Genomic DNA, 56,908 nt, shown 5'->3' with positions numbered 1-56,908 from the left:
ACCACGACGGTCACCGGCTGGGCGATCGCCTGGACGACGAGCAGCCGCAGTGCACTGGGTCGGAGCGCGGCGATCAGCACCCTGGACCCTGCGGGGATCACGAGGGACAGCGACATCAGCATGTGGATGAGCTGCACGACGAGCACGGCGAGCATCGCGCGCCCGAGATCGGGCTCCGAGATCAGCATCCCGATCACGAGGCAGCCGATGGATCCCCACGCCGCGAACGTCTGCGGAAGGGCTGCGGCGACGATCGCGAGCACCACAGCGGCCACCTGCCACCCGATCAGTGGGCACAGCGCGGCTGCTCCGATCGCGACCGCCACGACGAGCGCGCCCCGCACGACGAGCCAGGACACGGCAGGGCCGGTCTGCAGGGCGTCGTTCGCGCTCACCGGTGCGCCCTCGCGATCGCGAGCAGCGCCGAGGACGGATCATCGGCCCAGGCGACCACGTCGACTCCGGCACCGTGCAGATCGGCGAACACGTTCTCCCGCTCGGCGAGCACCGTTCGCAGACCGATGAGCTGCGCGCGGCTGAGACGCGTGCGGTCGAGCGGCGGAAGCACGTCGACGGCGACGACTCGGTGTCCGCTCGCCCTCCACATCAGCGCCGTCCGCGCCGCCGCGCCCTCGAAGAAGGTCGACAGCACGAAGACCACAGAGCCATGCGGCACGGGAGGAGTCCGACGGAAGGTCGCATCGTCTCGCGCCTGACCGGTCGTGGCGATGGCCTCCACCACGCGCGAGAGATGACGCGATCCGCTGCCGCTGCGCAGCGACCGGCCGCCATGCACGAGCACGTGCAGCGCGACGCGGTCGCCCGCGCCGATGGCCGAGTCGGCGATCGCGCGGGCAGCCTCACGCGCGAGGTCGAGCGATGTCACACCGCTTCGTTCGAGGTCGCCGCTCCCCCACGACGAGACGACCTCACCGAGATCCTCTGACGTGTCCATCGCGATCACGACGGAGGAGTCGCTGAGGGTGTTGGTGCGCCGAACCAGCAGATCCCCCGGCCGGCGGGCCATCCGCGCGGTGGCCCGCCAGTCCACGCGGCGCAGTTCGTCTCCCGGAGCGAAGGCATGGATGTCCCTGAAGTCACCTCCCTGGCCCTGACGGCGACCCTCGTGAGCACCGTGCGACCCGATCAGCCGTCGGGGCAGCGGCAGCGCATCGAGCGGTCTGCGGGGCGGCGCCACCTGGCGCCGTGCAGAAACGATCTCCGAGCGCTTCGAGAGCGTCGCTCCCTCGAAGGAGAGACCTCTCGCCGCTGCCTGGACGGGAATCGCCGGCCCGGAGTGCAGGACCTTGCTGCGTGCCGTCACAGACGAACCGTCGCCCGGCACGATCACACGTCTGGTGCGACGCTCCGACTGCACGATCACCATCTCGACGGCTTCCGCATCGGCCTCGACCGTGATCGCAGTGCGCAGTTCGCCCTCCGACCCCGGCAGCGGCGCGATCGTGACCTTCGGCTCGCCCCCGGCCGAACCGCGCGACATCGCGAACCCGCTCCAGAGCGCGAGGGGCAGCCCCATGGCCACGATGTCCGGCCGACCGGACAGAACGCCGACGACGGCGAGGATCACCGCGCCCCCGATCGCCACCGACAGCACCGGCCCGCGACGCCCCTCGTCGGGAGCATCCGTCATCCGAGCGCCCCGACGGTCGACGGCACTGCGACCTGCCCGACGACCGAACGCACCGCGTCGGCCGCCGACGCCCCCTGAGCCCACGCCTGCGGGGTGAGAGTGAGTCGATGCGCCAGCACAGGCACGGCGATGCGCTTGATGTCATCCGGGCGCACGAAGTCGCGGCCGTCCAGCGCTGCCAGTGCTCGTCCGAGCAGAAGCAGACCGAGCGAACCCCGCGGCGAGGCCCCGACCTCGACGTTCGGCGCATTCCGCGTGGCACGCGTGATCTCGACGCAGTAGCGGGAGATGTCCTGATCGACGTGGATGGCTTCGACCGCGTCCTGGAGGGCGACGAGCTGAGCGGCGTCGATCACCGGGGCGACGTGGGTCGCCTCCTGCCGCCTGCTCACCCGATTCTCCAGGATCCGAGCCTCGTCCTCCGGCCCCGGATAACCGACGGACAGTCGCACCATGAACCTGTCGAGCTGCGCCTCGGGAAGCGCGTAGGTGCCCTCGTACTCGATCGGATTCGACGTCGCGATCACATGGAACGGCGCCGGCAGCGCGAAGCTGTTGCCCTCGACGGTCACCTGACGCTCCGCCATCGCCTCGAGCATCGCCGACTGGGTCTTCGGCGTGGTCCGGTTGATCTCGTCGGCGAGCAGCAGACCGGTGAAGATCGGCCCAGGGCGGAAGACGAAGTCTCCCGAGTCCGGTGCGTACACGTACGATCCGGTCACGTCGCCGGGGAGCATGTCCGGGGTGCACTGCAGACGGCGGAACGACAGCCCCAGGGCAGAGGCGAGGCTGCGGGCGGCGAGGGTCTTGCCCAGCCCCGGCACGTCCTCGAACAGCACGTGACCACCCGCGAGGATCGTCGCCAGCGCGATCTCGACGGGGTCGTCCATGCCCACCACGACGGTCTTCACTGCGGCGAGGATCCTGGCTCCGGTGTCGGCGATCTCTGCGGGGCTCGTCATGTCATCTCCTTGATCGACGGAACAGTGCGGGCCGCCCCCGGTCTGTGGCCGGGGCGTGCGGCGCGAGCGGCGGGTAGCCGGGCGACACGGGATTCAGCCGGTCGACGGCATCCAACGCCCGTTCGATGTCGACGATCGTCGGGGCCCGACCGGTGAGCTGATCCCACAGGTCGGGCCCGAGCACCGCGGTGAGGCGCGCCTTGTCGTCCGGATCATCCGGATCGATTCCCTGGCGCAGCAGCCGATGGCGCAGGATCGCACTGACGCGGCGGGTGATCTGCTGTCCGGCGATTCCGGTGTGCGTGTTCAGCGCCCACGCCATCCGGGAGATCTCGGTCGGCCGACGATGAGGTTCCGTGTCGATGCGCGGGGCATCGAAGCCCGGTTCGAACGGCATCACGAGCTGTCCGAGCAGGCCGACCGAGCAGATCAGCAGACTCCAGCCGATCACGAACGGCCAGGTGAAGCCGAATCCGAGGAGGGCAAGAGCCGTGACGATCGCCACGCCCACTGCGAGGAGTGTTCTCCGCGCGCTCATCGCCACACCTCCTCGATGCGCCGCAAAGCCCGTCTCGCCGAGGACCGGTCATCTTCGTCGGCCACCCGGGTTCCGAAGCGAACGCTCTCATAGAGACGCAGCAGCGCCACAGCCTCGTCCGCGACGCCCGGCCGCAGGGTGATGATCCTCACTGCGAACTCCCCCGGAGTCTCGCTCGCCGCTCGTGTGACCCCGGCGTCTGCGGCGCTCTCTTCGAGTCCGATCCACGCCGCGATGATGGCATCCGTCGCTCTGGCACGCTGATCGATCGTGGCCAGCGCCCCGGCGATCCCTCGTCGCATCACCCCGACTGGGATGTCCGCTGTCGGCGGCGACTCGAACTGTTCGACCTCGGGCGCGACCACGGCTGCACCACGGCGCTTGAGCGGGCGATCTCGCCATGCTCGAAGCAGGGCCCTGGCGACGATCGCGAGGAGAACGATGATCCCGGCCGCCACCAACACCATCAGGATCACGGTGAGTATCTGAGCGACCACGGCATTCGTGGGTTCGCTCTCCGTCGGCTCGGGGAGGCCTGTCCCACCCGGCGACGCCGTGGGCAGCGGCTCGGACGTGCCGGCGGGGATCGGCTCGGCGGGACGGAAGGTCGGCTGTCCCTGACTCGCCGACGCGATCATCGCCACGACGAAGAGGGCCACCACGATGACAGGGAGGACCAGCCGATCGACACTCCGGCGCGCAGGACGCGTCTGGTGATCGATCGGCATGCCCACACCCTATGACGCGGTCACTCCGGGGCGGGACGGCGCCCCGCGAACGCCGACAACCCATCGCGCAGCGTCGCGACCTGCTGCAGGTCCATTCCCACCGTGGCCATGACCTGTCGAGGAACGTCGAGGGCTCTGTCACGCAGAGCCCGACCGGCGTCGGTGAGCGTGATGTCGAGACGCCGCTCGTCTTCGACGCTGCGCTGTCTCGCCACCAGACCGTCGGCCTCCAGCCGCTTCACCAGCGGAGACGCCGTCGCAGGCTCGAGCGCCAGATCGGCAGCGAGGTCGTTCAGTGGGCGCGGAGCTCGTTCCCAGAGCGCCAGCATGACGAGATACTGCGGATGCGTGAGGCCGAGAGGCTCGAGAATCGGCCTGTAGATCGCCACGACGTTGCGCGCTGCCGTCACCAGAGCGAAGCAGAGCTGGTTGTCGAGCTTGAGCAGGTCATCCGATGCGGTCACGAATCCGAATATACATTGACCCTAATAGTTAGTACACTAACCAACATGGCCAGTTCTGATGATCGCCCTCCGCTCCGCTCCCGGATCCGCGAGGCAGGAGGCCTCTATGCCTGGGTGAATTCGAATCTGATCCGGTTCGCGGGCCCGGCCTCGGTCGGCCCCTACGAGAAGACTCCCCCGCCGAGCCCGTCCGAACGTGCCGAGCGTGCATGTCCGCTGTGCGGCTCACCGATGAGCGAGCATGAGATCGATCGTTCGGGTCCGAAGACTCTCGTCCACTGCCCCTGAGGCTCGGCCTCAGTCATCTCGCTTCGCGTCTTCACGGGCGATGTCGAGCCAGGATGCGAGGTCATCGTCGTCGACGATGACGCTCGGCGACACATCGAGCCAGCCGGTCCCCATCGTCCGCGGGCCCATGACCGCGGACGCGACCCCTGACCGGGTGATCAGCGAGGCGCCGTGCTCCTCATCGACGCGGACGAGCAGCACCCCGCCTGTGCGCGCTCCGACGAGGATGTGACCGTCGAGAAGGAATGCGCGCGTGCCGAACATCCGCTTCTCCTCGATGTCCCCGCCGAGAGTGAGAAGCGCTCTCACACGATCGGCGAGCTCTTCTCCTGATGCATCCATCCTGGTCGCTTCCGTGCCTCAGGCGTGGCCGGCCTTCTCCATGGCACGCAGCTCCTTCTTCATGTCCTGCACCTCGTCGCGCAGTCGTCCGGCAAGCTCGAACTTGAGCTCCGCGGCCGCCGCCAGCATCTGGTCGGAGAGATCCTGGATCACAGCCTCGAGTTGCTGGGCGCCCTCGGCGGCGATACCGGTGCGCCTCAGGTTGGGCGTGGGGGACTTGCCCTTGCCGTTCGCCCGCCCGCGGCCGGACATCATCGCCGCGGTGTCGGCGCCTTCACGGGCCAGCACCTCGGTGATGTCGGCGATCCGCTTGCGCAGCGGCTGCGGATCGATTCCGTGCTCGAGGTTGTAGGCGACCTGCTTCTCACGACGTCGATCTGTCTCCTCGATCGCCTTGGCCATCGAGTCGGTGATCCTGTCGGCGTACATGTGCACTTCGCCCGAGACGTTGCGCGCCGCACGGCCGATCGTCTGGATCAGCGACGTGCCCGATCTCAGGAAGCCCTCCTTGTCGGCGTCGAGGATCGCCACCAGCGACACCTCGGGCAGATCGAGTCCCTCACGCAGCAGGTTGATGCCCACGAGGACGTCGTAGACTCCTGCCCGCAGCTCGCTGAGCAGCTCGACGCGACGCAGGGTGTCGACATCCGAGTGGAGATACCGCACGCGCACGCCGTGCTCGCCGAGGAAGTCCGTGAGCTCCTCGGACATCTTCTTGGTGAGCGTCGTCACGAGCACGCGCTCGTCGCGTTCGACCCGCAGCCTGATCTCTTCGAGAAGATCGTCGATCTGGCCCTTCGACGGCTTCAGGATGATGTGCGGGTCGACCAGACCCGTCGGGCGGATGATCTGCTCGACGACACCGTCGGCGATGCCCATCTCGTACTTGCCGGGGGTCGCGGACAGATACACGGTCTGTCCGATCCGGTTCTTGAACTCATCCCACCGCAGCGGGCGGTTGTCCATGGCGCTCGGCAGCCGGAAGCCATGCTCGACGAGCGTGCGCTTGCGAGAGGCGTCTCCCTCGTACATCGCGCCGATCTGCGGCACCGTGACGTGCGACTCGTCGATCACGAGCATGAAGTCGTCGGGGAAGAAGTCGAGCAGCGTGTGCGGCGGCTCGCCGGGCTGCCGCCCGTCCATGTGCCGGGAGTAGTTCTCGATGCCTGAACAGAAGCCGAGCTGCTGCAGCATCTCGAGGTCGAAGGTCGTCCGCATCCTCAGCCGCTGAGCCTCGAGCAGCTTCCCCTGACGCTCGAACTCCTTCAGCCGCTCTTCGAGCTCGTGCTCGATCGTTCCGATGGAGCGCTGGATCACGTCGGTTCCCGCCACATAGTGCGAGGCGGGGAAGATCGGGACGGAATCGAGCTTCTCGATGACCTCCCCGGTGAGCGGATGCAACGAGTAGAGAGCTTCGATCTCGTCGCCGAACAGCTCGATGCGGATCGCATGCTCCTCATAGACGGGGATGATCTCGATGGTGTCGCCGCGCACGCGGAAATTGCCCCGGGAGAAATCGACGTCGTTGCGGTTGTACTGCATCGAGACGAACTGCCTGATGAGCGCGTCCCGGTCGTACCGCTCCCCCACCTGCAGTGCGACCATCGCTCTGAGGTACTCCTCCGGCGCGCCGAGGCCGTAGATGCACGACACGGTGGAGACCACGATCACGTCCCGCCGACTCAGCAGGGAGTTGGTGGTCGAGTGACGCAGACGTTCGACCTCGGAGTTGATCGACGAGTCCTTCTCGATGAAGGTGTCTGTCTGGGGCACGTAGGCCTCAGGCTGGTAGTAGTCGTAGTAGGAGACGAAGTACTCGACGGCGTTGTTCGGCATCAGCTCGCGGAATTCGTTCGCGAGCTGCGCGGCGAGAGTCTTGTTGTGCGCGAGGACGAGCGTCGGGCGCTGCACCTGCTCGACGAGCCAGGCGGTGGTCGCAGACTTTCCCGTGCCGGTCGCTCCGAGCAGGACGATATCGGTCTCACCGGCGTTGATTCGCGATGCGAGCTCGGCGATGGCCTTGGGCTGGTCGCCGGCGGGCGCGTACTCGCTGATGACCTCGAAAGGGCGGACGCTGCGCGTGGGTTGCATACCTCCAGCGTATGCCGGGCCACCGACATCGGGGCCACGAGCGGCCTCGGCCTAGAGTGGGGGCGTGATCGAGTTCCTCATCGGCACCAGTCTCGCCGCGTCCGCGGGCCTCAACGCATGGATGCCTCTGTTCCTGCTCGGCCTCACCGATCGGCTGCTTCCCGCCGTCGTGCTGCCGCCATCGTGGTCGTGGCTCTCGAGTGACCTCGCGCTCTGGATCCTCGGCGCTCTCCTGCTGCTGGAGATCGTCGCCGACAAGATCCCGGCGCTCGACTCCGTGAACGACGTGATCCAGAGCATTCTGCGTCCGGCATCCGGAGGCATCGCCTTCGGTGCAGGCTCGGGCGCTCAGACGATCGCGGTCGACGACCCCGCGGCGTTCTTCAGCGACAACGCCTGGGTGCCGGTGGCCGTGGGCATCGCGATCGCCCTGGTCGTGCACATCGTGAAGGCCACGGCGCGTGTCGCCGCCAACACGGTGACCGGCGGCCTTGCGGCTCCCGTCCTGAGCACGGCCGAGGACGGCGCATCATTCATGCTGGCCGCCACGGCGATCGTCATCCCCGTCGTGGCCGCACTGCTGCTGGTGGGCCTCGTCGTCGTCGCCATCGTGGGCGTGCGCCGCCTGGCGCGCATGCGTCGAGCCGGCGGCGGTCAGCCGGCCGGCGGCATCCACGCATAGGGGCGGGGCAGTCAGCGAGTCGCAGCAGTCCGTGCATCGTCATGCCGAGGGCGTGCGCCACGTCGGCATTCGTGCGCAGCTCACGATCGAGGGCCGATGACGAGGTGTCGCCTCGCGGTCACACGCGCCCGGTCGACGACAGCCGCAGGGCGCGGGCGGCCAGCGCCGCGGACACCGCGCACATCGCCAGGATCGCGGCCATGAACCACGCCCAATCGGCCCTCCCGAACACGATGCCCAGCATCCAGCCGAAGAGGCTCGACCCCGCGTAGTAGCCGAAGTAATAGAGAGACGATGCCTGCGCCCTGCTGGCGGGTGCCGCTGCGGCGGGAGCCCAGCCCGAGGCGACCGCGTGCGCGCCGAAGAAGCCTCCGGTGAAGAACAGCAGCCCGATGATCACCACGAGGAGGATCTGGCTGAGCATGGCGACGGCACCGACGGCCATCACGGCTATCGAGAACAGCAGCACACGATACCGACCGAAGCGGGATGCGAGGGCACCGGCTGTCGGCGACGAGACGGTACCCGCGAGATAGGCGAGGAACAGCAGCGTCACCAACCAGCTCGGAAGGGCGAACGGCTCGTCGATGAGATGGAACCCGAGGTAGTTGTATACCGCGACGAACGCCCCCATGAGAAGGAATCCCTGCGCGTAGAGCGCGAGCTGCGGCCCGGAGCGCAGCGGCAGCACCAGACGTTCGAGCATGCCCGGCGTCGTGTCGTCTCGGAAGCGACCGGGTACGAACCCCTGTGCCTTCGGCGTCAGCCACAGGAACAGCACCGCTGCCACCGCGCACACACCGGCGACGGTCCAGATGCCCGCACGCCACCCCCACGGCTCGCCGACCAATCCCGACAGGACACGACCGAGCAGGCCGCCCACCGTCGTCCCGGCGATATAGCTCCCCGCTGCCGTCGCGGCATCACGTGCGCTCACCTCTTCGCTGAGGTACGCGAGCGCCACCGCGGGCACCGCACCCAGCGCGACGCCCTCGAGCAGACGCAGTGCCAACAGCATCTCCAAGCCTGTGCTGAGCGGCGCGAGGAGCCCCAGAGCGGTGGCGGTGAGGATGCCGATCCCCATCGCGGGGACCCGTCCGATGCGATCCGCGACCATCGACCACGGAACCACAGCCGCCGCCAGGCCGAGCGTTGCGGCCGATACCGCGAGTGCCGCGGCCGCCGGACTGATCCCGAGATCCGATGAGAGCTGCGGCAGCACGGCCTGAGGCGAATACAACTGCGCGAACGTCGCGACGCCGGCGAAGAACAGACCGACGATGAGACGCCGATAGGCGGAAGACCCGGGTGTGTGACCGGTGAAGGTCACGACGCGCGAATCCGCTCCCACAGGGCGTCGGTCTGCCGGATCGTCTCGCCCAGAGAGCCGGAGGTGTCGACGATCTCGTCGGCGATCGCCAGCCGACGCTCGTCCGACACCTGCGCGTCGATCCGCTCCTGCGCCGCCTGCTCCGCCATGCCGCGCAGCTCGACGAGCCTCCGCCTGCGCTCGCCTGCGGGTGCATGCGCGACGACGATCAGATCCCACGGGTCATCGACCCGCGCCTCGACCAGGAGAGGGACGTCGTAGACGACGACCGTCTCGGGATCGGCGGAGGCGGCCGCCTCGAATCGACGCTGCGACTCGGCACGGACCGCGGGGTGGACGATCGCGTTCAGCCGTGCCAGCTGCTCGGGATCGGCGAAGACCTTGGCACCCAGCGCCGCACGGTCGAGTGCGCCGTCCTCTGCGATGACGTCGGCCCCGAAGACCTCCTCGATCCGGGACAGCACCGCAGACCCCGGAGCCTGCACGTCGCGCACGATCTGATCGGCGTCGACGATGACCGCTCCGAGCTCTGCGAGTCGTCGTGCGATGGTCGACTTTCCCGAGGCGATGCCGCCGGTGAGCGCGATGAGAGGCATCTCGCCAGTCTAGGCTCGGCCGCGAACTCGGATCAGCGCGCCAGCAGCTGCCGACGCGAGCTGATGACGCCGGTGTCGAATCCGGCGAGGTGGAGCCCACCGTGGAACCGGGCGTGCTCGATCTTGATGCACCGGTCCATCACCACCGAGAGTCCTGCGCTCTCGGCGATCGCTGCGGCATCCTCGTGCCATGACCCGAGCTGCAGCCAGAGCGTCCGCGCGCCGGCGTCGATCGCCTCCTGAGCGACCCCCGGCAGATCGTCGTGCCGACGGAAGACGTCGACGATGTCGGGCACGACCGGCAGGTCCGCGAGCGAGGCGTAGACCGGCTGGCCGAGGATCTCGGATTCCCGAGGGTTCACGAGGTAGACGTCGTAAGCGGTGCTCGAAAGCAGGTAGGTCGCGACGAAGTACGACGCACGCGCAGGATTGTTCGATGCGCCGACGATGGCGACGGATTTCGCGCGTCGGAGGATGCCGAAGCGCTGCTGCTGGCCGGGGCCGGTCCAGGTGCGCCCGGGGTGCACCGGTGCGGAGCCAGGCAAGGCACAGGCCGCAGCATCCTGCGCAGGCGGAAGCGCGCAGGCATCGACTCCCGTGGTCTCGATTCCGCTCATCGGGTCGCTCCTGTCGCTGTCGTGAGGGCCTGATCGAGATCCCAGATGATGTCTTCGGCGTCCTCGAGTCCCACCGAGATGCGGATGAGGTCGGGGCGCACACCCGCGGCGACGAGCTGCGGTTCCGTGAGCTGCCGGTGGGTGGTGGATGCAGGGTGGATGACGAGCGTGCGCGCATCGCCGATGTTCGCGAGATGCGACGCCAGCTGCAGGCTCTCGATGAGCTTCTCCCCCGCTGCGCGGCCGTCTTCGGACTTCACCCCGAAGGCGAACACCGAACCGGGACCCAGCGGCAGGTACTTCGCCGCACGCTCGTGATGCGGGTGATGAGCGAGACCCGCCCAGGTCACGTAGTCGACCCTGGGGTCCGAGTCGAGCCACTCGGCGACGATCCGTGCGTTCGCGAGGTGCGCATCGATGCGCTGCGGAAGCGTCTCCACTCCCTGCAGGAGGTTGAACGCCGACTGCGGGCTGAGCGCCGGACCGATGTCGCGCAGCTGCTCGGTGCGGAGCTTGGTGAGAAACCCGTACTCGCCGAAGTTGTCCCACCACTTGATCCCGCCGTAGGACTCGACGGGCTCGGTCATCTGCGGGAACCGTCCGTTGCCCCAGTCGAACGTGCCCTTCTCGATCACCACCCCGCCGAGCGTGGTGCCGTGACCGCCGAGGAACTTCGTGACCGAGTGGATGACGATGTCGGCACCGTGCTCGAGCGGACGCGCGAGATACGGCGTGGCCAGCGTCGCGTCGATGACCAGAGGCACCCCTGCGGCATGGGCGACCTCTGCCAGGCCCTCGATGTCGGCGATCTCCCCCGAGGGGTTGCCGATCATCTCGACGTAGACGACCTTGGTCTCGGGGCGGATCGCTGCCGCGTAGTCTGCGGGGTCGCTGGAGGCGACGAAGGTCGTCTGCACCCCGAACCGGCGCAGCGTCACGTCGAGCTGCGTCACGGTGCCGCCGTACAGCTGGGCGGAGGCCACCACGTGGTCACCGGCTCCGACGAGTGCCGCGAACGTGATGAACTCCGCGCTCATCCCCGACGCGGTCGCGACGGCGCCGATGCCGCCTTCCAACGACGCGAGGCGCTCCTCGAGCGCGGCGACGGTGGGGTTGCCGATGCGCGAGTAGATGTTGCCGTACTTCTGCAGAGCGAAGAGGTTCCCTGCGTCCGCCGCGTCTTCGAAGACGAACGACGTCGTCTGATAGATCGGCACGGCGCGGGCGCCGGTGGCGGCATCGGGGGTGCCACCGGCATGGAGTGCCCTCGTGCGAAATCCGAAGCGGTGTTCTTCCGTCATGATGTCCTCAGTTCTGCGGTCTCGAGCGCGGCGGCGATGTCGTCGACGGCCCACGGGTTCTGCAGCGATGTCGTGTCTCCGAGCTGAGACGATGCGCGGCCCGCCCGGCGGTCCTGCTCCGCTTCCCAGAGCTGAGCGAGCAGTCTGCGCATGATCTTGCCCGAGCGCGTCTTCGGGAGGTCGGGTACGACGACGATGTGCTTCGGCTTGGCGATGGGACCGATGGCTTTGGCGACCTCTGCCCGCAGCACCGGGGTCGACACCTCAGCTCGGCCCGATGCGACGACGAAGGCGACGACCGCCTGGCCGGTCACCGTATCTGCGACGCCCGCCGTTCCCGCCTCTCCGACCGTGTCGTGCGCCACGAGCGCGGACTCGATCTCGATGGTCGAAAGCCTGTGGCCCGACACGTTCACGACGTCGTCGAGCCGGCCGAGGATCCAGATGTACCCGTCGGCGTCTCGGGTCGCCCCGTCACCGGCGACGTAGTAGCCGCCGTGGTCGCCGTGCCCTGCGAAAGTCGACCAGTAGGCGTCGCGGTATCGCTTCGGGTCGCCCCACACCGTCCTCGCCATCCCCGGCCACGGGCGGCGCACCACCAGCGTCCCCGATCGCCCGGGGGCCACCTCGTCGCCGTGCTCGTCGACGACGGCGGCATCGATTCCGGGCAGTGGCATCGATGCCGAACCGGGCTTGAGCGTCGTGACGCCGGGCAACGGCGCGATCATCGCCGCTCCGGTCTCCGACTGCCACCAGGTGTCGACGACAGGGAGCTCGTCGCGTCCGAAGCTGCGCCGGAACCAGATCCAGGCTTCCGGATTGATCGCCTCGCCGACGGTGCCCAGCAGACGCAGGGTCGAGAGGTCGTGCCCCTCGGGCAGATCGGCGCCGAACCAGGTCATGAAGGTGCGAATGAGGGTCGGCGCCGTGTAGTAAACCGTCACGCCGTACCGCTCGATGATCTCGAGGTGACGTTCGCGGTTCGGGGCGTCGGGCGTGCCCTCGTAGATGATCTGGGTCAGGCCGTTCGAGAGCGGGCCGTAGATCTCGTAGGTGTGCGCCGTGACCCACGCGAGGTCGGCCGTGCACCAGTGCACGTCGTCGGGTTTCGCGTCGAAATGCGCCCAGTGGGCCCAGCTCGCATGGGCGAGGTATCCACCCGAGGTGTGCACCAGCCCCTTCGGTTTGCCCGTCGTGCCCGACGTGTAGATGATGAAGAGCGGATGCTCGGCGTCGAACGCCTCAGCCTCGTGCTCCGGCGAGGCGGTGTCGACGACATCGTGCCACCAGATGTCACGTCCTGGCGTCCAGGGCACGTCCTGCCCCGTTCGCCGGAGCACGAGAACGTGCTCGAGGTCGGGGAGGTCAGCCGACGCGACATCGGCGGTGGACTTGACCTCGGTCGCGGTGCCGCGGCGGAACTGGCCGTCACTCGTGACGAGCAGCTTGGCACCGGTGTCGGCGAGCCGGAATCGCACGGCCTCGGCGGAGAACCCGCCGAACACGAGCGAGTGCACCGCTCCGATGCGCGCGCACGCGAGTGTGATCACGACCGTCTCGATAAGCACGGGGAGATAGACGACGACGCGGTCGCCCGGTCGGATGCCGAGTGCGATCAGCGCGTTGGCCGCGCGCGACACCATGCTCTGCAGGTCGGAGTAGGTGACTGCAGCACGGTCGCCGGGCTCTCCCTCGAAGTGCAGGGCGACCTTGTCACCTCTCCCCGCCACCACGTGCCGATCGACGCAGTTGTACGCGACGTTCAGACGTCCGCCGACGAACCAGCGAGCTGCCGGCACGTCCTCGCCGACGGGCGGATCCCACTCATGCGCGGAGTGCCACGGCTCGGTCCAATCCAGGCGAGCGGCAGCCTGCTCCCAGAAGAGGATCGGATCGGACGCGGCCCTCGCGTAGGCCTCCTCGTTCACGTTGGCCTGTGCGGCGAACGCCGGAGGCGCGGGATACGACCTCGTCTCGTACAGGCGCACCTCCGACGCCGTCACGCCCACCTCCGCAGCAGGTACTTCTCAGCCAGAGCGAGCACACCGTTCGTGATCGTCCCAAGCAGAGCGAGCAGCACGATCGAGAGCAGGATCCGGTCGACGCGGCCGTTGCTCTGCGAATCGGTGAGCAGGAATCCGAGTCCCATCGACGAGGCGATGAGCTCCGCCGCGACGAGGAATAGCCATGCCTGAGCGAGGGCGAGACGCAGACCGGCGATCACCGACGGCACGACTGCGGGAAGCTGCACCGTGCGGAACAGCGACCAGCCGCTCAGGCTGAACGAGCGCCCGGCCTCGACCAGCAGCGGATCGACGTGGCGCAGCGCCGAGGCGACGGTGGTGTAGACGGGGAAGAACGCACCGATCGCAATCAGCGTGACCTTGGACTCCTCACCGATCTGCATCCAGAGGATGAGCAGCGGCACCCAGGCCAGCGATGGCACGGCTCGAACCGCCGCGAGCGTCGGGCTGAGCAGCACGTCTCCGATGCGGGAGAGACCGACGATCCCCGCAGCGGCGAGCCCGATGACCGACCCGATCGCGAACCCGAGCAGCACTCGCTGCACCGATATCGCGATGTGCGTCCACAGCGCTCCGCGCTCGGCGAGTTCGACACCGGCGGTGAACACCGTGGCCGGAGCAGGCAGGCGGTACGGCTCGACCATCCCGGTGGTCGTGACCACCTGCCACGTGATCAGGATGACGACGGGGAGCAGGAACCCGCCGGCGATCCGCACCGCGGGTCGGTCCCACGCATGCCGTGCGCCGACCTCGGCACGCCTTCGGCTTCCGCGCGCCGCGTCGAGAGCGTCCCGCGTGTCCGCGGGCGCCAGCGCCCTCTGATCCGGAAGGCTCACTCGCCTCCGACCGCCTTCTCTGCGAAAGTGGCGTTGACGATCGATTCGAGTGCCTCGTCGACGGCGTCCTCGCCGCCCTGCACGTCGCCCGATTCGACGAGCACCGGAGCGATCTTCTCGAGCACGTCGATCTGCGCGTCGCCCGGGATGCCGCTCACGTCGAGATTCGAGCGCTCCTCGATCACGGTCGTCGCGACCTCGATGTCGATCCCCGCGACCTCGGCCAGCAGGGCTGCGGTCTCCTCGGGGTTCTCCAGCGCCCACTCGCGTGCCTGCTCGTACGCATCCACTACCGCCTGAGCGAGGTCGGCGTGGTTCTCGATGAAGTCCTCGGTCGCGTTCAGGAAGCCGTAGGTGTTGAAGTCGACGTTGCGGTAGATCAGCTGGTCGCCGGACTCCACTTCGGCGGCGGCCATGATCGGGTCGAGTCCTGCCCACGCGTCGACGGATCCGCCATCGAGAGCAGCACGCCCATCGGCGTGCTGAAGGTTCTGCACCTCGACGTCGTCGATCGAGAGTCCCGCCTCCTCGAGCGACTGGAGCAGGAAGAAGTAGGGATCCGTTCCCTTCGTCGCGGCGACCGACTTGCCGGCGAGGTCCTCCACCGACGCGATATCGCTGTCGGGGCCGACGACGATCGCCGACCACTCGGGCTGAGAGAAGATGTCGATGACCTGGATGGGCGATCCATTCGAGCGGGCGAGCAGCGCGGCCGAGCCGGCTGTCGATCCCACGTCGATCGAACCGGAGCGCAGCAGCTCGTTCGCCTTGTTCGAGCCTGCGGACTGCACCCACTCGACCGCGACGTCGTCGCCGAGGATCTCCTCGAGAATGCCCTGGTCGCGGATCACCAGACTGAGTGGGTTGTACGTCGCGAAGTCGATCGACAGAGTGTCCGACGACCACTCGCCCGATGCGGCACTGTCGTCGCTCGAGTCAGATGCTGTGGCGTTCTCACCGGCGACGCACCCGGTGGCGACGAGCATCATCGTCCCGGCGACAGCGATCGCAGGGATGATTCGGCGGGTGATGGTGCTCATCGGGTCTCCTCGGTGGCAATGCGGTGGTGGGTGTCGACGCCGAGTCCTTCGAGGAGCTCGGCGCGGAGGTCCGCGAGGCCGCGATCGGCGCGGTCGCGGGGGCGGGTGCCGGGCACGGTGATCGTGCGCACGATCGAGCGCGCATCCGGGCCGGCGTCGGCGTCGAGCGTGCGAAGCAGCAGCACGCGGTCGGCCAGGTAGAGGGCCTCTTCGACGTCGTGAGTGACGAGGAGGACGGTGGTCGGCTCTGCCGCGTGGATCTTCAGCAGCAGGTCGTGCATCCGCAGGCGGGTGAGCGCGTCGAGCGCGCCGAACGGCTCATCCAGCAGCAGCACTCCGGGGTTCCGCGCGAGGGCGCGCGCCAACGACGCGCGCTGCGCCATGCCGCCGGAGACCTCACGGGGGCGCTGGTCAGCTGCGTGTTCGAGGCCGACCAGTTCGAGCAGCTCACGCACACGATCGTGGCCCTGACGGCGCGCCGTTCCCCGCGGAAGACCGAGTTCGACGTTCTGGGAGATGGTGCGCCAGGGCAGCAGCCGCGGCTCCTGGAACGCCACCGCCGTGCGCTCGTCGACGTCTGCGACACCCGAGTCATCGAGCAGGATGCTGCCGCTGGAGGGCGCATCCAGTCCGCCGATCAGACGGAGGAGCGTCGACTTCCCGCATCCCGAAGGTCCGACGACCGCGATGATCTCGCCGGCCGCCACCTCGATGTTCACCCCACGGAGAACATCGCGGCGTCCGCGAGCGATCGGAAAGCTCCGCCCCACCTCTCGCACCCGCACGGGCTGCGCCGTGCCGGCATCGACCGACGCGTCGACGCGCGGGGTGGAGAGCAGGGATGTCATATCCCCATGGTGGCGGGGCATGCGCAATGTTACGAATGCCGCCGTAATGTTCGGTCACGTAGCCGCCACGGGCGACGGAAACGCGGAACGGGCCGCCATCCCGAAGGATGACGGCCCGTTCAGAGCGTGATGCTTAAGCGTTGCCGCCCGAGAGCTTCTCGCGAAGAGCCGCGAGAGCCTCGTCGTCAGCGAGCGTGCCCGCGCCTGCGACCTCGCTCGAGAAGACCTGGCCACCGAAGTCGTCGCCAGCGGCCGCCTCGGCCTCGGCTGCCTTGGCAACCTGAGCCTTGTGAGCCTCCCAGCGAGCCTGGGCTGCAGCGTACTCCTGCTCCCATGCCTCGCGCTGGGTGTCGAAGCCTTCCTTCCATGCACCGGTCTCGGGGTCGAAGCCCTCCGGGTACTTGTACTCCCCGGCCTCGTCGTACTCGGCGAGCATGCCGTAGAGCGCCGGGTCGAACTCGGTGCCGTTGACGTCGACCGCCTCGTTCGCCTGCTTCAGCGAGAGCGAGATGCGGCGACGCTCGAGGTCGATGTCGATGACCTTGACGAAGACCTCTTCGCCGACCGACACGACCTGCTCGGCCAGCTCGACGTGCTTGCTGGAGAGCTCGGAGATGTGGACGAGGCCTTCGATGCCGTCTGCGACGCGAACGAACGCACCGAACGGAACGAGCTTGGTGACCTTACCCGGCGTGACCTGACCGATCGCGTGGGTACGGGCGAAGACCTGCCACGGGTCCTCCTGCGTCGCCTTCAGCGACAGGGAGACACGCTCGCGGTCGAGGTCGACCTCGAGGATCTCGACGGTGACCTCCTGGCCAACCTCGACGACCTCGGAGGCGTGCTCGATGTGCTTCCAGGACAGCTCGGAGACGTGCACGAGGCCGTCCACGCCGCCCAGGTCGACGAATGCACCGAAGTTGACGATCGACGACACGACACCCTTGCGGACCTGACCCTTGTGCAGGTTGTTCAGGAACGTGGTGCGCGACTCCGACTGCGTCTGCTCGAGCAGCGCACGGCGGCTGAGCACGACGTTGTTGCGGTTCTTGTCGAGCTCGAGGATCTTGGCCTCGATCTCCTGGCCGAGGTACGGCGTGAGGTCGCGGACGCGGCGGAGCTCGATGAGCGAGGCCGGGAGGAAGCCGCGGAGGCCGATGTCGACGATGAGTCCACCCTTGACGACCTCGATGACCGTACCGGTGACGACTCCGTCGTTCTCCTTGATCTTCTCGACGTCTCCCCAGGCACGCTCGTACTGAGCACGCTTCTTGGAGAGGATCAGACGGCCTTCCTTGTCCTCCTTCTGGAGAACCAGGGCTTCGACCTCGTCGCCGACCTTGACGACCTCGTTGGGGTCTACGTCGTGCTTGATCGAGAGCTCGCGCGAGGGGATGACGCCCTCGGTCTTGTATCCGACATCGAGGAGAACCTCATCGCGGTCGATCTTGACGATCGTTCCTTCGATGATGTCGCCGTCGTTGAAGAACTTCAGGGTCTTCTCGACCGCGGCCAGGAAGTCCTCAGCAGATCCGATGTCGTTGATGGCGACCTGCTTGGTGGCCGGGGCGGTCGTTGCGGTAGTCATGTAGTGGGTTGTCCTTGTGAATGGAGACTCGGGCTGAAGGCTCCGGTCGCGCACGACCGATGACGAGCTCTGCAGCGATTGATTTGGTTTCTGCCACGCGGGCATGCATAGGCACGCCACGAGTGACAATCAAGGCTATCAGATCACAGCGCGATATGACGGACTCGATACCATCCGCGTTCACCGCGCTGACAGACTGTCTGCATGCCCCGCGCCGACAAGCTTCTCCTGCTCGACACCGCAAGCCTCTACTTCCGCGCCTTCTACGGAGTGCCCGACAAGGTCACGGCTCCCGACGGCTCCCCCATCAACGCCGCGCGCGGGCTGCTGGACATCATCGCGAAGCTGGTCACACTGTACGAACCGACCCACGTGGTCGCGTGCTGGGACGACGACTGGCGACCCCAGTGGCGCGTCGATCTGATTCCGAGCTACAAGGAGCATCGAGTCGTCGAGGTCGTTCCCGCCGGGCCCGACGTCGAAGAGGTTCCGGACCCGCTGGAGGCCCAGATACCGCTGATCCGTCAGACGCTCGCTGCGCTCGGCATCCCGATCATCGGCGTCGCCGAACACGAGGCCGATGACGTCATCGGCACGCTCGCGACACACGCGACCATGCCGGTCGACATCGTGACGGGCGATCGGGATCTGTTCCAGCTCGTCGACGACTCGAGGAACATCCGGGTCGTCTATACGGCTCGGGGAATGAGCAACCTCGAGATCGTCACGGATGCCGTCGTGGTGGCCAAGTACGGCGTGCTGCCCGGCCAGTACGCCGACTTCGCGACGATGCGCGGCGATGCGTCCGACGGCCTGCCCGGCGTCGCGGGCGTCGGCGAGAAGACCGCGGCCACGCTTCTGCAAGCGCATGGCGACCTGGCCGGCATTCGACAGGCGGCCGACGCAGGAGAGGGCATGAGCGCGGGAGTCCGCGCGAAGATCCTCGCCGCGGCGGACTACCTCGATGTCGCCCCGACTGTCGTGGCCGTCGCTCCCGATCTCGACATCATGCCGCCGAGCGACCCCCTCCGACCGCTCGACCCGGCCGAGGTCGACGCCGCGAACGAGCTCGCGGAGAAGTGGAACCTCGGGGGCTCCATGACCCGCGCCGTCGCTGCGATCGCGACGATCGACGGCTGACTCAGTTCGCCCAGGCGAGCAGCCGGTCGAGCCCCCACGTCGTGATGATGCGGGATGCCGGCACTCCGGCCCGTTCTGCGCGCTCCGCGCCATGGTCGAGGAGCGAGAGCTGACCGGGCGCGTGCGCATCCGAGTCGATCGAGAAGAGGCACCCGGCGTCGAGGGCGATCGCGATCAGCTCGTCCGGTGGATCCTGACGTTCGGGCCGAGAGTTGATCTCGACGGCCACTCCGTTCTCCGCGCACGCCGCGAACACGGCTGCCGCGTCGAAGACGGATTCCGGCCGCGTTCCGCGTTCGCCCTGCACGAGGCGGCCGGTGCAGTGGCCGAGGACGTTGACGCGAGGATGCGAGACGGCCGCGATCATGCGAGCCGTCATCGGCCTCGGCTCCATGCGCAGCTTGGAATGGACGGAGGCGACGACGATGTCGAGCTCGCCGAGCAGCGCATCCTCCTGGTCGAGGACACCGTCGTCGAGGATGTCGACCTCGATGCCGGCGAGGAGGGTGAAACCCTCGCCCGACTCGGCGCGCACGAGCGGGATCTGCTCGCGCAACCTCTCGGGTGAGAGACCGCGGGCGACTCTCAGGCGAGGTGAATGGTCGGTGATCGCCTGGTATTCGTGTCCGAGGGATCGGGCCGCCGCCGCCATCACGGCGATGGGCGTGGTCCCGTCGGACCAATCAGTGTGCGCGTGCAGGTCCCCGCGCAGCTTCGCTCTCAGCGCGGACACCCGCTCCGGCTCGACGTCGCCCCGCAACTCGACCAGATAGTCGGGCACTTGTCCGCTCTGCGCCTGGCGGATGACCGCGAACGTCGACTCCCCGATCCCCTTCGACGCACGCAGCCTCGTCGGGTCGGCGCGCACATCCTCCGGCAGTTGCGCCAGAATAGCCGCGGCCTGACGGAAAGCCTTCGCCCGATACCGGGACGCCCGTTCGCGCTCGAGCAGCGAGGCGATCTCGAGCAGAGCGGCTACGGGGTCCATCGTGGTTCCTACGCCGACGCGAGCTCGCGACTCACGCCGATCCACTGGTCGAGTTTGGCGATGGCCCGACCGTCGTCGACCGCGGCAGCTGCTCGCTCGTAGCCCTCGCGGAGGCGCTCGAGGATCGGGCGCTGCACCTGAGTGGCGTCCTGAGAGAGCTCGAACGCGACGATGCCGGCGGCGGCGTTGAGCAGGACGATGTCACGCACCGCCCCCACCTCGCCTTCAAGGGTTCGGCGCAGCACTGCGGCGTTGTGATCGGGGGTTCCGCCGATCAGATCTGCGAGGTCGGCGATCGGGATGCCGAGATCACGAGGATCCAGGTCGTGTTCGTGGATGTCACCGCGCGTGACCTCCCAGATGCGGCTGTGCCCCGTCGTCGTCAGTTCATCGAGGCCGTCGTCACCGCGGAACACCAGCGCCGTCGCACCACGCGTGCGGAACACACCCGTGATCAGCGGCACACGCTCGAGCTGAGCGACGCCTACGGCGTTCGCCTCCGCCCGCGCAGGGTTGCAGAGCGGTCCGAGCATGTTGAAGACAGTGGGAACCCCGAGTTCGGCGCGCACGGCACCCGCGTGCTTGAAGCCGGGGTGGAAGGCGCCCGCCCATGCGAAGGTGATGCCGGTGCGGTCGAGGATCGACGCGACCGCTGCGGGATCGAGGGTGAGTTCCAATCCGAGCGCGCTCAGCACGTCGGACGACCCGGAGGCCGAGCTGGCGGCCCGGTTTCCGTGCTTGACCACAGGGATTCCGGTGGCGCCGATGATGACCGCTGCGGTGGTCGAGACGTTGACCGTGCCGACCCGGTCACCGCCGGTGCCGACGATGTCGAGGACGTCGGGCGACACGGGCAGCGGGACCGCCGCCTCGAGGATGGCGTCTCGGAAGCCGACGATCTCGTCGATCGTCTCTCCCTTCGCACGGAGAGCGACGAGGAAGCCTGCGAGCTGCGCCTCGGTGACGTCGCCGCGCATGATCTGCCGCATCGCCCAGGTCGACTCCCAGACGCTGAGATCGCGACGCTCCAGAAGAGTGGTGAGCACGTCGGACCAGGTCAGGGAATCAGCCATGTGTGCGATCCTATCGGCGCCGGGAAAACGTGCAGATTCTTCCCGACACGGACGTGGGCGCGCAGCTTCCCTCGTTTCCCGCGTATTCACCGAGGATTCGCAGCGTTTTCTTAGGGTCACCTAAGTCGATCGAGGGTGAAAACCGCCCCTCCGGTGCGAGAATCATGCCCGCGGATCGGCCATAATGGAAGGGTGACGACCTCAGCGACGTATGCCCCGGCGGCAAGAACGATCAAGCGCCCCAACCCGGTAGCTGTCGGCACCATTGTGTGGCTCGGCAGCGAGGTGATGTTCTTCGCGGGACTCTTCGCGATCTACTTCACTCTCCGCAGCACCTCTCCCGAGCTCTGGGCCGACCGCACAGAGCTGCTGAACGTCCCGTTCGCGTTCGTGAACACGGCGATCCTCGTGCTCTCCTCGTTCACCTGCCAGATGGGCGTGTTCGCGGCTGAGGATCTGCAGCCGTATCGCCTCGCCAAGGGACTGAAGAACGGCGCGGGCCGTCGACGCCTGTTCGGCTGGGGCATGGTCGAGTGGTTCTTCCTCACCTTCGCACTCGGCTCGATCTTCGTCGCCGGTCAGGTCTGGGAGTACGCGACGCTCGTCGCCGAGGGAATGCCGATCAGCGCAGACTCCTACGCATCGGCGTTCTACATCACGACAGGCTTCCACGCCCTGCACGTCACCGGTGGTCTGATCGCGTTCCTCCTGGTCATCGGGCGTGCATACGCCGTCAAGAATTTCCGGCACAAAGAGGCGACGTCCTCGATCGTGGTGTCCTACTACTGGCACTTCGTCGACGTCGTCTGGATCGTGCTGTTCGTCGTTATCTACTTCCTGAAATAAGAGCGGAGCTGATCCCCGAGATGGCACGAGAGAAGAAGCGCCGTTCGAATGGCCGTCGCAGCCCACTGGCTGCGGCAGCGCTCATCGGAGCAGGCCTCATGATCACCGGCGCGGTATATGCCGGAACGTCCGCAGCCTTCGCTGCGACCGACACCCAGACCACTGCTGCGAGCACGCTCACGGTCGAGGACGGCGAGAAGCTGTTCACGGCGAACTGCGCCACCTGCCACGGTCTCGATCTGCAGGGGACTGCGAACGGACCGAGCCTCTACGGCGTCGGCGAACTCGCGACCGAGTTCCAGCTGTCGACGGGGCGCATGCCGCTGCAGATGCAGGGACCGCAGGCTCCCCAGAAGGAGCCGCAGTTCACCGAGGAGCAGATCCTCGCGATCTCCTCCTTCGTCCAGGAGTCGGCTCCTGGTCCCACCTTCCCCGAGGATCACATCCTCGACGGTGGCGGAGACGTCGCCAACGGCGCCGAGCTGTTCCGCGTGAACTGCGCGATGTGCCACAACGTGGCAGCAGCCGGTGGCGCTCTCACCGAGGGCAAGTACGCCCCGGCGATCACCGAGACCAGCGCACTGCACATGTACGCGGCCATGGTCACGGGCCCCCAGAACATGCCCGTCTTCGGCGACATGAACCTGTCGGACGAAGACAAGCGCGACATCATCTCGGCTCTGCTCTATCAGCAGCAGTCCGTGCAGATCGGCGGTTTCTCGCTCGGTTCGCTCGGTCCCGTCTCCGAGGGCCTGTTCGTCTGGATCTTCGGAATCGGCGCGCTCGTCGCCATCACCGTGTGGATCACGGCGAAGTCCAACTGACGCTTATTCATCGAAGAGGAACGTACGAGGAGCACCATGGCACACGACGACGACTCGCAGGCTCTTGACAGGGCCTACCAGCCCTCTCCAGGGCTGGGTGTCGCAGTCAGCGATCCCGTGCAGAACCCGGGGCTGCCGCCGCACCGCGCGCGGATGACCGACAAGGACCCGCGCGCTGAGAAGGCTGCGGAGCGCACGGTCTACACCCTGTTCTATCTCTCGCTGGCAGGAAGCATCTGGGCGGTCGCCGCCTACATGCTCTTCCCCATCGAGAGCGGCGCGCTCATCGACATCCGTCAGAACAACCTCTTCATCGGTCTGGGAATCGCGCTCGCGCTTCTCTCGATCGGCATCGGCGCGATCCACTGGTCCAAGGCGCTGATGAGCGACAAGGAGCACATCGAGCACCGCCACCCCACCCGGGGCAAGGACTCGACGCGAGAGGCCGTCGTCGAGGCGTTCGCCACGGCGAACGAGGAGTCCGGTTTCGGACGCCGCACGATGATCCGCAACTCGCTGTTCGCTGCGATCGTGGCCTCGATCATCCCCGGCGTGACGCTCTTCCGCGGTCTCGCTCCGCACAGCACCCCCGACGACCCCACCGCGGGCGACCCGGTGACGCTGCTGAAGCACACCATGTGGGAGAAGGGTCAGCGCCTCGTCCGCGATCCCGACGGCACGCCGATCCGCGCAGCGGATGTCACCCTCGGATCCGCGTTCCACGTGATCCCCGAGGACCTCGCCGAGCTCAGCCACCATGACGGCTACCTCGAGGAGAAGGCGAAGGCCATCGTGCTGATGATGCGCCTGCGCCCTGAGCAGCTCATCGAAGCCGAAGACCGCAAGGACTGGTCGTACGACGGCATCGTCGCGTACTCGAAGGTCTGCACGCACGTCGGATGCCCCGTGGCACTCTACGAGCAGCAGACCCACCACCTCCTCTGCCCCTGTCACCAGTCGCAGTTCGACGTCACGGATCACGCCAAGGTCATCTTCGGACCGGCCGCACGTCCGCTGCCGCAGCTGCCCATCACCGTCGACGACGAGGGCTACCTCGTCGCACGCAGTGACTTCACCGAGCCCGTCGGCCCGAGCTTCTGGGAGCGCCATTGAGCACCGCAACGCTGTCCAAAGAGGACAAGGACAACAAGGCGCCTCTCGGCGGTCGATTCGTCGGCGCCGCGTCGAACTACATCGATGAGCGCACCAGCATCTCCGGCTTCGTCAAGGAGCTGGGTCGCAAGATCTTCCCCGACCACTGGTCGTTCATGCTGGGTGAGATCGCGCTGTGGAGTTTCGTGGTCGTGTTCCTCTCGGGAACCTTCCTGACCTTCTTCTTCGATGCCTCCATGGTCGAGACGCACTACACGGGCGCATATGCCCCGATGCGCGGGATCGCCATGTCGGCGGCGCTCGAATCTTCGCTGCACATCTCGTTCGACCTCCGCGGCGGCCTTCTGGTCCGCCAGATCCACCACTGGGCCGCACTGGTCTTCGTGGCAGGAATCGGCGTGCACATGCTGCGCGTCTTCTTCACCGGCGCGTTCCGCAAGCCTCGCGAGCTCAACTGGGTGATCGGCTTCGTGCTGTTCGTCCTCGCGATGGCGGAGGGCTTCACCGGCTACTCCCTGCCCGATGACCTGCTCTCGGGAAACGGCCTGCGCATCATCGACGGAATGATCAAGGGCATCCCGCTGATCGGCACCTGGACGTCCTTCCTGCTCTTCGGTGGAGAGTTCCCCGGTACCGCCATCGTCGGCCGCCTCTATACGCTGCACATCCTCCTGCTTCCGCTGCTGGTGATCGGCCTCATCGCCGTGCACCTCATGCTGATGATCGTCAACAAGCACACGCAGTTCGCCGGCCCCGGCCGTACGAACGACAACGTCGTCGGCTACCCGATGATGCCCGTGTACATGTCGAAGATGGGCGGCTACCTGTTCATCGTGTTCGGCACGATCGTGCTGATCGCGACGTTCTTCCAGATCAACCCGATCTGGAACTACGGCCCGTATGACCCCTCCCCTGTCTCGGCAGGCACCCAGCCTGACTGGTACATCGGTTTCGCCGACGGTGCGCTGCGACTGGCGCCGTCGAACCTCGACGTGGTCTTCCTCGATCACACCTGGTCATTCGGAATCCTGCTGCCACTGGTGGTTCTCGGTCTGTTCATCGTGCTCGTCGCGATCTATCCCTTCATCGAGGCGTGGGTCACAGGCGACAAGCGTGAGCACCACATCGCTCAGCGCCCTCGCAACGCAGCGACCCGCACCGCCATCGGCGTGGCCGGAGTCATCTTCTACGCAGTCCTCTGGGCCGCAGCATCGTCCGACCTCATCGCGACGCACTTCATGCTCACGATGGAGGGCGTGATCCACGCGCTTCAGGCGCTGCTGTTCGTCGGACCGGTTCTCGGCTACTTCATCGCAAAGCGGATCGCTCTCGCTCTGCAGAAGAAGGACCGCGAGATCGTCCTGCACGGCTTCGAGTCCGGGCGTATCGTCCGCCTTCCCGGCGGAGAGTTCATCGAGGTCCACCAGCCCGTCGACAAGTACGACCGCTGGAAGCTCATCGATGTCGACGGCTACGAGCCCCTGGTCGTGCGCCCCAATGCGAAGGGACGCATCTCGTGGACCGAGAACCTGCGCTCCTCCATCTCGCGCTGGTTCTTCGAGGATCGTCTCGCGCCCCTCACCCAGGCCGAGATCGAGGCTGCGGATGCTCACCAGCATCACGTGACCGCTCAGAACGATGAGTCCGAAGTGGCCGAGATCCAGGGCGCTCACGAGCGCGCAGGTGCTCCGGACGCTCCGATCACCGTCAGCGAGACCCACGTCGATGAGACGGCGAACACTCCGAGCACGGTCATCTCGACAGAGCCGGTGAAGAAGCCTCGTAAGAAGAAGTCCGAGGACGGCGAGTAAGATCTCCCGTCCCCCGAAAGGGCCCTGTTCGATTCTCGGACAGGGCCCTTTCGCATCCGGGAGCCGCCCATGTGCGCGTGGCAGGATCGAGACATGAGCTCAGTAGTCCAACTCATCCGTTCCGCCGACCTCGCCGCCGCACCATACGCCTACGCGGCGACCGCCCCCGCCGGGTCTCGACTCATCTTCTTCGCCGGAGCATGCCCGCTCGAAGACGACGGCACCACGACGGCCCCCGGTGACTATTCCGCACAGGCCGCACGCTGCGTCGAGACGCTCGAGATAGCCTTGCGTGCGAGCGGTGCCACACTGTCGGACATCATCAGCACGCGCGTACTCGTGGCGTCGTCATCCCAGGCCGATCTCGTGGCGGCATGGGATGTCGTCCATGCCGCCTTCGGCGACCATGACGTACCGAGCACCCTGATGGGTGTCACCGTGCTCGGCTACGACGATCAGCTGGTGGAGATCGAAGCGGTCGCGGCGATCGCGGAGGATGCACGATGAGCGAACTCATCCGACCTGCGGTCGCGGACGACGCGGAGGTCCTGCGTGCTATCGAGGCGCAGGCTGACGCCCTCTTGATCGACAGCCTGGGGGCGCCGGATTGGCCGCCCGCAGGCGACGGAAGCGAGCGGCTCGCAGCTCCGGGCTTCGTTCTCGTGCTCGAAGATCCCAGCGGATCCTCCCCCGTCGGGTTCGTGCACGTCCTCGACGCCGACGGCCATGCGCACCTGGAGCAGCTCTCCGTGCTTCCGTCCTCCGGGCGCCAGGGCTTCGGCCGCAGACTCGTCGATGCCGCTCTCGATACGGCACGCGAGCGTGGTTACAGCCGGATGACTCTGCGGACCTACGCGGAGATCCCCTGGAACGCGCCGTTCTACGCCTCGTGCGGCTTCCTCGAGAGCATCCCCGAGACTCCGTTCCAGCGTGGGCTCGTCGACATCGAGACGTCTCTCGGGCTCGACCGATACGGTCGTCGGCTGCAGATGACCGTCGAGCTCTGAATCACGCGTCGAGAATGGCGGGATCAGAGCTGTCATCGTCGCGAAGATGACGGCGGGTCAACGGCCGGCTCCCTAGGCTGAGGACATGATCGATCGCGCTGAGTACTATGCCGCCAAACTCGCCTACGAGACCGATGCGAGCGATGTGCACGCTGCTCTCCAGTCCGACGACAGCGTCGTCATCGTCGATGTCCGCTCCGACCAGGCCTGGGCTCAAGGGCGCGTCGCGGGGGCGAGGCACATGCCCTACAGCGAGATCGCGAGTCGCGCGCCGGCGGAGATCCCTGCAGGCTCCGAGGTGGTGGTCTACTGCTGGAGTCCCGGGTGCAACGCCGGCGCGAAGGGCGCTCTCGAGTTCGCGAAGCTGGGATACCCGGTGCGGGAGATGATCGGCGGGTTCGAGTACTGGGTCAGGGAGGGCTATCCCGTCGAGGATGCCGACGGCATCCACCGCCGCCCTGTCGACCCGCTGACCGGTATCGCCCGCATCCGCTCCCGAGCGTAGCCGTGACAGAGAGAAAGCCCCCAGGACCAGGGTCCCGGGGGCTTTCTCTCTGTATGTCAGCGGGCGAAGTTCCCGCGGTAGTACTCGTAGACCCAGCCGACGATCGCGACCACGAAGATCGCGAGACCGATCGGAAGCAGGAACTGTCCGACGGCGAGGCCCACCACAAAGATTCCGGCGGATCCTGCGAGAACGATCGGCCACCAGGACCACGGGCTGAACTCACCGAGCTCCGGGTCGCCGTCGTCGATGTCGCTCGTGAGGATGTCCTCGGGCAGCTCACCGTTCTGAGCCTTGTGCGTGCGGTCGAGATAGAACGCGATCATCGCGCCCATGAAGGCCGCGAAGAACAGCGCGACGGTTCCGACCCACTCGATCCGCATGGCGAAGTTGTCGGACGGCGTGGCAAGGATGTGCCAGCCGGTGTAGACGACTCCGACAAGGGCGAAGAAGGCGGTCAGGACCCACCAGAGGATGACGTTGTCGCGCATGGCTCAGTGGCCCTCTCGCTCGCCGGGTGCAGCCGGTGTGAACTCCGCGGCCTCCGGGTGGTTCAGGTCGAATGCAGGACGCTCGCTGCGGATACGCGGGATCGACGTGAAGTTGTGGCGCGGCGGCGGGCAGGAGGTAGCCCACTCGAGCGAAGCGCCGTAGCCCCACGGGTCGTTGACCGTGACCTTGGGTGCCTTGCGAGCCGTGATCCAGACATTGAGGAAGAACGGCAGCATGGACGCCCCGAGGATGATCGCACCGATCGTCGACACCTGGTTCTGCCAGGTCCACCCGTCAGCCGCCGAGTAGTCGGCGTAGCGACGCACCATTCCGTCGACACCCAGCCAGTGCTGGATGAGGAACGTCATGTGGAAGCCGATGAACAGCATCCAGAAGTGCACGTAGCCGAGGCGCTCGTTGAGCATCCGTCCGGTCCACTTCGGCCACCAGAAGTAGAAGCCGGCGAACATCGCGAACACGACGGTGCCGAAGACGACGTAGTGGAAGTGCGCGACGACGAAGTACGAGTCGGAGAGGGCGAAGTCGAGCGGCGGAGCCGCGAGGATCACGCCGGTGAGACCACCGAACACGAACGAGACCAGGAAGCCGAGCGCGAACACCATCGGCGTCTCGAAGGTCACGGATCCGCGCCAGAGCGTGCCGATCCAGTTGAAGATCTTCACACCCGTCGGCACTGCGATGAGCATCGTCATCAGGGCGAAGAACGGCAGCAGCACCGAGCCGGTCACGTACATGTGGTGAGCCCACACGGCGACGGACAGTGCGGCGATCGCGATCGTCGCATAGACGAGGGTCTTGTATCCGAAGATCGGCTTGCGGCTGAAGACCGGGAAGATCTCAGACACGATGCCGAAGAACGGCAGGGCGATGATGTAGACCTCGGGGTGACCGAAGAACCAGAAGAGGTGCTGCCAGAGCAGGACACCGCCGTTGGCCGGGTCGTAGATGTGAGCGCCGAGCACACGGTCGGCACCGGCGGCGAAGATCGCCGCCGCGAGCACCGGGAAGGCCATGAGGATGAGGAGGCTCGTGATGAGCGTGTTCCAGGAGAAGATCGGCATGCGCCACATCGTCATACCCGGGGCACGCATCGTGATCACCGTGGTGATGAAGTTCACCGCGCCGAGGATGGTTCCGAAGCCCGAGATGCCGAGACCCAGCATCCAGAGGTTTCCACCGGCACCCGGAGAGAACGACGCACTGGCGAGCGGCTGATAGGCGAACCAGCCGAACGACGCCGCACCCTGAGGGGTGAGGAAGCCGGCGACCGCGATCGTGGACCCGAAGAGGAACAGCCAGAACGCGAACGCGTTGAGACGCGGGAACGCGACGTCCGGTGCGCCGAGCTGAAGCGGCAGGATCGCATTCGCGAAACCGGCGAAGAGCGGCGTCGCGAACATGAGGAGCATGATCGTGCCGTGCATCGTGAAGAGCTGGTTGTACTGCTCCTTGGTCGGGATGATCTGCATCCCGGGAGCGAACAGCTCTGCGCGGATGACGAGCGCCATCACGCCGCCGAGGAGGAAGAACAGCACCGAGGCGATGAGGTACATGTACCCGATCGTCTTGTGGTCGGTGGAGGTGATCCACTTGACGACGATGTTGCCCTTCTGCTCCACACGAGACGTGCTCATGAGAGCGGCCTGGCGTGCGGGCAGAGTGGTGGGTCGAGAGCGAGGGGCCTCGTCGGTGCGGGGGGCTTCAGTGGTCGACATGGCTTACTCCTCTCCTTCCTCGGAGGTCGGGGCGGTTGTCCCGGGGTAGTTCGACAGACGGTCGTAGGCGTCCGTGATGTCTCCGGTGTTGCCTTCCTCCTCGAGCGTCTGGAGGTAGGCGTCGTACTCGTCCTGCTCGACGACCTTGACGTTGAAGAGCATCATCGAGTGGTACTCGCCACACAGCTCGGCGCACTTGCCGGCGTACTCGCCGACACGCGTCGGGATGAAGGACCAGGAGTTGTCCTTCCCGATGTACATGTCCTTCTTGTAGAGGAAGTCGATGATCCAGAAGGAGTGGATGACGTCGCGCGACTGCAGGTTGATCGTGACCTTCTGGTCGACCGGCAGCACCAGGGTCGGCAGCTGCGCCTGGTCGATGTTGCCGTCCGCATCGGGCTGAGCCTGGATCCCCATGGTCCAGACGGCGTCGGAGTTGTCCTCCTCCTCGCCGTCGTACTGGAAGTCCCACGCCCACTGCTTGGCGATCGCGGTGATCTCGACGTCGGGCTCGTCCCACTTCGCCTCGATCGCCGACTGGTCACGGGCCGTGAAGAAGAACATGCCCAGGACGAGGATCAGCGGCACGACCGTGTAGAAGATCTCGATCGGCATGTTGTAGCGCATCTGCACCGGCAGACCCGTCTGACCCTTGCGACGACGGTAGGCGATCGCGGCCCAGGCCATCAGGCCCCAGGTGATCACGCCGACTGCGAGCAGGACGATCCAGGAGTTGACCCAGAGCGAAGACACGCGCTCGGTCTGGTTGGTGGCCGCAGGCTCACCCTCCACGAAGCCCGGGAGGTAACCGTTCAGCTCAGTGGCAGTACATCCCGCCAGGGCCACGGCTGCCGCTACTCCCAGGGGGAGAGCGGCCCAACGAAGGCGGCGTTTCGAGGGCACGATGCACCTTTCAGATTGCGGACAGGGCACACCCAAGTCTAGGGCAACCTCACACCTGATTCATGCCAACCACGCAGGTTGGCGAGGGGGTTCGGGTCAGTGGAAGCTGTCTCCACAGGCGCAGCTGCCCGCGGCGTTGGGGTTGTCGATCGTGAACCCCTGCTCGGAGATCGTGTCCTTGAAGTCGATCGACGCGCCGTCGAGATACGGGACGCTCATGTTGTCGATGATGACCTCGACGCCGTCGAAGTCCACGGTCTCGTCTCCCTCGAGGAATCGCTCGTCGAAGTACAGCTGGTAGATCAGGCCGGAGCATCCTCCGGGCTGGACGGCGACGCGCAGACGCAGGTCGTCACGGCCCTCCTGCTCGAGAAGGTTCTTGACCTTGACGGCCGCGGCGTCGGTCAGCTTCACGCCGTGCGCCTGGGTGGTCTCTGCGGAAGTCAGTGTGGTGTCGCTCATGTCGCTCCTTCGGACGGGCCGTGCGTGCACGGCTGGTGACTCGATTTTACCCTCAGCCTCGACGATCGGGCTCAGATGATGATGTCGTTCATCCGCGAGAGCAGCAGCGCCTCGGTCGCCACCGCATGACGGAACGTGTCGAGGTGCAGTGATTCGTTGGGACTGTGTGCCCGAGAGTGCGGATCCTCGACACCGGTCACGAGGATCTGAGCATCGGGGAATTCCCGCACGAGGTCGGCGATGAACGGGATGGACCCGCCGACGCCGAGGTCGACGGGCGGCACGCCGTAGCCGTCTCGCATGGCATCGCGGGTGAGCGCGACGGCCCAGCCGCTGGTGTCCACGAGGAAGCCGTTGCCGAGATCGACGTCCGAGAAGGTCAGCTCAGCGCCGTACGGCGCGTTGGCGCGCAAGTGCGCCTCGAGGGCGGCGTACGCCTCCTCACCGGTCTGACCGGGGGCGACGCGTGCGCTCACGACGACCGTCACCTCCGGAAGGAGCGTGTTCGACGCCGCGGCGACACTGGTCGCGTCGATTCCGATGACGGTCACCGAGGGCTTGTTCCAGATCCGGCCGAGGATGCTGCCGCCGCCGATCGGCGATGTACCGGGCAGAAGTCCGGCTTCGTCCCTGAGCGTCTCCTCGCTGTACTCGGGCGTGGGTGCCTCGCGCTCGGTCATCCCCTCGACCGCGACGGAGCCGTCTTCGTTCCAGAGGGTGGAGAGCATCTTGACCGTTGCCATCATCGCGTCGGGAACGGCGCCGCCGAACATCCCCGAGTGCGACGCGTGATCGAGCGTGCGCACGCGCACGGTGAACCGGGCGTTGCCTCGCAGCGAGACCGTCAGACCGGGCGTCACCGAATCCCAGTTTCCCGAGTCCGCGACCACGATGGCATCTGCACGGAGCGCCTCCTTGTTGTCCGAGAGGAACTGCGCGAAGGAACGGGATCCGTATTCCTCTTCACCCTCGATGAACATCGCGATGCCCAGTTCCAGATCGTCGCCGACGATCTCGGCGACAGCGCGGATCGAGGCGATGTGCGCCATGATCCCCGCCTTGTCATCGGCAGCGCCCCGACCGTACAGACGCCCGTCGCGCACGGTGGGCTCGAACGGCGGCGTCTGCCACAGAGCATCGTCACCGGGAGGCTGCACATCGTGGTGCGCGTAGAGCAGGATGGTCGGCTTGCCGTTGCGCGCAGCACGCGTGGCGAGCACCGCCGGCTGCCCGTGCTCGTCGGTGCCCGGGATCGCCGCACGGAGGACGCGGACATCATCGAAGACCCCGGTGGCCGTGGCGAGTGCGGCGACGGCCTCGGAGCTGCGCTCGAGCTGCGTCTGGTCGAATGCGGGCCACGCCATGCCGGGGATGCGGACGAGAGCACCCAGGTCGCTCAGCGCCGCGGGGAACCCCGTCGCCACCGCCTCCAGGAGGGCCGGTTCGCGTTCGCTGGACAGATTCTGTTCGCCGGGCTGGGCAGGAGATGTCATGCGAGTAATCTTAAGGTGATCCGCCTTCACTGAACCGAGGAACCTCGTGGCCACTACCCCTGTCCCCCCTTCGACGAACGACGACGCCCCCGAGACGCCTGTGTCGGGCAAGGGACGCGCGACGCCGACCCGGGCCGAGCAGGAGGCCGCTCGCCGTCGCCCTCTGGTCGCGAACACCAAAGAAGCGAAGGCCGCGGCGCGTGCAGAGCTCAACGAGCGACGCAACCGCGCACAGGCCGGTATGGCTGCCGGCGAGGAGAAGTACCTCCCGGCTCGCGACAAGGGGCCACAGCGCCGTTGGGTCCGTGACTACGTCGATGCCGGGTGGCACCCGGCGGAGTTCGTCATGGGTGTCATGGTGCTCGTGATCCTGGTCTCGCTTCTGCCCGCGAACCTCGCCATCGGCGGATTCGCGATCGCAGGCTGGGCGTATCTCGTGATGATGGCGTACCTGATCCTCGCGATCGGCGGCATGGTGCTGCTGGGCATGCGGGTCAAGCGCAAGATCGCCGCGAAGTTCGGCAAGGACCGCATGGAGCGGGGCCTCGGCTGGTACGCAGCGATGCGATCGCTGCAGATGCGGTTCATGCGTCTGCCCAAGCCTCAGGTGAAGCGCGGCGCCTACCCCGCCTGACCCCCAGGACTCCGACGAGAGGCGCCTCCTGCTCCCCGAGCACGAGGCGCCTCTCGCTTGCACGAGTGCGGCGACTCAGCGAGCGATGAGACCCCGGTTGATCTCGCGACCCCAGAAGGGACCGCGGTACAGGAAGGCCGTGTAGCCCTGCACGAGAGTCGCTCCGGCTTCGAGGCGCTCCTGAACGTCGGATGGCGTCTCCACTCCCCCGACGGCGATGACGCAGAACTCCGAGGGGACGGCCGAGCGCACGAGACGAAGCACCTGCAGGGAACGCTCCTTGAGCGGAGCGCCCGAGAGTCCGCCCGCTCCGATCTCCGCGACCGTCGCCGAGTCCGCCGTGAGGCCGTCCCTGCTGATCGTGGTGTTGTGAGCGATGATTCCCGCAAGCCCCTCGTCGACCGCGAGCGTCGCGATGGCGACGATCTCCTCGTCCGAGAGATCGGGGGCGATCTTGACGAGCAGCGGAGTCTCTCCGGATGCTGCCCGGACCGCCCTGAGCAGCGGAGCCAGCGTCTCGACCGCCTGAAGCCCCCGCAGACCCGGAGTGTTCGGGGATGAGACATTGACCGCCAGGTAGTCGGCCAGCGGGGCGAGCTTCGTCGCGGAGGCCACGTAGTCTGCTGTGGCGTTCTCGACATCGACGACGCGACTCTTGCCGATGTTCACGCCGATGACCGTGTCGGGTGCGCCGCGTCGCAGGCGCGCGAGTCGCCGGGCCGCGGCATCCGCACCCGCGTTGTTGAACCCCATCCGGTTGATGACCGCTCGATCGGCGATCAGGCGGAACAGCCGCGGCTTCGGGTTGCCGTCCTGCGGGATGGCGGTGACGGTGCCCACCTCGACGTGTCCGAAGCCGAGCGCGGCGAGACCACGGACGCCGACGGCGTTCTTGTCGAAACCTGCTGCGATCCCGAAGGGCGAGGAAAAGGTCAGGCCGAGGGCCTGCACCTGCAGGGACGGGTCCGGCTTCGTCAGTGCCCGCGTCGCCCAGGAGAACGGCGGCGCGCCGAGCACGCGGATCACCGCCATACCGGCGTGGTGGGCGAACTCAGGGTCGAAGCGCGACAGGACAGCGCGAAAGAGCAGCGGATACATCCCTGCCAGATTACCGGTCGAGGAGCTCCGACTTGACGTGGTCGGCACGGAGATCGGTGATGGCGCTCTCGAAGTCCTCGAGCGAGTCGAACGCCTGATAGACGCTCGCGAACCGCAGGTACGCGACCTCGTCCAAATCGCGGAGTGGCCCGAGGATCGCCAAGCCGATCTCGTTGGTGTCGAGCTGCGAGACCCCCGTCTGTCGAACGGCCTCCTCGACCCGCTGAGCGAGGATCGCCAGGTCGGCCTCGGTGACGGGCCGTCCTTGACAGGCCTTGCGCACGCCCGAGATGACCTTCTCTCGACTGAACGGCTCCATGACTCCGGATCGCTTGATCACGTTGAGGCTCGCCGTCTCCGTCGTCGTGAAACGCCCCCCGCACTCAGGGCACTGACGTCGACGACGGATAGAGAGACCGTCATCACTGGTGCGGGAATCGATGACCCGGGAGTCCGAGTGACGGCAGAAGGGGCAGTGCATCTGACCGATCCTACGCGGTGAAACGTGCCTCGATCGCCTCACCGTGTGCGGGAAGCACCTCGGTCTCCGCGAGGGCGACGACTCCCTCGCGCACATCGGCGAGGGCGGCTCGATCGTAGGAGATGACCTGCTGCGGACGCAGGAACGTGTATGCACCGAGTCCCGGCGCGTAGCGCGCCTGTCCCCCGGTCGGCAGGACGTGGTTGCTGCCCGCCATGTAGTCGCCGAGGCTCACGGGAGTGTGGTCTCCGACGAACACGGCTCCTGCGCTCGTGAATGCGTCGGCCGCGGCCTCGGCGTCCTCGAGGTGCAGTTCCAGGTGTTCGGGGGCGTACGCGTTGCTGAACGCCGTGGCCATCGCGCGGTCATCGACCAGGACGATCGCCGACTGCGGCCCGTTCAGAGCCGCCGCCACCCGCGTCGCGTGGCGCGTGGTGCCGGCCTGTCGCCGGACCTCCGCGGCGACACGTTCAGCCAGCTGTGGGGAGTCGGTGACGAGCACAGCCGACGCCTGCTCGTCGTGCTCGGCCTGGCTGACGAGGTCCGCGGCGATGAGCCGCGGGTCGGCGGCGGCGTCTGCGACGACGAGGATCTCGGTGGCCCCCGCCTCGGAGTCGGTGCCGACGACGCCCGCCACAGCGCGCTTCGCGGACGCGACGTAGTTGTTGCCCGGCCCTGACAGCACGTCGACCGGGTCGAGACCGATGGCCGCGACTCCGTGTGCGAAGGATCCGATCGCCCCTGCGCCACCTATCGCGTACACCTCTGTGATGCCGAGCAGACCTGCTGCGGCGAGGATCGTGGGGTGGACGCGCCCGCCCTGGTCCTCCTGAGGTGGTGAGGCGAGTGCGATCTGCTGCACTCCGGCGACCTGGGCGGGGACGACGTTCATGATGACGCTGGACGGATAGACCGCTTTGCCTCCGGGGATGTACACCCCTGCACGGTGAACGGGCTGCCAGCGCTGGGTGATCGTCGCTCCGGCGCCGATCCGCGTGATCTGACGCTCGGGCACCTGCGCCGCCGAGGCGATGCGCACGCGGCGGATCGCCTCCTCGAGCGCGAGACGGACCTCAGGTGCGAGGATCTCGAGCGCATCGGCGATGTGCTGTGCGGGTACACGGATCTCGTGACCGGAGACACGGTCGAAACGCTCCGCCTGCTCGCGCAGAGCCTCTTCGCCCCGCTCTCGCACATCGTCGACGATTCGCGTCGCGGTGTCGAGAGCCTCGGCTCGTGCCTGGGTGGCGCGCGGCACCGCCGCGAGCATGTCAGCCGGCGAGAGCGTGTGCCCCCGCAGATCGATCGTGCGCAAGATCAGCCTCTCGTGATGTCTGCGATGTCGTGCAGGTAGCCGATGCGGCCGTCATCGTGTCTGATGACGTACGCACCACCCCGGTCCTCGATGACGAGAGCCCAGGCGCTCGGACCGACCCGGAAGATGCTGTCGCCGCGCTCGTCATGCACGTCACGCTCAGTCGGCGCGAGGATCCAGAACGGCTGCGGAGCCGAGAAGTCGTGCTGCGGGTTCGTCGCGGTGACATCGGTCTCGTCGTCGACCGCGGGGAACGCGGTGGTCTCAGCCGAGGACACGTCGCGCGCGGTCGCTCCCAGGAGCGACTCGATGCTCCCGGTGTCGGAAACGATCTCGGGTTCCTGACCACGCGATCGGCGCGAGTACGCGGGCGCGTAATCCCGATCGGAGGTCGTGTCCTCGGTTCCTGTTCCACCGCCCGAAGCATGCGAGGAGAGTGGCACCTGCTCGGCGAGATCGACCCGGGCGACCTCGTCGGTCGCCTGCGCGCCGGACAGCTCTGCGTCGATGCCGCCCGACGGAGCAGCCATGGTCGTGTGCGCCGGCGCCGCGGACTCCATCGTGTACGGCGCGGCGACCGAGCCATCCGTGTGTGCCGTCGGGAGGGCGTCTGTCGCGTGGGCCGTCGCGGCCGGGGCAGCGTCTTCCGTGACCGGGGCGAGGTGGGACTCCGACCCGGCGTCGGCCGACGGATCGGACACGAGGTGAGGAGCCGATGCTGCCGGTGCATGGGGCGCGGGGTCCTCCGCGGTGGCCTCCGGCGTGTCGCTCGCCGCCGGGACGGGCTCGGGGCGCGGACGCGCGATCACGGGTCGAACCGGATTGGCATTGCGATGCGCGAGGGTGACGAGTCGGCCCTGGAAGTCCTCCTTGAGGCCTGGTACCAGCGGAGCGAACACCGTGAAGACGACCAGCGCGAGCGCCGCGAGGAGCTGGACGACGCCGTTCCACGGAAGGCCGAAGACGCCGAACTCGATCACGAAGGCGACCGCGTTCCAGAGGGCTCCCACCCAGAAGACGGCCGAGACGGAGAACGCCACCGAAGCGAACTGATCGATCCCCAGCGAACCGACGCGTCGGATGCCGTCCGGCGAGAACCGGCGCAGGACCAGCAGGAACACGGCGACCGTCGGCACGCCGATGGGCAGAATCCACTGGATGCCGGCACCCCAGATCGACGCGTCGCCGACATAGGGGAAGAACGAGGCGATGAAGGCGATGAGCCACGCGCCGACGATGAGCAGCTCCCGCAGCGTGAACCCGAGGATGCCGTACTCCGGCGTCACCTCATCGTCGTAGAGAACGCCGTCGTCATCGGAGAAGTCCTCTTCGACGGTCATCTCCGGTGCGGCCGGGGAACGGCCGGCATCGGATTCATCGTTGTTCAGGAAGGGGGATTCCGTGCTCATGGGGAGGGTCCTTTCGCCGCGGTGCAGAGCCTCTGCGTCGTGCACCCGAACGCGTCCTGATACTACCCGGTGCATCCGTGAGGACCCATCGAGCGGCGTCGCTTCGCCGATGCTCAGCCCAGGCAGGTCGGCCCGAGCAGAGATTTGAGATCGCCGAACAGATCGGCAGAGACCTTGACGGGCATCGGCACGTCGAAGACCTTCGCCGTGCCGCCGCGGTGCACGCGCAGCACCACCTCGGTGTCGCCGTTGTGGCGTCGCAGTACTTCGGCGAGCTCGGCCATCACTCGCTCGGTCGCCCTCTGCTCCGCCAGGACGAGCGAGAGGGGCCCCGCGGCGTCGAACGAGCCGACATCCGGCGCGAACGCCGACTGTGCATGCAGGTTGAGTCCGTCATCGCGCTTGGACACGCGTCCGCGCACCGCGAGGATGGAGTCCTGCTGCAGGATGTGCTGGAACTCGGTGTAGGTCTTGCCCATGAACATGACGGTGACCTCGCCGTTGAAATCCTCCACGGTGATCATGCCGTACGGGTTACCGCTGGCCTTCGCGACGCGATGCTGGACGCTGGTGACGAGACCGGCGACCGTCACCTGCTCGCCGTCCTGCATGTCCTCGGAGTTGATGAGGTTGTGGATCGATATCGATGCGTGCTTCGCGAGCGGCACCTCGAGCCCCGCGAGGGGGTGGTCGGAGACGTAGAGCCCGAGCATCTCCCGCTCGAAAGCGAGCTTGTCCTTCTTGATCCATTCCGGTCGCGCCGGCACCTTCGCGGGCGGCGCCTCCTCCATGCCGTCGTACAGGCTGTCGAAGTCGAAACCGATCGCGCCCTGCGCCTCGTTCCGCTTGCGATCGACAGCCGCCTCGACGGCATCCTCGTGCACTTCGAGCAGAGCCCGGCGGGAGTCTCCCATCGAGTCGAACGCGCCGGCCTTGATCAGCGATTCGACGGTGCGCTTGTTCGACACATGCAGCGGCACCTTCTCGAGGAAGTGATGGAACGAGGTGAATCGCTCGTCCTTCCGTGCCGCGATGATGCCCTCGACGACGTTGCTGCCGACGTTGCGGACGGCACCCAACCCGAAGCGGATGTCGTCGCCGACGGCCGCGAAGTACTTGATCGACTCGGAGACGTCGGGAGGGAGCACCTTGATCCCCATGCGCCGGCACTCGTTGAGGTACAGCGCCATCTTGTCCTTCGAGTCGCCGACGCTGGTGAGCAGCGCAGCCATGTACTCGGCGGGATAGTGAGCTTTGAGATAGGCGGTCCAGTACGACACGACGCCGTAGGCCGCAGAGTGCGCTTTGTTGAAGGCGTAATCCGAGAACGGCAGCAGGATCTCCCAGATCGCGTTGACGGCTCCGTCGGAGTATCCGTTCGCGTGCATGCCGGCCTGGAAGCCCTCGAACTGCTTGTCGAGCTCCGACTTCTTCTTCTTGCCCATCGCTCGGCGGAGGATGTCGGCCTGTCCGAGCGAGAACCCGGCCACGCGCTGGGCGATCGCCATCACCTGCTCCTGGTAGATGATCAGACCATAGGACTCGTCGAGGATGTCTGCGAGCGACTCGGTGAACTCCGGATGGATCGGCGTGATGGGCTGCTGGCCGTTCTTGCGCAGCGCGTAGTTCGTGTGCGAGTTCGCACCCATGGGTCCTGGGCGGTACAGCGCGATGAGCGCCGAGATGTCACCGAAGTTGTCCGGACGCATGAGGCGCATGAGCGATCGCATCGGACCGCCGTCGAGCTGGAAGACCCCGAGCGACTCCCCTCGTCCGAGCAGGTCGTAAGCCCCGCGGTCGTCGAGCGCGAGGTGTTCGAGGTCGAGCTCTTCTCCGCGGTTGGTGCGGATGTTGTCGAGCGCGTCGGAGATGATCGTCAGGTTGCGCAGCCCGAGGAAGTCCATCTTGATCAGCCCGAGCGACTCGCACGAGGGGTAGTCGAACTGCGTGACGATCTGGCCGTCCTGCTCACGGCGCATGATCGGGATGATGTCGATCAACGGCTCGGACGACATGATCACGCCCGCCGCGTGCACACCCCACTGGCGCTTCAGTCCCTCGAGTCCTAGTGCGCGATCGAAGACCGTCTTCGCCTCCGGGTCGGTCTCGATGAGAGCGCGGAACTCGCTCGCCTCTTTGTAGCGGGGGTGCGCGGAGTCGAACATTCCGTCGAGGGGCATGTCCTTGCCCATCACGGGCGGCGGCATCGCCTTGGTCAGCCGCTCCCCCATGCTGAACGGGAAACCGAGCACGCGTCCGGCATCCTTCAGCGCCTGCTTGGACTTGATCGTGCCGTACGTGACGATCTGAGCGACCCGCTCGGAGCCGTACTTCCTGGTCACGTAGTCGATGACCTCGCCACGGCGCCGGTCATCGAAGTCGACGTCGAAGTCGGGCATCGAGACTCGGTCGGGGTTCAGGAACCGCTCGAAGATGAGTCCGTGCTCGAGCGGGTCGAGGTCAGTGATCTTCATGGCGTAGGCGACCATGGATCCGGCTCCGGACCCACGGCCGGGACCCACGCGGATGCCGTTGTCCTTGGCCCAGTTGATGAAGTCGGCGACGACGAGGAAGTAGCCGGGGAAGCCCATCTGCAGGATGATGCCGGTCTCGTACTCGGCCTGCTTGCGCACCTTGTCGGGGATCCCGCTCGGGTATCGGTAGTGGAGACCCGCCTCGACCTCCTTGATGAGCCAGCTGTCTTCTGTCTCTCCGTCGGGCACCGGGAAGCGCGGCATGTAGTTCGCCGCCGTGTTGAACTCGACCTCGCAGCGCTCGGCGATGAGCAGCGTGTTGTCGCACGCCTCAGGGTGATCGCGGAAGAGCTGACGCATCTCGGCGGCGGTCTTGATGTAGTAGCCGTCGCCGTCGAACTTGAAACGGTTGGGATCGTCGAGTGTCGAGCCCGACTGCACGCACAACAGTGCCTCGTGCGCGTCGGCCTCATGCTGATGCGTGTAGTGAGAATCGTTCGTTCCGACGAGCGGGATGCTCAGATCCTTCGCGAGCCGGATCAGATCCGTCATGACCCTGCGCTCGATGGAAAGGCCGTGATCCATGATCTCGGCGAAGTAGTTCTCCTTGCCGAACAGGTCTTGGAACTCCGCGGCCGCAGCGCGGGCGGCGTCGTACTGGCCGAGGCGCAGACGCGTCTGGATCTCGCCCGAGGGACATCCTGTGGTGGCGATCAGCCCCTTGCCGTACGTCTGGAGCAGCTCACGGTCCATACGGGGCTTGAAGTAGTAGCCCTCCATGCTCGACAGGGAGCTGAGGCGGAACAGGTTGTGCATACCCTGCGTGCTCTCGCTCCACATCGTCATGTGCGTGTAGGCGCCGGAGCCCGAGACGTCGTCGCTCTTCTGATCCGGAGACCCCCACTGCACGCGCGTCTTGTCACTGCGATGCGTGCCGGGCGTGACGTAGGCCTCGAGTCCGATGATCGGCTTGACCCCTGCCGCGTTCGCCGCCTTGTAGAACTCGAAGGCCGCGAACGTGTTGCCGTGGTCGGTCACCGCGATCGCCGGCATGTCGTAATCGGCCGCGGCCTGGGTCATCGCCGCGATCTTCGCCGCCCCGTCGAGCATCGAGTACTCGCTGTGCACGTGCAGGTGGACGAAGGAGTCGGATGCCATGCCTTCGAGTCTACTTTCGGCATCCGACATCGAGCGTCGGCGCGACTCCCGTCGCCGCTCGCGACCTCCGTCAGGGAAGCGAATCCACAACGCTCACGGTGAACACGTGCCGCTCGTCGGCCATGGTGGCGGGGATCAGCGCCGAGGCGATGTCTAGTGTCGCCGTCTTCTCACGCACGAGACCCGTGGTCGTGTCGATCGTGACGGTTCGTCTCTGGACGGCGCTCTCGCCGGAGAGCGCCTCGGTCGCCGCCGAGAAGCGCAGGGTCGCCAGGTCCCCGACCGTGGAGACGATCTCAGAGCCGGGGAGCATGCTGAGAGCCTCGTACATCGTTGCGCGCTGCGTGCTCGAGCCCAGGTTGTACGACAACAGATCGATGAGGACCCATCCGACCTTGTAGTCCTGATCGCCGGTGCTGACTCCCTGATTCTCTCGGATCCACTCGATGAGCCCCTCCGGATTCGTCGGCATCGCCGCGAAGAACGCCCCGAGATCGTAGCCCTCGGGCGTGCCCCAGGGCGCCGACGGCCCCGCTGCGAGATAGGGCCCGCTGCTCGACGACATCGATTCCTGATGCGCCTGGGCCAGTCCCGCGGCGTCAGGCCCGAAGAGATCGGTCACGGTCGAGGGTTGTTCCGTCGCATAGAGCCACTGCTCCGACAGGTCGGCCGGGGCGTACTCGTTCCAGGATGACGTCACGCGCCACGCGTTCTGGGCGTTCGATCGGTCTGCCTGATACTGACCGCCTTCCGGATCGGGCTGGTCGTAGACGACGTACTCCGACTGCGTGTGCAGCCGCAGATACTGTCCTGGCGCCAGCGTCAGTCCCGTGAATGCTCGGGCCGCGGTCGCAGCGGCGCCGAACGCCTGTGCGGACGTCATCGGAGCCTGTGTCGGCGTCTCGGGCCTGGGCGACTGCAGAGGCTGCCCGGGCTCACGCGTCGGGACGGCTTCGATCGTGGGCGTCGTCTGAGCGGTGATTCCGCTGACGGTCACCACGCCGACGATGACCGCGGCAACGACTCCCATCATCGAGCCGACAAGGACCCATCTCGGCCTGGCGGTGCGCATGGCCGGCGCCCTCGTGTCGGCCGCGATCTCGCTCATGAGTCGAGCGCGAGCCGCGTCGACATGCGCCTCTGCACCGTCGAGATCCGGCTTGGTCTGCTGAACCCTCTCAAACACGTCCACGGACTTCTCCTTGCTGCTGCTTCTCGAATGCCTGGATCCTTCGCGCGGGATCCAATCGCTTGCGAACGCGATTCAGTCGTGACCGCACGGTGCCCACCGGCACCCCGAGTGCCTCTGCGATGTCTTCGTAGCTCAAGCCCTGCCAGGCGTACAACAGGAGCGTCTCGCGGTCCTTCGTAGCGAGCGCCGCGATCCTCTCTCTGAGAGCGCGCACTTCGCGCTCGGCATCCACGCGTCGCATGGCGTCGTCGAGTCCGCCGAGCGACGCGACGTTCTGACCGACCGCCGCGGCGAATGAACGCCACTGCCTCGCCTCGACCGCCCGGTGCCGCCGGATCAGCCGTGAGGCGATTCCGAGCAGCCACGGTGCAGCAGACTCCTTGTTCAGATCGAAGTCGGCCCTGCGGCGGAAGGCGACGAGGAAGGTCTCACTGAGCACGTCCTCGGCGTCGTCGGAACCGACGCGGTACGCCGCGAATGCGTTGACCGCGCGTGCATGTCGGTCGAACAGCTCGGCGAATGCCTCCGGCCGACCCAGCGACCGCCGGATGATCTCACTGTCTGTGCTCACACTATGTATTGCCCCTGAGGCGCGGTCCGGTTCACGCTTTCTTCGACCGTCTGTGCGATTCCCGCAGATCGAGGCGCATCAGCACCCGAGGAAACCCGTCAAGGGTGGAACCGGTGTCGGCGGCCTTCTCGAACCCCGCGTTCTCGAACAGTCGCCTGGTGCCGACATACGCCATCGTCGGATTCACCTTCTCGCCGCGACTGTCGACCGGGTACCCCTCGATCGCCGGCGCCCCACGCTCCTCGGCGTACGCGACAGCACCGTCGATCAGTGCATGCGAGATGCCCTGCTTCCGATAGCCGGGGCGGACGCGGATGCACCACAGCGACCAGACCTCGAGGTCGTCGATGTGCGGAATCAGCCGATTGCGCGCGAAGCTCGTCGCGCTGCGGGGGTGCACCGCGGCCCAGCCCACGGGCTCTTCGTCGAGATAGGCGATGACTCCGGGGGGGCGGGTCCTGATGGCAGAGCTCGCGCACGCGGTCGGCACGCTGCGTGCCCCGCAGTGCGTTGTTCTCCTTACTGCCTATCCGGTAGCTCAGACAGAAGCACACGTTCGACGTCGGCTTCTTCGGACCGACGAGGGTCGCCACGTCATCGAACTCGGTCGCCGGTCGCACCTCGATGCTCATGCGCTCAGTCTCGCCCAGGGCGCCGACATCCGCCGATGCCGACTCACTCGCCGCGCAGGATCTCCAGTGCATGCTCGAAATCTGCGGGGTAGGGCGACTCGAACTGCACCCAGCCGCCCGTCGTCGGGTGCGAGAACGCGAGCTTGTGGGCGTGCAGCCATTGGCGGGTCAGGCCGAGCCGCGCCGACAGCGTCGGATCAGCGCCGTAGAGAGGGTCACCCGCACACGGGTGCCGGAGTGCCGCCATGTGCACGCGGATCTGGTGCGTGCGCCCGGTCTCGAGGTGGATCTCGAGCAGCGATGCTCCCGGAAAAGCCTCGAGCGTCTCGTAGTGGGTCACCGACGGCTTGCCATCAGGCACCACGGCGAATTTCCAGGAGTGATTCGGATGCCGGCCGATCGGCGCGTCGATCGTTCCCGTCAGCGGGTCAGGATGGCCCTGGACGACGGCGTGATAGATCTTCTCGACCGTCCGCTCTTTGAACGCGTGCTTCAACCTCGTGTACGCGACCTCGCTCTTGGCCACCACCATGAGTCCGCTGGTGCCGACGTCCAGACGGTGCACGACCCCCTGGCGCTCCGGAGCCCCACTGGTGGACACCCGGAACCCCGCCGCGGCGAGAGCGCCGACGACAGTCGGCCCCTCCCATCCCAGAGAGGGGTGCGCAGCGACGCCGGTGGGCTTGTCGATCACGACGATGTCGTCGTCGTCGTAGACGATTCCGAGTTCGGGAACCGCGATCGGGATGATCCGCGGCTCCTCTTTCGGCTGCCACTCCACCTCGAGCCACGCTCCACCGTGCAGGCGGTCGGACTTGTCGAGGGTGACTCCGTCGAGGCGCACGCCTCCGGCGGAGGCGACATCGGCGGCGAAGGTGCGCGAGAAGCCCATCAACTTCGCCAGCGCCGCGTCGACGCGAGACCCCTCCAATCCGTCAGGAACCGGGAGGGAACGGAACTCCACGCTCAGCGTCCGTCCGACGCCGAGGCTGGCGCATCGGGAGATGCTCCGTCCCGGCGGGACACGTCGGAGCGAGTATCCGCACCGGCCGATTCGGCCAAGGCGGCAGCCTCGGCTTCCTCGTCCGTCTCGACCGGAGCATGGTCTCGCTCGCGTGTGCCGTCGAACCGAAGCCCGAGCACGACGAGCAGTGCCACGGAGATCATTCCGCTGACGATGAAGATGTCGGCGACGTTGAAGATCGCCGGCATCATCCACGGCATCGAGATCATGTCGACCACATGTCCCATGGGGAAGCCGGGATCGCGGAAGAGCCGATCGGTCAGGTTGCCGAGGACTCCTCCGAGCAGGCAGCCGAGGACCACGGCCCAGAGGCGCGACTGGAGCCCGAAGGCCTTCCACACGATCACACCGGCGACGACCGCGAGAGCGATGGTGAAGATCCATGTGACATCGGATCCGAGCGAGAACGCCGCACCGGGGTTGCGCACGTAGTACAGCTGAAGGAACTCACCCAGCACCGGGACGGGCTCCTGCAGCGGCAGGTTCTCGGTGGTGAGGTACTTCACAAACTGATCGGCGGCCAGCACGATCGCTGCGAGAATCGCAACGATCGCGCCGGCCGCCGACCGACGAAGGGCAGGGCGTCCTGGCAAAGGGACGACCTACAGTCCGATCGCAGAGACCGGGGTCGAATCCGTCGACGCCGACTTCTCGTCGAGGTCGCGGAGCTGGCCCTCGATGTAGCCGCGCAGCTGCGAGCGGTAGTCGCGCTCGAAGTTGCGGAGCTCGGTGATGCGAGCCTCGAGCGCATTGCGCTCGCGCTCGAGACGTGCCGACTCTTCGCGCTGCTTGGCCTCGGCCTCGGTGCGGATGCGGTTGACTTCGCCTTCGGCTTCGGCGATGAGCTGAGCGCGCTTGGCCTCACCCTCGGCGACGTGCTCGTCGTGCAGGCGCTGCGCGAGCTCGATGATGCCGGCGGTCGCGGTGGCGGAACCCGACGGAGCGGGCTCAGCGGGCGCCTGGGCCGGAGCCTCTTCGACGACCGCAGCGGGTGCCTCTGCAGCGGCTGCGGGAGCGGCCGGCGCGTCGCCGGACTCGTACGCGGCCAGCTTGGCCTTGAGTTCGACGTTCTCTTCGAGGGCCTTGCGCCACTCGATGACGATCTCGTCGAGGAAGTCGTCGACCTCGTCCGGGTCGAAGCCGTCCTTGAAGCGGACGTGCTGGAACTGCTTGGTGACGACGTCATCCGGGGTAAGTGCCATGGTGGCTCCTTCGATGAGTTCGGTTGCCAGTTTTGGAGAATGGCGTGGTCGAGATTCGGCGCGAACCCGGGGCGCGCACCTGGGAGCCAAGCATAGTCCCCGAGCCTGTCAGTCGCGACGCCGCGACACCCCAGGGTGTCGAAGTCGCACAGGTCTCAGATGAAGCTTCGGACGATGCTCATCAGGATCAGCACGATCAGGATGGTGATCGAGAACCCGAAATCCAGGGACAGCGAGCCGATTCGCAGGGGTGGGATGATCCGCCGGAAGAACCGGACGGGCGGATCGGTCACCGTGTAGACGAGTTCTGCGGCGACGAGCCCGGCTCCCTTGGGTCGCCACTCACGATTGAACAGCGGGATGTAGCTCAGAATGAGACGCGCGAAGAGCACCAGCAGGTACAGCAGAAGAGCCAGATGTACGATGCTGGCGACGATGGAGACGACGAACCCCACGGTCTACGACTGGTCGAAGCCCGCGGACTCTGCATCCGCGTGCGCGATTCCCCCGTGACCGGAGACCGCGATGTTCTCCGGCGACAGCAGGAAGACCTTCGACGTGACCCGCTCGATGCGGCCGTAGAGGCCGAGCGAAAGACCGGAGGCGAAGTCGATCAGACGGCGAGCGTCTGCATCGCTCATCTGCGACAGGTTGATGATGACCGGCACACCCTCGCGGAAGCTCTCCGCGATGAGCTGAGCATCGCGGTACTGCTTCGGGTGCACGGTGAGGATCTCGTTCACTGCCCCTCCTGCGGGCTGGCGCACGGCGACGGGGCGCCGTAGCGGGGTCACGGGCGCCGGAGCGGGCTCCTCGCGTTCGCGGTCGCGATCACGCTCTCGGTGGGAGCGGGCCGGGGCCGACTCCTCCTCGTAGACCTCTTCCTCATCAGCGAGGCCGAGATACACCATGGTCTTCTTCAGCGGGTTACCCATCGTGTCCTCCGGTTCGAACGTGTCGGGTGGTCTTTTTAGAGGTTAACCCCGGTCGGGGCGGGGTCCCGTGATTGCGGACCCGATCCGCAGGTGTGTCGCGCCCGCATCGATGGCCGCGACGAAGTCCCCGGTCATTCCTGCCGATATCCAGTCGGCGGACGGCTCCACCTCGCGCACGCTCTCGGCGATCCTGCGCAGGCGCGCGAACGCCGACGCGGGCTCCTCGTCGAGGGGTGCGACCGCCATCACGCCGCGCAGGCGCAGCGACGGAAGAGCGAGGATGTGCTCCGCGAGCGACCGGGCGTCGTCGGGCTCGACTCCGCCCCGGCCCGCATCGTCGGTGAGGTTCACCTGCACGAGGACGTTGAGGATGTCGTCGTCCTCTGCGGCCCTGTGCAGGGCGTCAGCCAGCCGGCCGCGGTCGACCGAGTGCACAGCATTCGCACCCCGGCGGATCGCGGACGCCTTGTTCGTCTGCGCCTGTCCGATGAAGTGCCAGCGAAGCTCGAGGTCACCGAGCTCGCCGGTCTTCGACGAGAGCTCCTGCTGACGGTTCTCCCCCACGTCCCGCACGCCGAGCGAATACAGTTCGCGGACGAGCGACGACGGATGGAACTTGGTCACGACGATCCTGGTGATCTCCGCCGGGTCCCTGCCGGCCAGGCGCGCGGCCTCGGCGATCCGTAGATCGATCGCCGAAAGCCGCGCTGCCAGACCGGAGCCGGTCTGGCCCTGCGCCTGAGTCACTTCAGGAATTCGGGGATGTCGATGTCGTCGTCCGCGAAAGCCGGCTCGATGCTCGTCGCCGCGACGCGCTGCTGTGCCTTCTCGGGCGCGGGCGTCTCGGCCGCAGGCTTGCTCTCCTCGTCGTTCGAGAGCGCCACCTCGGGCAGCGTGCTGGCCGCAGCCGGACGCGAGACGACCATAGGGTCGAGACGCAGCGAGGGCTCGCCGCTGTCGAAGCCGGCGGCGATCACAGTGACGCGCACCTCGTCGCCGAGCGTGTCGTCGATGACCGTACCGAAGATGATGTTCGCCTCGGGGTGCGCAGCCTCCTTGACGAGATCGGCTGCATCGTGGATCTCGAAGATCCCGAGGTTCGAGCCACCCTGGATCGAGAGCAGGACTCCATGGGCGCCTTCGATGCTGGCCTCGAGAAGCGGCGACTCGACGGCCAGCTCGGCGGCCTTGATCGCACGATCGGCGCCGCGAGCGGATCCGATTCCCATGAGCGCGGAACCCGCGCCCTGCATGACCGACTTCACGTCGGCGAAGTCGAGGTTGATGAGACCCGGGGTCGTGATGAGGTCGGTGATGCCCTGGACACCCGCGAGGAGCACCTGGTCTGCGGTGGCGAATGCCTCGATCATCGAGATGCCACGATCGCTGATCTCGAGGAGACGGTCGTTCGGCACCACGATGAGGGTGTCGACCTCTTCCTTGAGCTTCACCACGCCGGCTTCCGCCTGGCTCTGACGACGACGACCCTCGAACGAGAACGGCTTGGTGACAACACCGATGGTCAGCGCGCCGATGGACTTCGCGATGCGAGCGACGACGGGGGCTCCACCGGTTCCTGTTCCGCCTCCCTCACCTGCCGTCACGAAGACCATGTCGGCTCCCGTGAGCGCCTGCTCGATCTCCTCGGCGTGGTCCTCGGCGGCGCGACGACCCACTTCGGGGTCGGCACCGGCACCGAGTCCACGGGTGAGCTCACGACCCACGTCGAGCTTGACGTCGGCGTCGCTCATCAGCAGCGCCTGAGCGTCGGTGTTGACGGCGATGAACTCGACTCCGCGGAGACCGAGATCGATCATGCGGTTGACGGCGTTGACGCCGCCACCGCCGACGCCGACGACCTTGATCACGGCGAGGTAGTTCTGGTTCTGGCTCATGGCCGGCCTCCGAATAGTCGAACCTGTCTTAGGGGAGATTCCGCCGGGTTGAACCTTAAACCTCAACTAGAGGTGTAAAGTATTTCCCGGTATTGGTTTCTCTTGTTCGAAGGTAAGCGTCACGCACGCGTGCACTCGCAGCGACACGGGCGTGTCGCCCGTTTGGCGTCGAAACCTCAGCCGACGACCACCGCATGCGGCGAAGTGACGTCGATCGTCGACGCCTCGGGGTTGCTGAGCAGGGTCTTCGTGAGCACTTCGCTCTTCATCGGAGAGTCCTCGGAGCTGCCCCAGACGACCGTCAGCCCACTGCTCAGTGTCAGCGTCACATCGTCGGCCGTCGTCGCACTCACTCCCGTGAGCAGAGCGCGCAGCTCGGCCGGAACAGAACGCACCACCAGGCCCGCGCTCTCGAAGGCCACCGAGTCGGTGCCCCCGTCTATCTCGAGCAGGGGCTGACCTGCCGGCTGGTCGGATGTCGTGGCGAGAGCGACACCCGCGGCGTCCACGAGGGTATATCCGGCGTCCGAGCGGATGACGCCGACCGGCGTGCGCTCGACGATCCGCACCGTGAGGTCGTGGGGCGGCTTCGCCTCGAGCGCATAGGTCTCGATCAGCGGGAATGCCAGCAGAGCGGCTTTCACCTCGCTCGAGTCGACCAGCGCCAACGGAGTGCCCACCTGCTCCGCGAGCGCGGCCTCGACTGCGGCGGCGTCCAGTGTCGTCGCACCCAGAACCGTGATCTTCTCGACGGCGAAGAGCGGACTGTAGGCGGCTGCCGTCGTACCGCCGATCAGGAGCACCACGGCGCCGATCGCGCTCAGCCACACGATGCGACGTCGACGCGACCTCTGCGTGAACCGCCTGATCTCCGCCCGCAGCGCCTTGCGCCGCGCTCTCGCCGCGCGCCAGACGTCACGAGTGGAGGTCGGCCGCACCGCGGCATCCTCAGCCGTGTCCGCGTCGGCCTCGAGCTTCAGCGGGGTGACTCCGCCGGCTGACTGTTCGTCATGGTCGACGTCTCGCGCGCGGCCCCTGGTCTCCGACTTCGCCCGTCGTCGGGGCGCGCCCTCCGCGAGACCCGCGGGAGGCGTGGGGAGCGGAGGCGGACGACGCATCTGCTAGACCTCGGTGGTCCGCAGCGACTCGAGCACCTGCGGGATGATCTGGTACACGTTGCCGCAGCCGAGCGTGACGACGAAGTCGCCGTCGCGGGCCACTGACGCCGTGTAATCGGCCGCCTGCTGCCAGTCGGCCACGAAGTGCACGTGCGAGGGATCGCGGAACGCGCCGCTCACCAGCTCGCCGGTGACGCCGGGAACCGGGTCTTCCCGAGCGCCGTAGACGTCGAGCACGACCGTGTGATCGGCGTACGTCTCGAGCACGTCGGCGAACTCGCGGAACATGTGCTGCGTGCGCGAGTAGGTGTGCGGCTGCTGGATCGCGATGATCCTGCCTGAGCCGGCGATCGATCGCATGGCCTCGAGCGCCGCCCGCACCTCTGTCGGGTGGTGGGAGTAGTCGTCGTAGACCGTGACACCGCGCTCGACACCGTGCTGCTCGAGGCGACGGACAGTGCCGGCGAACCCCTCGACGGCGCGCGCGGACTCGGCCAGGCCGAAGCCGACCGCCAGGAGCACCGTGATGGCCCCGGCCGCGTTGATCGCGTTGTGCACGCCGGGCACGGCGAGCTGCAGGCGCACGCTCTCCGATCCCCGGCTCACCGTGGCCGAGACGGGCCCGTCCGTCACGATGTCGGTCACCCTGACGTCCGCACCCTCCGCCTGCCCGAAAGTGATGACGTGAGGGTGCGAGAGACCTGCGCCCACGCGCAGCGCTCCGGGGTCGTCGCTCGAGATGACGACGGCCTCCGTGGCCGCGTCGGCGAAGCGCACGAACGCATCGTGGAATGCCTCATCGGAGCCGTAGTGGTCGAGGTGATCCGGGTCCACATTCGTGATGAGGGCGACCGCGGTGTCGTAGAGCAGGAACGTGCCGTCGGACTCGTCCGCCTCGATCACGAAGAGCTCGCCCGACCCCGTCGCGCTGGAGACGCCGAGCTGTTCGATTACGCCACCGTTGACGAAGTTCGGGTCGGCGCCGAGCTCTTGGAGCGCGGTCACGATCATGCCGGTCGACGTGGTCTTGCCGTGGGCGCCGGCTACCGAGACGAGTCGCCGCGAGCCGATCAGCCAGTGCAGCGCCTGCGAGCGGTGGATGACGTGCAGCCCGCGCTCCTTGGCGGTGACGAACTCGGGGTTCTCGGGCCAGATCGCGCCCGTGTGGACCACCGTGTCCGCGTCGCCGAGATGGTCGGCATCGTGCCCGACGTGCACGACGGCTCCGGCCGCCTCGAGTGCGCGCAGGTTGTCGCTGTCGGCGCGGTCGCTGCCTGACACGCGGATGCCCGCATCGAGGAACATCTTGGCGAGCCCGCTCATGCCGGATCCGCCGATGCCGATGAAGTGCGCGGAGGAGATCGACTCGGGGATCGGGAGGGTGAGGTCAGGTCTGATCATGTCGGGTTCAGTCTACTTTTCGGTGATGACGTTGCAGCGTCGCGGAGCCGTGTCTACGGCGATGTCAGGGAGCACTGAGAGCGCGATCCACCAGGGCGATGAGGTTCTCTGTGCCGCTGCGGGTGCCGACCTCTCGCGCGGCAGCCTGCATGGCTGCGAGCTGTTGCTGATCCTTCATGACCGGGATCACGAGTCGGCGCATCGCATCGCCGTCGAAGGTGGCGTCGTCGAGCAGACGCGCAGCACCGGCCGCCACCGCCGATGCCGCGTTCAGCCGCTGCTCGCCGTTGCCCACCGAATACGGCACATACAGTGCCGGGATCCCGAGCGCGCTGATCTCGCTCACTGTGGCGGCGCCCGATCTCGAGACGATGAGGTCGGCGAGGGCGAACGCGAGATCCATCCGGTCGACATATCGGCGCATCGCGTAGCCGGGAACCTCTAGGTCTGCGAGATCGCTGCGCTCGCCCGTGACGTGCAGCAGCTGCCAGCCGGCGGCCAGGACGTCGCCCCAGGAGTCGGCGATGGCCTCGTTCAGCCGCTGGGCCCCCAGCGAGCCGCCGAAGACGAGAAGGACAGGGCGCGCGGGGTCGAGCCCGAAGCTCGCTGCAGCTTCGTCACGCAGAGCTGTGCGGTCGAGCTCGATGACCTCGCGCCGCAGCGGCATGCCCACCACCTCACCGCCTCGCAGAGGTGTCCCGGCGAAGGCGACTCCCGTGGCTGCTGCCCGACGCGCACCCAGCACGTTGGCGAGCCCGGGCTTCGCGTTGGCCTCGTGCACCACGAACGGGACTCTCTCGCGGCCTGCGGCGACGTAGGCCGGAGCAGAGGCGTAGCCTCCGAACCCGACGACGACGTCGACGCCGTGAGCGCGGATGTGATCGCGCACCTGGGCGATCGCTCGACGGAATCTGGCCGGGAACATCGCGGCCTGTCTGTCGGGCCGCCGAGGGAACGGGACCTTGTCGACGATGAGCAGCTCATATCCCCTGGCCGGCACGAGACGGGACTCGAGGCCCTCGGCCGTTCCCAGCACAAGAACGGTCGCCTCACTGTCACGGGCGCGCAGCGCGTCGGCGACGGCGAGCAGGGGGTTGACGTGACCGGCGGTTCCACCGCCGGCGAGAAGGTACGTGGTCACCGTGTGACCTTACCCCGCCCTGCTGAAGCGGCCCGTTCAGGCGAACGGCCCTCGGCGACGGCGATCGTGCGTGCGAAGGAGAGCAGCACTCCGCAGGCGACGAGCACAGCCAGAAGCGCTGTGCCACCCTGCGACATGAAGGGCAGCGGCACACCCATGACGGGGAACAGCCCGATCACGACGCCGATGTTGAAGACCGCCTGCCCGGTGATCCAGACGGTGATGCCACCGGCCGCGACGCGGATGAACGGGTCTGCGGTCTTGCGGATGATGTGGAAGGCGCCGACGGTGAAGAGCGTGAACAGCGCCAGCACGACGATGCAGCCGATCAATCCCAGTTCCTCGCCGACGATGGCGAAGATGAAGTCGTTGCCGGCGGCGGGCAGCCAGCCGTACTTCTCCTGCGAGTTGCCGAGGCCCACTCCGAAGACGCCGCCGGAGGCCATGCCCCAGATCCCGTGGATCGACTGGTAGCAGTCACCCGTGTAGGCAGACATGTCGGAGCATGTCGCGGTGATGCGCCGCATGCGGTCAGGGCTCGTGACGGCGAGTGCGATGACGGCGGCGACCCCGAGCAGCACCGGCAGGATGAACAGCCGGAGCTTCACGCCTGAGAAGAAGAGGCAGCCGAGCAGGATGATGACGAGCACCATGGCGGTGCCGAGGTCCTTGCCCGCCAAGACCGTTCCGATCGCCAGCGCGCCGACGGGCACCACCGGGATGAAGACCTGGTGCCAGGTGCCGAGCATGGTGTGCTTGCGCATCAGTACGAAGCCGATCCACACCGCAAGCGCGAGCTTGAGGAACTCAGACGGCTGCAGGGTGAACCCCGCGACCTTGATCCAGTTGCGGTTTCCGCCGTCCTCGATGCCGAGCGGCGTGAACACGAGCAGCTGCAGCGCGATGGCGCCGAACAGCGCAGGCCACGCCATGCGCTTGAGGAACGCGATCGGAAGCCGCGAGATCAGGAACATCAGCGGCACGCCGAGCACGGCGAAGATCCCCTGCCGCAGAGCGCCGTCCATCGGGTTCTCCCCGTTGGACACGGCGGTCGCACTCGTCGCCGAGAGCACCATCACGAGACCGAAGATGGTCAGCATCAGCGCGGCCGACGCGATCATCAGGAATTCGGTCGACACCGGGGTGAACCGGCGTCCGAGCGACACCCTGGCGGCGAGGCCTCCAGAGCCGGTGCTGCCAGAGTCAGAGCGGTGGGGGCGTTCGACCTGCGTCATCGCCGCTCCCCCGGTCTATCCAGTCCCGCACCGCTTCGGCGAAGCGGTGCCCTCGATCCGCATAGCTGGAGAACTGATCGAAGGAGGCCGCCGCGGGGGCCAGCAGAACTGTTCCCTCGTCTTCGACGATCCCCGCGGCGATCTCCACCACGCGATTCATGACCTGACCAGTCTCGCCAGCATCCACCTCGAACACCGGAACCTGCGGCGCGTGTCGCTCGAATGCCGCGACGACGGCTGCGCGCTCCACTCCGATGATCACGGCCGCACGGGCGGTCGTACCGACCGTCGCGACCAGATCACCGATGTCGACGCCCTTGAGATCGCCGCCGACGACCCACACCGCGCCGGGGTAGGCGCGAAGCGATGAAGCGGCCGCATGAGGGTTGGTCGCCTTGGAGTCATCCACCCAGGTGATGCCACCGTGTCGGGCGATGATCTGGATCCGATGCTCGTCGAGCCGGAAGGACTGCAGCGCGGAGTGGATGGCCTCGGGCTCGACGCCCAGCGAGCGGGCGAGAGCACTCGCCGCCAGGATGTTCTGCACGATGTGCGGCGCGGCGAGGCCGGCCTTCTGAAGGTCCGCGACGGTCGTGAGCTCGAGGGCGCTGCGTGCACGGTCGTCCAGGAACGCGCGATCGACGAGCAGCCCCTCCACGACACCGATGTCGCTGGGACCGGGGATGCCGAGATCGAAGCCGATCGCGCGCGCCCCCTCGACGACCTCGGCCTCCTCGACCATGGTCCTCGTCGCCTCGTCGGCTTTGTTGTAGACGCAGGCGACACGGGTGTTGCGGTAGACGAGGGCCTTCGCGTCGCGGTACGCGCGCGCGCTCCCGTGCCACACCAGATGGTCGTCGGCGAGGTTCAGGCACACAGAGGCATGCGGATACAGCTCGCCCTCGGCCCGGGACAGCCCGAGATACCAGAGCTGATGGCTCGACAGCTCGACGACGAGCGCATCGAAGCCCGCCGGGTCGCGCACCGCATCGAGGACCGGCACCCCGATGTTTCCGCAGGGTGCTGCGCGCAGTCCGCCTTCGACCAGAAGGGAAGCGGTGAGCTGAGTCGTGGTGGTCTTGCCGTTGGTGCCGGTGATGAGCACCCAGTCGGCGGGAGAGCCATCCGGGCGAGGCACTTTGTCACGCACGCGCCACGCGAGCTCGACGTCGCCCCAGAGCGCGATACCGGACTCCTGCGTCCAGCGGATCACGGGGTGCGAGGGAGCGAAACCCGGAGAGGCGATGACGACCTCCGGCGCGAACTCCGTCAGTGTCTCGGGAACCCGGTCGAGAGGCCCGAGCTCGAGCCTGGCGCCGATCACCGGCAGGAGCTTGGCATACTCCTCGTCCGCGGATTCCGACAGGACCAGCACATCCGCACCGAGTTCGGTGAGCGTGTCGGCCACCGAGAACCCGGTCATGGAGAGTCCGAGAACGGCCACGCGCAGATCCGACCAGTCGGAGCTCCAGCTCGTGAGCGTCGCGAGCCTCGCCTCAGTCGACACGTGTCAGCCACTCCACGTAGAAGAGACCGACCGCCGAGATCGCGAGGAGACCCGCGATGATCCACATGCGGACCACGATCGTCACCTCCGACCACCCACGCATCTCGAGATGATGATGGAAGGGGCTCATCAGGAACAGCCGCTTGCCACGGGTGATCTTGAAGTAGGCGCGCTGGAGGATCACAGACCCGGAGGCGAGGACGAAGACGCCGGCGATCACGAGAAGCAGCAGTTCGGTGCGGGTGAGGATCGCCATGGCGGTGATGACGCCGCCGATCGCCATGGATCCGACATCGCCCATGAAGACCTTGGCCTTGGGGGCGTTCCACCAGAGGAAACCGATCAGACTCGCGGCGAACGACGCGGCGATGATCGCCAGGCTGAACGGATCGCGCACTTCGTAGCATCCGCCCAGTGCGGCCGTCTCCACTCCCTCTCCCACGCACGACTGCTTGAACTGCCAGAAGGCGATCAGGCTGTAGGCGCCGACGACGATGACTCCGGCGCCTGCGGCGAGACCGTCGAGACCGTCCGTGAGGTTGACGCTGTTCGACGTCGCGACGCCGATGACGGAGATCCAGAGCAGGTACAGCGCCCAGCCGAGGATCGCCGTGAAGGCGAAGAGGTTGAGCCAGGGGATGTCGCGGAACAGCGAGATCGACCCGGATGCCGGAGTCTGATCGAACGCGTTCGGGAAGTTCAGGGCGACGATGCCGAACGGGATGATCACGACGAGCTGGCCGATGATCTTGCGCCAGCCCGAGAGACCGAGGCTGCGCTGGCTGCGCACCTTCATGTAGTCGTCGATGAAGCCGACGGCTCCGAAGCCCACCATCAGCCAGATGACGAGAAGCGCGGACAGCGCGGGGGTGCCGCCACCGACGTACGTGCCGGTGAAGTAGCCGACCATGGTGCCGACGATGAAGATCACGCCACCCATGGTGGGTGTTCCGCGCTTCGCCTCGTGGTTCGGGTTCTCGATCGCCTCGGGCGTGCGGATGACCTGCCCCCAGCCCCACTTGCGGAAGAGCCGGAGGAAGACGGGAGTCAGGAAGAGGGTGAAGGCGAGCGAGATGGCAGCCGCCATGATGAGAGATCTCACGAGAACAATTCTCCCAGACGATCGCCGAGGTGCCGGAGGCCCACGGAATTGGAGGACTTCACGAGCACGCGGTCGCCGTCGCGGAGTTCGGTGCGCAGGTAGTCGAACGCTGCGTCCTGGTCGGGGAAGAAGATGGCCTCACTGTCCCAGGAGCCTTCGCCGATGGCCGAGATGTAGAGCCGGCGGGCCTCAGGACCCACGACGACGATCCGCTGGATGTTCAGCCGCACGGCCAGCAGCCCGATCCGGTCGTGCTCCTCACCGGCGGTCTCACCGAGCTCGCTCATGGCGCCGAGCACCGCGACCGTCCGCTCCTCCGGGCCGGTGATCTGCGCCAGAGTGCGCAGCGCCGCAGCCATGGAGTCGGGGCTGGCGTTGTAGGCGTCGTTGATGATGCGCACCCGGTCGCTGCCCATAGGCTGCATGCGCCAGCGCTCCGCGATCTCGACCGTCTCGAGACGCGCGATGGCGTCGGCCGCCGACACGCCGAGCACCGTCGAGGCGGCGATGGCCGCCAGCGCGTTGCCGACGTGGTGCGCGCCGAGCACCTGCAGGCGCAGGGGCAGTGCCTCCCCCATCGCTTCGACGATGCATGAGGTGCCGGACGCGGTGACCTCGAGATCGTGGGCCTGCACGTCTGCCGTGGCACCCTGGCCGAAGCTGACGACCTGCATCCCCCGCGACTCGGCGAGATCGCCCATCGCCGCCACACGGGAGTCGTCGATGTTGAGCACAGCTGTGCCTGAGGGCCGCGCAGCGGCCACCAGCTCGGATTTGGCCTTGGCCGTCGCCTCGATGCCGCCGAAGCCGCCGGCGTGAGCCATTCCGACCATCAGCACCACCGCGACGTCCGGCTCGACGAGTCCGGCGAGGCGGGCGATGCTCCCCGGCGCGTCCGCGCCGAACTCGCTGACCAGGAAACGCGTGTCGTACGTGACGCGCAGCATGGTGACCGGTGCGCCCACCTCGTTGTTGTACGAGTTGATGGGTGCGACGGTCTCGCCCTCGTCGGCGAGGATGCGGGCGAGGAAGTTCTTCGTCGTCGTCTTGCCGTTCGACCCGGTG

At 67.0% G+C, this 56,908-nt stretch carries 56 protein-coding genes and 1 pseudogene (2 of these 57 running past the window's edge); 11 read left to right on the top strand and 46 right to left on the bottom strand.

Annotation, left to right across the window (positions count from 1 at the left end; all coding sequences use genetic code 11):
* The 6 genes in view from QMA07_RS11810 to QMA07_RS11785 are tightly spaced (at most 20 nt apart) and all read right to left on the bottom strand, a layout consistent with a single transcriptional unit that may run on beyond the window.
* Positions 1-395 carry the 5' portion of a hypothetical protein gene (locus QMA07_RS11810; protein ID WP_290162061.1) on the bottom strand. 118 nt of this gene lie to the left of the window's left edge, so only the first 395 of its 513 coding nucleotides appear in the window; the start codon lies at positions 393-395; the stop codon falls past the left edge of the window.
* Positions 392-1,651: a DUF58 domain-containing protein gene (locus tag QMA07_RS11805; protein WP_290162058.1), complete on the bottom strand. Its 1,260-nt coding sequence runs from the start codon at positions 1,649-1,651 to the stop codon at positions 392-394. Before QMA07_RS11805 ends, QMA07_RS11810 begins: the two co-directional genes overlap by 4 nt.
* A complete protein-coding gene (locus tag QMA07_RS11800) occupies positions 1,648-2,613 on the bottom strand; it encodes a MoxR family ATPase (protein WP_290162056.1) in 966 nt (321 codons plus the stop codon). Before QMA07_RS11800 ends, QMA07_RS11805 begins: the two co-directional genes overlap by 4 nt.
* Before the next feature lies 1 nt (position 2,614).
* On the bottom strand, positions 2,615-3,151 hold the full coding sequence (locus QMA07_RS11795) for a hypothetical protein (RefSeq protein WP_290162054.1): 537 nt from the start codon (positions 3,149-3,151) through the stop codon (positions 2,615-2,617).
* Positions 3,148-3,879, bottom strand: coding sequence for a DUF4129 domain-containing protein (locus QMA07_RS11790; protein ID WP_290162052.1), 732 nt, complete (start codon positions 3,877-3,879; stop codon positions 3,148-3,150). Before QMA07_RS11790 ends, QMA07_RS11795 begins: the two co-directional genes overlap by 4 nt.
* Before the next feature lie 20 nt (positions 3,880-3,899).
* Positions 3,900-4,343 (bottom strand): MarR family transcriptional regulator, encoded by a 444-nt coding sequence (locus QMA07_RS11785; protein ID WP_290162050.1) that lies wholly within the window; start codon positions 4,341-4,343, stop codon positions 3,900-3,902.
* Positions 4,344-4,388: 45 nt separating this feature from the next.
* On the opposite strand from QMA07_RS11785, the gene QMA07_RS11780 reads away from it, so the two are divergent.
* Entirely contained in the window at positions 4,389-4,631 is a 243-nt protein-coding gene (locus tag QMA07_RS11780; RefSeq protein ID WP_290162049.1) for a hypothetical protein, read from the top strand.
* 9 nt (positions 4,632-4,640) lie between these two features.
* On the opposite strand, the gene QMA07_RS11775 is transcribed toward QMA07_RS11780, so the two are convergent.
* Both QMA07_RS11775 and uvrB read right to left on the bottom strand, forming a co-directional pair.
* Positions 4,641-4,973, bottom strand: coding sequence for a TfoX/Sxy family protein (locus tag QMA07_RS11775; protein WP_290162047.1), 333 nt, complete (start codon positions 4,971-4,973; stop codon positions 4,641-4,643).
* A gap of 18 nt (positions 4,974-4,991) precedes the next feature.
* Complete coding sequence (gene uvrB, locus QMA07_RS11770) at positions 4,992-7,064, bottom strand: excinuclease ABC subunit UvrB (protein WP_290162045.1); 2,073 nt, start codon at positions 7,062-7,064, stop codon at positions 4,992-4,994.
* A 64-nt stretch (positions 7,065-7,128) separates the two neighbouring features.
* Here uvrB and QMA07_RS11765 point away from each other — a divergent pair, with 64 nt between their 5' ends.
* A complete protein-coding gene (locus QMA07_RS11765) occupies positions 7,129-7,746 on the top strand; it encodes a DUF4126 domain-containing protein (protein WP_290162043.1) in 618 nt (205 codons plus the stop codon).
* Positions 7,747-7,864: 118 nt separating this feature from the next.
* Here QMA07_RS11765 and QMA07_RS11760 read toward each other — a convergent pair whose 3' ends face one another.
* From QMA07_RS11760 to rpsA, 9 genes are all read right to left on the bottom strand, one after another.
* A complete protein-coding gene (locus tag QMA07_RS11760; protein WP_290162041.1) occupies positions 7,865-9,076 on the bottom strand; it encodes an MFS transporter in 1,212 nt (403 codons plus the stop codon).
* The gene (coaE, locus tag QMA07_RS11755; RefSeq protein ID WP_290162039.1) at positions 9,073-9,672 is read right to left on the bottom strand and encodes a dephospho-CoA kinase; all 600 of its coding nucleotides are present in this window, start codon (positions 9,670-9,672) and stop codon (positions 9,073-9,075) included. The genes QMA07_RS11760 and coaE overlap by 4 nt, the downstream gene beginning before the upstream one ends.
* A 32-nt stretch (positions 9,673-9,704) precedes the next feature.
* Positions 9,705-10,289: a CoA-binding protein gene (locus QMA07_RS11750; RefSeq protein ID WP_290162037.1), complete on the bottom strand. Its 585-nt coding sequence runs from the start codon at positions 10,287-10,289 to the stop codon at positions 9,705-9,707.
* Positions 10,286-11,590 carry an O-acetylhomoserine aminocarboxypropyltransferase/cysteine synthase family protein gene (locus tag QMA07_RS11745; RefSeq protein WP_290162035.1) on the bottom strand — a complete coding sequence of 435 codons (1,305 nt, stop codon included), beginning with the start codon at positions 11,588-11,590 and terminating at the stop codon, positions 10,286-10,288. Before QMA07_RS11745 ends, QMA07_RS11750 begins: the two co-directional genes overlap by 4 nt.
* Entirely contained in the window at positions 11,587-13,599 is a 2,013-nt protein-coding gene (gene acs / locus QMA07_RS11740) for an acetate--CoA ligase (protein ID WP_290162033.1), read from the bottom strand. Before acs ends, QMA07_RS11745 begins: the two co-directional genes overlap by 4 nt.
* Complete coding sequence (locus QMA07_RS11735) at positions 13,590-14,450, bottom strand: ABC transporter permease (protein WP_290162031.1); 861 nt, start codon at positions 14,448-14,450, stop codon at positions 13,590-13,592. Before QMA07_RS11735 ends, acs begins: the two co-directional genes overlap by 10 nt.
* On the bottom strand, positions 14,447-15,490 hold the full coding sequence (locus QMA07_RS11730) for an aliphatic sulfonate ABC transporter substrate-binding protein (protein WP_290162029.1): 1,044 nt from the start codon (positions 15,488-15,490) through the stop codon (positions 14,447-14,449). The genes QMA07_RS11735 and QMA07_RS11730 overlap by 4 nt, the downstream gene beginning before the upstream one ends.
* Positions 15,487-16,338: an ABC transporter ATP-binding protein gene (locus QMA07_RS11725; RefSeq protein ID WP_290162027.1), complete on the bottom strand. Its 852-nt coding sequence runs from the start codon at positions 16,336-16,338 to the stop codon at positions 15,487-15,489. The genes QMA07_RS11730 and QMA07_RS11725 overlap by 4 nt, the downstream gene beginning before the upstream one ends.
* A 133-nt stretch (positions 16,339-16,471) precedes the next feature.
* Positions 16,472-17,926 carry a 30S ribosomal protein S1 gene (gene rpsA, locus QMA07_RS11720; protein WP_056377208.1) on the bottom strand — a complete coding sequence of 485 codons (1,455 nt, stop codon included), beginning with the start codon at positions 17,924-17,926 and terminating at the stop codon, positions 16,472-16,474.
* A gap of 204 nt (positions 17,927-18,130) precedes the next feature.
* On the opposite strand from rpsA, the gene QMA07_RS11715 reads away from it, so the two are divergent.
* On the top strand, positions 18,131-19,066 hold the full coding sequence (locus tag QMA07_RS11715; RefSeq protein ID WP_290162025.1) for a 5'-3' exonuclease: 936 nt from the start codon (positions 18,131-18,133) through the stop codon (positions 19,064-19,066).
* Between the two features lies 1 nt (position 19,067).
* Here the strand turns inward: QMA07_RS11715 and QMA07_RS11710 are convergent, their stop codons facing one another.
* Both QMA07_RS11710 and trpD read right to left on the bottom strand, forming a co-directional pair.
* On the bottom strand, positions 19,068-20,054 hold the full coding sequence (locus tag QMA07_RS11710) for a PHP domain-containing protein (RefSeq protein ID WP_290162024.1): 987 nt from the start codon (positions 20,052-20,054) through the stop codon (positions 19,068-19,070).
* 8 nt (positions 20,055-20,062) lie between these two features.
* Positions 20,063-21,127, bottom strand: a complete 1,065-nt coding sequence (trpD, locus tag QMA07_RS11705; protein WP_290162023.1) for an anthranilate phosphoribosyltransferase — start codon at positions 21,125-21,127, stop codon at positions 20,063-20,065.
* A gap of 288 nt (positions 21,128-21,415) precedes the next feature.
* On the opposite strand from trpD, the gene QMA07_RS11700 reads away from it, so the two are divergent.
* The 7 genes from QMA07_RS11700 to QMA07_RS11670 all read left to right on the top strand — a co-directional run bounded on the left by QMA07_RS11700 (position 21,416) and on the right by QMA07_RS11670 (position 27,233).
* The gene (locus tag QMA07_RS11700; protein WP_308810394.1) at positions 21,416-21,973 is read left to right on the top strand and encodes a heme-copper oxidase subunit III; all 558 of its coding nucleotides are present in this window, start codon (positions 21,416-21,418) and stop codon (positions 21,971-21,973) included.
* A 20-nt stretch (positions 21,974-21,993) separates the two neighbouring features.
* A complete protein-coding gene (locus QMA07_RS11695; RefSeq protein ID WP_290162022.1) occupies positions 21,994-22,797 on the top strand; it encodes a c-type cytochrome in 804 nt (267 codons plus the stop codon).
* Between the two features lie 36 nt (positions 22,798-22,833).
* Entirely contained in the window at positions 22,834-23,910 is a 1,077-nt protein-coding gene (locus QMA07_RS11690; RefSeq protein ID WP_042538395.1) for a Rieske 2Fe-2S domain-containing protein, read from the top strand.
* Positions 23,907-25,721, top strand: coding sequence for a cytochrome bc complex cytochrome b subunit (locus QMA07_RS11685; RefSeq protein ID WP_290162020.1), 1,815 nt, complete (start codon positions 23,907-23,909; stop codon positions 25,719-25,721). Before QMA07_RS11690 ends, QMA07_RS11685 begins: the two co-directional genes overlap by 4 nt.
* A gap of 93 nt (positions 25,722-25,814) precedes the next feature.
* Positions 25,815-26,228, top strand: a complete 414-nt coding sequence (locus QMA07_RS11680) for a Rid family hydrolase (RefSeq protein ID WP_290162019.1) — start codon at positions 25,815-25,817, stop codon at positions 26,226-26,228.
* On the top strand, positions 26,225-26,728 hold the full coding sequence (locus QMA07_RS11675; RefSeq protein ID WP_290162018.1) for a GNAT family N-acetyltransferase: 504 nt from the start codon (positions 26,225-26,227) through the stop codon (positions 26,726-26,728). The genes QMA07_RS11680 and QMA07_RS11675 overlap by 4 nt, the downstream gene beginning before the upstream one ends.
* A gap of 85 nt (positions 26,729-26,813) precedes the next feature.
* Positions 26,814-27,233: a rhodanese-like domain-containing protein gene (locus tag QMA07_RS11670; RefSeq protein ID WP_290162016.1), complete on the top strand. Its 420-nt coding sequence runs from the start codon at positions 26,814-26,816 to the stop codon at positions 27,231-27,233.
* 56 nt (positions 27,234-27,289) lie between these two features.
* On the opposite strand, the gene QMA07_RS11665 is transcribed toward QMA07_RS11670, so the two are convergent.
* The 5 genes from QMA07_RS11665 to QMA07_RS11645 all read right to left on the bottom strand — a co-directional run bounded on the left by QMA07_RS11665 (position 27,290) and on the right by QMA07_RS11645 (position 32,319).
* On the bottom strand, positions 27,290-27,724 hold the full coding sequence (locus QMA07_RS11665) for a cytochrome c oxidase subunit 4 (protein WP_290162015.1): 435 nt from the start codon (positions 27,722-27,724) through the stop codon (positions 27,290-27,292).
* A gap of 3 nt (positions 27,725-27,727) precedes the next feature.
* Positions 27,728-29,461: a cytochrome c oxidase subunit I gene (ctaD, locus tag QMA07_RS11660; protein WP_290162014.1), complete on the bottom strand. Its 1,734-nt coding sequence runs from the start codon at positions 29,459-29,461 to the stop codon at positions 27,728-27,730.
* A 3-nt stretch (positions 29,462-29,464) separates the two neighbouring features.
* Positions 29,465-30,364 (bottom strand): cytochrome c oxidase subunit II, encoded by a 900-nt coding sequence (coxB, locus tag QMA07_RS11655; RefSeq protein WP_056377194.1) that lies wholly within the window; start codon positions 30,362-30,364, stop codon positions 29,465-29,467.
* A gap of 96 nt (positions 30,365-30,460) precedes the next feature.
* Complete coding sequence (gene erpA / locus QMA07_RS11650) at positions 30,461-30,826, bottom strand: iron-sulfur cluster insertion protein ErpA (protein ID WP_194763425.1); 366 nt, start codon at positions 30,824-30,826, stop codon at positions 30,461-30,463.
* 71 nt (positions 30,827-30,897) lie between these two features.
* On the bottom strand, positions 30,898-32,319 hold the full coding sequence (locus QMA07_RS11645; protein ID WP_290162010.1) for a dipeptidase: 1,422 nt from the start codon (positions 32,317-32,319) through the stop codon (positions 30,898-30,900).
* 46 nt (positions 32,320-32,365) lie between these two features.
* On the opposite strand from QMA07_RS11645, the gene QMA07_RS11640 reads away from it, so the two are divergent.
* Positions 32,366-32,953 (top strand): DUF3043 domain-containing protein, encoded by a 588-nt coding sequence (locus QMA07_RS11640; RefSeq protein ID WP_290162009.1) that lies wholly within the window; start codon positions 32,366-32,368, stop codon positions 32,951-32,953.
* 75 nt (positions 32,954-33,028) lie between these two features.
* Here the strand turns inward: QMA07_RS11640 and QMA07_RS11635 are convergent, their stop codons facing one another.
* From QMA07_RS11635 to murF, 22 genes and pseudogenes are all read right to left on the bottom strand, one after another.
* The gene (locus tag QMA07_RS11635; RefSeq protein WP_290162007.1) at positions 33,029-34,051 is read right to left on the bottom strand and encodes a quinone-dependent dihydroorotate dehydrogenase; all 1,023 of its coding nucleotides are present in this window, start codon (positions 34,049-34,051) and stop codon (positions 33,029-33,031) included.
* Between the two features lie 10 nt (positions 34,052-34,061).
* Positions 34,062-34,532 (bottom strand): transcriptional regulator NrdR, encoded by a 471-nt coding sequence (nrdR, locus tag QMA07_RS11630; RefSeq protein ID WP_290162006.1) that lies wholly within the window; start codon positions 34,530-34,532, stop codon positions 34,062-34,064.
* 10 nt (positions 34,533-34,542) lie between these two features.
* Complete coding sequence (gene hisD, locus QMA07_RS11625) at positions 34,543-35,850, bottom strand: histidinol dehydrogenase (protein WP_290162131.1); 1,308 nt, start codon at positions 35,848-35,850, stop codon at positions 34,543-34,545.
* The gene (locus tag QMA07_RS11620) at positions 35,850-37,256 is read right to left on the bottom strand and encodes a hypothetical protein (protein WP_290162005.1); all 1,407 of its coding nucleotides are present in this window, start codon (positions 37,254-37,256) and stop codon (positions 35,850-35,852) included. Before QMA07_RS11620 ends, hisD begins: the two co-directional genes overlap by 1 nt.
* Positions 37,257-37,369: 113 nt before the next feature.
* The gene (dnaE, locus tag QMA07_RS11615; protein WP_290162004.1) at positions 37,370-40,888 is read right to left on the bottom strand and encodes a DNA polymerase III subunit alpha; all 3,519 of its coding nucleotides are present in this window, start codon (positions 40,886-40,888) and stop codon (positions 37,370-37,372) included.
* A 70-nt stretch (positions 40,889-40,958) separates the two neighbouring features.
* On the bottom strand, positions 40,959-42,080 hold the full coding sequence (locus tag QMA07_RS11610; RefSeq protein ID WP_290162003.1) for a hypothetical protein: 1,122 nt from the start codon (positions 42,078-42,080) through the stop codon (positions 40,959-40,961).
* Complete coding sequence (locus QMA07_RS11605; RefSeq protein ID WP_290162002.1) at positions 42,067-42,651, bottom strand: RNA polymerase sigma factor; 585 nt, start codon at positions 42,649-42,651, stop codon at positions 42,067-42,069. The genes QMA07_RS11610 and QMA07_RS11605 overlap by 14 nt, the downstream gene beginning before the upstream one ends.
* A gap of 31 nt (positions 42,652-42,682) precedes the next feature.
* Positions 42,683-43,283, bottom strand: a pseudogene (locus QMA07_RS11600) (GNAT family N-acetyltransferase).
* A gap of 43 nt (positions 43,284-43,326) precedes the next feature.
* Positions 43,327-44,247 carry an RluA family pseudouridine synthase gene (locus tag QMA07_RS11595; protein WP_290162001.1) on the bottom strand — a complete coding sequence of 307 codons (921 nt, stop codon included), beginning with the start codon at positions 44,245-44,247 and terminating at the stop codon, positions 43,327-43,329.
* A 2-nt stretch (positions 44,248-44,249) separates the two neighbouring features.
* Positions 44,250-44,900, bottom strand: coding sequence for a signal peptidase II (gene lspA / locus QMA07_RS11590; protein ID WP_290161999.1), 651 nt, complete (start codon positions 44,898-44,900; stop codon positions 44,250-44,252).
* 9 nt (positions 44,901-44,909) lie between these two features.
* Entirely contained in the window at positions 44,910-45,509 is a 600-nt protein-coding gene (locus QMA07_RS11585; RefSeq protein ID WP_290161997.1) for a DivIVA domain-containing protein, read from the bottom strand.
* A gap of 155 nt (positions 45,510-45,664) precedes the next feature.
* Positions 45,665-45,964 carry a YggT family protein gene (locus tag QMA07_RS11580; RefSeq protein WP_042538428.1) on the bottom strand — a complete coding sequence of 100 codons (300 nt, stop codon included), beginning with the start codon at positions 45,962-45,964 and terminating at the stop codon, positions 45,665-45,667.
* A gap of 3 nt (positions 45,965-45,967) precedes the next feature.
* Positions 45,968-46,444 carry a cell division protein SepF gene (gene sepF, locus QMA07_RS11575; RefSeq protein WP_290161994.1) on the bottom strand — a complete coding sequence of 159 codons (477 nt, stop codon included), beginning with the start codon at positions 46,442-46,444 and terminating at the stop codon, positions 45,968-45,970.
* Between the two features lie 42 nt (positions 46,445-46,486).
* Positions 46,487-47,191 carry a YggS family pyridoxal phosphate-dependent enzyme gene (locus QMA07_RS11570; RefSeq protein WP_290161993.1) on the bottom strand — a complete coding sequence of 235 codons (705 nt, stop codon included), beginning with the start codon at positions 47,189-47,191 and terminating at the stop codon, positions 46,487-46,489.
* Positions 47,188-48,339, bottom strand: coding sequence for a cell division protein FtsZ (gene ftsZ / locus QMA07_RS11565; RefSeq protein WP_042538433.1), 1,152 nt, complete (start codon positions 48,337-48,339; stop codon positions 47,188-47,190). The genes QMA07_RS11570 and ftsZ overlap by 4 nt, the downstream gene beginning before the upstream one ends.
* Positions 48,340-48,515: 176 nt before the next feature.
* The gene (locus QMA07_RS11560; protein ID WP_290161990.1) at positions 48,516-49,457 is read right to left on the bottom strand and encodes an FtsQ-type POTRA domain-containing protein; all 942 of its coding nucleotides are present in this window, start codon (positions 49,455-49,457) and stop codon (positions 48,516-48,518) included.
* A 3-nt stretch (positions 49,458-49,460) separates the two neighbouring features.
* Positions 49,461-50,858: a UDP-N-acetylmuramate--L-alanine ligase gene (murC, locus tag QMA07_RS11555; RefSeq protein ID WP_290161988.1), complete on the bottom strand. Its 1,398-nt coding sequence runs from the start codon at positions 50,856-50,858 to the stop codon at positions 49,461-49,463.
* Between the two features lie 64 nt (positions 50,859-50,922).
* A complete protein-coding gene (locus tag QMA07_RS11550) occupies positions 50,923-51,999 on the bottom strand; it encodes a UDP-N-acetylglucosamine--N-acetylmuramyl-(pentapeptide) pyrophosphoryl-undecaprenol N-acetylglucosamine transferase (RefSeq protein WP_290161986.1) in 1,077 nt (358 codons plus the stop codon).
* Complete coding sequence (gene ftsW / locus QMA07_RS11545; protein WP_290161984.1) at positions 51,996-53,234, bottom strand: putative lipid II flippase FtsW; 1,239 nt, start codon at positions 53,232-53,234, stop codon at positions 51,996-51,998. Before ftsW ends, QMA07_RS11550 begins: the two co-directional genes overlap by 4 nt.
* Positions 53,203-54,741, bottom strand: coding sequence for a UDP-N-acetylmuramoyl-L-alanine--D-glutamate ligase (gene murD, locus QMA07_RS11540; RefSeq protein ID WP_290161982.1), 1,539 nt, complete (start codon positions 54,739-54,741; stop codon positions 53,203-53,205). The genes ftsW and murD overlap by 32 nt, the downstream gene beginning before the upstream one ends.
* The gene (gene mraY / locus QMA07_RS11535; protein ID WP_056377159.1) at positions 54,731-55,843 is read right to left on the bottom strand and encodes a phospho-N-acetylmuramoyl-pentapeptide-transferase; all 1,113 of its coding nucleotides are present in this window, start codon (positions 55,841-55,843) and stop codon (positions 54,731-54,733) included. Before mraY ends, murD begins: the two co-directional genes overlap by 11 nt.
* On the bottom strand, positions 55,840-56,908 hold the 3' portion of the coding sequence (gene murF / locus QMA07_RS11530) for a UDP-N-acetylmuramoyl-tripeptide--D-alanyl-D-alanine ligase (RefSeq protein WP_290161978.1). Its footprint extends 344 nt past the window's final position; only the last 1,069 of its 1,413 coding nucleotides appear in the window; its start codon lies off the right edge, out of view; its stop codon occupies positions 55,840-55,842. Before murF ends, mraY begins: the two co-directional genes overlap by 4 nt.

The organism is Microbacterium sp. APC 3901, assembly GCF_030407765.1.
Lineage (GTDB): Bacteria > Actinomycetota > Actinomycetes > Actinomycetales > Microbacteriaceae > Microbacterium.
The sequence above is the reverse complement of the archived record's forward strand: the minus strand, read 5'-3'. Positions and strand labels throughout refer to the sequence as shown.

What these genes read in the sequence shown, in the direction of transcription:
- murC (WP_290161988.1), bottom strand. Translation starts at nt 50,858, where the DNA reads ATGATCAGACCTGACCTCACCCTCCCGATCCCCGAGTCGATCTCCTCC.
- rpsA (WP_056377208.1), bottom strand. Translation starts at nt 17,926, where the DNA reads ATGACTACCGCAACGACCGCCCCGGCCACCAAGCAGGTCGCCATCAAC.
- ctaD (WP_290162014.1), bottom strand. Translation starts at nt 29,461, where the DNA reads ATGTCGACCACTGAAGCCCCCCGCACCGACGAGGCCCCTCGCTCTCGA.
- ftsW (WP_290161984.1), bottom strand. Translation starts at nt 53,234, where the DNA reads ATGACGCAGGTCGAACGCCCCCACCGCTCTGACTCTGGCAGCACCGGC.
- QMA07_RS11620 (WP_290162005.1), bottom strand. Translation starts at nt 37,256, where the DNA reads ATGAGCACGGAATCCCCCTTCCTGAACAACGATGAATCCGATGCCGGC.
- QMA07_RS11725 (WP_290162027.1), bottom strand. Translation starts at nt 16,338, where the DNA reads ATGACATCCCTGCTCTCCACCCCGCGCGTCGACGCGTCGGTCGATGCC.
- coaE (WP_290162039.1), bottom strand. Translation starts at nt 9,672, where the DNA reads ATGCCTCTCATCGCGCTCACCGGCGGCATCGCCTCGGGAAAGTCGACC.
- uvrB (WP_290162045.1), bottom strand. Translation starts at nt 7,064, where the DNA reads ATGCAACCCACGCGCAGCGTCCGCCCTTTCGAGGTCATCAGCGAGTAC.
- QMA07_RS11675 (WP_290162018.1), top strand. Translation starts at nt 26,225, where the DNA reads ATGAGCGAACTCATCCGACCTGCGGTCGCGGACGACGCGGAGGTCCTG.
- ftsZ (WP_042538433.1), bottom strand. Translation starts at nt 48,339, where the DNA reads ATGAGCCAGAACCAGAACTACCTCGCCGTGATCAAGGTCGTCGGCGTC.
- sepF (WP_290161994.1), bottom strand. Translation starts at nt 46,444, where the DNA reads ATGGGTAACCCGCTGAAGAAGACCATGGTGTATCTCGGCCTCGCTGAT.
- QMA07_RS11645 (WP_290162010.1), bottom strand. Translation starts at nt 32,319, where the DNA reads ATGACATCTCCTGCCCAGCCCGGCGAACAGAATCTGTCCAGCGAACGC.
- erpA (WP_194763425.1), bottom strand. Translation starts at nt 30,826, where the DNA reads ATGAGCGACACCACACTGACTTCCGCAGAGACCACCCAGGCGCACGGC.
- QMA07_RS11585 (WP_290161997.1), bottom strand. Translation starts at nt 45,509, where the DNA reads ATGGCACTTACCCCGGATGACGTCGTCACCAAGCAGTTCCAGCACGTC.
- QMA07_RS11800 (WP_290162056.1), bottom strand. Translation starts at nt 2,613, where the DNA reads ATGACGAGCCCCGCAGAGATCGCCGACACCGGAGCCAGGATCCTCGCC.
- QMA07_RS11775 (WP_290162047.1), bottom strand. Translation starts at nt 4,973, where the DNA reads ATGGATGCATCAGGAGAAGAGCTCGCCGATCGTGTGAGAGCGCTTCTC.
- QMA07_RS11750 (WP_290162037.1), bottom strand. Translation starts at nt 10,289, where the DNA reads ATGAGCGGAATCGAGACCACGGGAGTCGATGCCTGCGCGCTTCCGCCT.
- QMA07_RS11795 (WP_290162054.1), bottom strand. Translation starts at nt 3,151, where the DNA reads ATGAGCGCGCGGAGAACACTCCTCGCAGTGGGCGTGGCGATCGTCACG.
- QMA07_RS11710 (WP_290162024.1), bottom strand. Translation starts at nt 20,054, where the DNA reads ATGGACCCCGTAGCCGCTCTGCTCGAGATCGCCTCGCTGCTCGAGCGC.
- QMA07_RS11780 (WP_290162049.1), top strand. Translation starts at nt 4,389, where the DNA reads ATGGCCAGTTCTGATGATCGCCCTCCGCTCCGCTCCCGGATCCGCGAG.
- nrdR (WP_290162006.1), bottom strand. Translation starts at nt 34,532, where the DNA reads ATGCACTGCCCCTTCTGCCGTCACTCGGACTCCCGGGTCATCGATTCC.
- QMA07_RS11695 (WP_290162022.1), top strand. Translation starts at nt 21,994, where the DNA reads ATGGCACGAGAGAAGAAGCGCCGTTCGAATGGCCGTCGCAGCCCACTG.
- dnaE (WP_290162004.1), bottom strand. Translation starts at nt 40,888, where the DNA reads ATGGCATCCGACTCCTTCGTCCACCTGCACGTGCACAGCGAGTACTCG.
- QMA07_RS11745 (WP_290162035.1), bottom strand. Translation starts at nt 11,590, where the DNA reads ATGACGGAAGAACACCGCTTCGGATTTCGCACGAGGGCACTCCATGCC.
- QMA07_RS11700 (WP_308810394.1), top strand. Translation starts at nt 21,416, where the DNA reads ATGTTCTTCGCGGGACTCTTCGCGATCTACTTCACTCTCCGCAGCACC.
- QMA07_RS11665 (WP_290162015.1), bottom strand. Translation starts at nt 27,724, where the DNA reads ATGCGCGACAACGTCATCCTCTGGTGGGTCCTGACCGCCTTCTTCGCC.
- QMA07_RS11730 (WP_290162029.1), bottom strand. Translation starts at nt 15,490, where the DNA reads ATGAGCACCATCACCCGCCGAATCATCCCTGCGATCGCTGTCGCCGGG.
- QMA07_RS11715 (WP_290162025.1), top strand. Translation starts at nt 18,131, where the DNA reads ATGCCCCGCGCCGACAAGCTTCTCCTGCTCGACACCGCAAGCCTCTAC.
- QMA07_RS11635 (WP_290162007.1), bottom strand. Translation starts at nt 34,051, where the DNA reads ATGTATCCGCTGCTCTTTCGCGCTGTCCTGTCGCGCTTCGACCCTGAG.
- QMA07_RS11560 (WP_290161990.1), bottom strand. Translation starts at nt 49,457, where the DNA reads ATGCGTCGTCCGCCTCCGCTCCCCACGCCTCCCGCGGGTCTCGCGGAG.
- QMA07_RS11670 (WP_290162016.1), top strand. Translation starts at nt 26,814, where the DNA reads ATGATCGATCGCGCTGAGTACTATGCCGCCAAACTCGCCTACGAGACC.
- QMA07_RS11790 (WP_290162052.1), bottom strand. Translation starts at nt 3,879, where the DNA reads ATGCCGATCGATCACCAGACGCGTCCTGCGCGCCGGAGTGTCGATCGG.
- trpD (WP_290162023.1), bottom strand. Translation starts at nt 21,127, where the DNA reads ATGGCTGATTCCCTGACCTGGTCCGACGTGCTCACCACTCTTCTGGAG.
- QMA07_RS11690 (WP_042538395.1), top strand. Translation starts at nt 22,834, where the DNA reads ATGGCACACGACGACGACTCGCAGGCTCTTGACAGGGCCTACCAGCCC.
- QMA07_RS11805 (WP_290162058.1), bottom strand. Translation starts at nt 1,651, where the DNA reads ATGACGGATGCTCCCGACGAGGGGCGTCGCGGGCCGGTGCTGTCGGTG.
- QMA07_RS11680 (WP_290162019.1), top strand. Translation starts at nt 25,815, where the DNA reads ATGAGCTCAGTAGTCCAACTCATCCGTTCCGCCGACCTCGCCGCCGCA.